General features: G+C 46.9%; 46 protein-coding genes and 1 pseudogene (1 of these 47 running past the window's edge). 34 read left to right on the top strand and 13 right to left on the bottom strand.

The genetic code is table 11. From position 1 onward, the window contains the following. The 18 genes from IC229_RS28640 to IC229_RS28555 form a co-directional block, all read left to right on the top strand. Positions 1-1,562 carry the 3' portion of a glycoside hydrolase family 127 protein gene (locus IC229_RS28640; RefSeq protein WP_190891392.1) on the top strand. Its footprint begins 658 nt before the window's first position, so only the last 1,562 of its 2,220 coding nucleotides appear in the window; the start codon falls outside the window, past its left edge; it ends in the stop codon at positions 1,560-1,562. An 18-nt stretch (positions 1,563-1,580) separates the two neighbouring features. Next, complete coding sequence (locus IC229_RS28635) at positions 1,581-2,114, top strand: VOC family protein (protein ID WP_190891367.1); 534 nt, start codon at positions 1,581-1,583, stop codon at positions 2,112-2,114. A 32-nt stretch (positions 2,115-2,146) separates the two neighbouring features. After that, a complete protein-coding gene (locus IC229_RS28630) occupies positions 2,147-3,730 on the top strand; it encodes a glycoside hydrolase family 43 protein (RefSeq protein ID WP_190891365.1) in 1,584 nt (527 codons plus the stop codon). Positions 3,731-3,760: 30 nt separating this feature from the next. Then, complete coding sequence (locus tag IC229_RS28625; protein ID WP_190891364.1) at positions 3,761-4,615, top strand: sialate O-acetylesterase; 855 nt, start codon at positions 3,761-3,763, stop codon at positions 4,613-4,615. Between the two features lie 49 nt (positions 4,616-4,664). Beyond that, positions 4,665-5,825: an esterase gene (locus IC229_RS28620; protein ID WP_190891362.1), complete on the top strand. Its 1,161-nt coding sequence runs from the start codon at positions 4,665-4,667 to the stop codon at positions 5,823-5,825. 14 nt (positions 5,826-5,839) lie between these two features. After that, positions 5,840-6,919, top strand: coding sequence for an alpha/beta hydrolase (locus tag IC229_RS28615; protein ID WP_190891360.1), 1,080 nt, complete (start codon positions 5,840-5,842; stop codon positions 6,917-6,919). A gap of 149 nt (positions 6,920-7,068) precedes the next feature. Next, positions 7,069-8,190 carry an alpha/beta hydrolase-fold protein gene (locus tag IC229_RS28610; protein WP_190891359.1) on the top strand — a complete coding sequence of 374 codons (1,122 nt, stop codon included), beginning with the start codon at positions 7,069-7,071 and terminating at the stop codon, positions 8,188-8,190. A 75-nt stretch (positions 8,191-8,265) separates the two neighbouring features. Then, on the top strand, positions 8,266-10,155 hold the full coding sequence (locus IC229_RS28605) for an alpha/beta hydrolase-fold protein (RefSeq protein WP_223834244.1): 1,890 nt from the start codon (positions 8,266-8,268) through the stop codon (positions 10,153-10,155). Between the two features lie 47 nt (positions 10,156-10,202). Then, positions 10,203-11,240: a glycoside hydrolase family 43 protein gene (locus tag IC229_RS28600; RefSeq protein WP_190891355.1), complete on the top strand. Its 1,038-nt coding sequence runs from the start codon at positions 10,203-10,205 to the stop codon at positions 11,238-11,240. A 23-nt stretch (positions 11,241-11,263) separates the two neighbouring features. Beyond that, positions 11,264-12,325: an endo-1,4-beta-xylanase gene (locus IC229_RS28595; protein WP_190891353.1), complete on the top strand. Its 1,062-nt coding sequence runs from the start codon at positions 11,264-11,266 to the stop codon at positions 12,323-12,325. Between the two features lie 619 nt (positions 12,326-12,944). Beyond that, entirely contained in the window at positions 12,945-16,079 is a 3,135-nt protein-coding gene (locus IC229_RS28590) for a SusC/RagA family TonB-linked outer membrane protein (RefSeq protein WP_190891352.1), read from the top strand. Between the two features lie 31 nt (positions 16,080-16,110). After that, positions 16,111-17,649: a RagB/SusD family nutrient uptake outer membrane protein gene (locus IC229_RS28585; RefSeq protein WP_190891350.1), complete on the top strand. Its 1,539-nt coding sequence runs from the start codon at positions 16,111-16,113 to the stop codon at positions 17,647-17,649. Positions 17,650-17,737: 88 nt separating this feature from the next. Then, entirely contained in the window at positions 17,738-21,169 is a 3,432-nt protein-coding gene (locus IC229_RS28580) for a VCBS repeat-containing protein (protein WP_190891348.1), read from the top strand. 354 nt (positions 21,170-21,523) lie between these two features. Further along, positions 21,524-22,150: an RNA polymerase sigma-70 factor gene (locus IC229_RS28575; protein WP_190891346.1), complete on the top strand. Its 627-nt coding sequence runs from the start codon at positions 21,524-21,526 to the stop codon at positions 22,148-22,150. After that, a complete protein-coding gene (locus IC229_RS28570; protein ID WP_190891344.1) occupies positions 22,147-23,181 on the top strand; it encodes a FecR family protein in 1,035 nt (344 codons plus the stop codon). The genes IC229_RS28575 and IC229_RS28570 overlap by 4 nt, the downstream gene beginning before the upstream one ends. 199 nt (positions 23,182-23,380) lie before the next feature. After that, positions 23,381-26,761 (top strand): SusC/RagA family TonB-linked outer membrane protein, encoded by a 3,381-nt coding sequence (locus tag IC229_RS28565; RefSeq protein ID WP_223834241.1) that lies wholly within the window; start codon positions 23,381-23,383, stop codon positions 26,759-26,761. 34 nt (positions 26,762-26,795) lie between these two features. Then, positions 26,796-28,286, top strand: coding sequence for a RagB/SusD family nutrient uptake outer membrane protein (locus tag IC229_RS28560; RefSeq protein WP_190891343.1), 1,491 nt, complete (start codon positions 26,796-26,798; stop codon positions 28,284-28,286). Positions 28,287-28,341: 55 nt separating this feature from the next. Beyond that, a complete protein-coding gene (locus IC229_RS28555; protein WP_190891341.1) occupies positions 28,342-29,682 on the top strand; it encodes a hypothetical protein in 1,341 nt (446 codons plus the stop codon). Between the two features lie 359 nt (positions 29,683-30,041). Here the strand turns inward: IC229_RS28555 and IC229_RS28550 are convergent, their stop codons facing one another. Further along, entirely contained in the window at positions 30,042-30,428 is a 387-nt protein-coding gene (locus tag IC229_RS28550) for a helix-turn-helix domain-containing protein (protein WP_190891339.1), read from the bottom strand. 11 nt (positions 30,429-30,439) lie between these two features. Continuing rightward, the gene (locus tag IC229_RS28545) at positions 30,440-30,736 is read right to left on the bottom strand and encodes a type II toxin-antitoxin system HigB family toxin (protein ID WP_190891338.1); all 297 of its coding nucleotides are present in this window, start codon (positions 30,734-30,736) and stop codon (positions 30,440-30,442) included. 221 nt (positions 30,737-30,957) lie between these two features. On the opposite strand from IC229_RS28545, the gene IC229_RS28540 reads away from it, so the two are divergent. Next, positions 30,958-31,341 carry a hypothetical protein gene (locus tag IC229_RS28540; protein ID WP_190891336.1) on the top strand — a complete coding sequence of 128 codons (384 nt, stop codon included), beginning with the start codon at positions 30,958-30,960 and terminating at the stop codon, positions 31,339-31,341. Then, positions 31,334-32,030: pseudogene (locus IC229_RS28535) on the top strand (recombinase family protein). The gene IC229_RS28540 and the pseudogene IC229_RS28535 overlap by 8 nt, the downstream one beginning before the upstream one ends. 36 nt (positions 32,031-32,066) lie before the next feature. Here IC229_RS28535 and IC229_RS28530 read toward each other — a convergent pair. Further along, the gene (locus IC229_RS28530) at positions 32,067-32,975 is read right to left on the bottom strand and encodes an alpha/beta hydrolase (protein ID WP_190891334.1); all 909 of its coding nucleotides are present in this window, start codon (positions 32,973-32,975) and stop codon (positions 32,067-32,069) included. Positions 32,976-33,350: 375 nt separating this feature from the next. Here IC229_RS28530 and IC229_RS28525 point away from each other — a divergent pair, with 375 nt between their 5' ends. After that, on the top strand, positions 33,351-33,764 hold the full coding sequence (locus IC229_RS28525; protein ID WP_190891332.1) for a hypothetical protein: 414 nt from the start codon (positions 33,351-33,353) through the stop codon (positions 33,762-33,764). 61 nt (positions 33,765-33,825) lie between these two features. Here the strand turns inward: IC229_RS28525 and IC229_RS28520 are convergent, their stop codons facing one another. Further along, complete coding sequence (locus IC229_RS28520) at positions 33,826-34,899, bottom strand: RNA ligase family protein (RefSeq protein WP_190891331.1); 1,074 nt, start codon at positions 34,897-34,899, stop codon at positions 33,826-33,828. A gap of 172 nt (positions 34,900-35,071) precedes the next feature. After that, the gene (locus IC229_RS28515; RefSeq protein WP_190891329.1) at positions 35,072-36,349 is read right to left on the bottom strand and encodes a ComEC/Rec2 family competence protein; all 1,278 of its coding nucleotides are present in this window, start codon (positions 36,347-36,349) and stop codon (positions 35,072-35,074) included. Positions 36,350-36,936: 587 nt separating this feature from the next. Between IC229_RS28515 and IC229_RS28510 the strand changes: the two genes are divergently transcribed. The 11 genes from IC229_RS28510 to IC229_RS28465 all read left to right on the top strand — a co-directional run bounded on the left by IC229_RS28510 (position 36,937) and on the right by IC229_RS28465 (position 44,261). Further along, a complete protein-coding gene (locus IC229_RS28510; RefSeq protein WP_190891327.1) occupies positions 36,937-37,923 on the top strand; it encodes a M48 family metallopeptidase in 987 nt (328 codons plus the stop codon). 496 nt (positions 37,924-38,419) lie between these two features. Further along, complete coding sequence (locus IC229_RS35960) at positions 38,420-38,515, top strand: DUF1348 family protein (RefSeq protein WP_317171655.1); 96 nt, start codon at positions 38,420-38,422, stop codon at positions 38,513-38,515. Between the two features lie 160 nt (positions 38,516-38,675). Next, a complete protein-coding gene (locus IC229_RS35955; RefSeq protein WP_190891326.1) occupies positions 38,676-38,840 on the top strand; it encodes a DUF1348 family protein in 165 nt (54 codons plus the stop codon). A gap of 15 nt (positions 38,841-38,855) precedes the next feature. After that, positions 38,856-39,482, top strand: a complete 627-nt coding sequence (locus IC229_RS28495) for an MOSC domain-containing protein (RefSeq protein WP_190891324.1) — start codon at positions 38,856-38,858, stop codon at positions 39,480-39,482. Between the two features lie 72 nt (positions 39,483-39,554). Next, positions 39,555-39,896, top strand: coding sequence for a YpsA SLOG family protein (locus IC229_RS28490; protein WP_190891322.1), 342 nt, complete (start codon positions 39,555-39,557; stop codon positions 39,894-39,896). Then, positions 39,896-40,015 carry a putative molybdenum carrier protein gene (locus IC229_RS35460; RefSeq protein WP_223834240.1) on the top strand — a complete coding sequence of 40 codons (120 nt, stop codon included), beginning with the start codon at positions 39,896-39,898 and terminating at the stop codon, positions 40,013-40,015. The genes IC229_RS28490 and IC229_RS35460 overlap by 1 nt, the downstream gene beginning before the upstream one ends. Positions 40,016-40,318: 303 nt before the next feature. Next, complete coding sequence (locus IC229_RS28485) at positions 40,319-40,648, top strand: DMT family transporter (protein ID WP_190891321.1); 330 nt, start codon at positions 40,319-40,321, stop codon at positions 40,646-40,648. Between the two features lie 101 nt (positions 40,649-40,749). Further along, positions 40,750-41,310: a sugar O-acetyltransferase gene (locus IC229_RS28480; RefSeq protein ID WP_190891319.1), complete on the top strand. Its 561-nt coding sequence runs from the start codon at positions 40,750-40,752 to the stop codon at positions 41,308-41,310. 35 nt (positions 41,311-41,345) lie between these two features. Continuing rightward, positions 41,346-42,299 (top strand): ABC transporter ATP-binding protein, encoded by a 954-nt coding sequence (locus IC229_RS28475; RefSeq protein WP_190891317.1) that lies wholly within the window; start codon positions 41,346-41,348, stop codon positions 42,297-42,299. 111 nt (positions 42,300-42,410) lie between these two features. Then, entirely contained in the window at positions 42,411-43,970 is a 1,560-nt protein-coding gene (locus tag IC229_RS28470) for an ABC transporter permease/substrate-binding protein (protein ID WP_190891316.1), read from the top strand. 111 nt (positions 43,971-44,081) lie between these two features. Next, positions 44,082-44,261: a hypothetical protein gene (locus IC229_RS28465; protein WP_190891314.1), complete on the top strand. Its 180-nt coding sequence runs from the start codon at positions 44,082-44,084 to the stop codon at positions 44,259-44,261. A 191-nt stretch (positions 44,262-44,452) separates the two neighbouring features. Here the strand turns inward: IC229_RS28465 and IC229_RS28460 are convergent, their stop codons facing one another. The 4 genes from IC229_RS28460 to IC229_RS28445 all read right to left on the bottom strand — a co-directional run bounded on the left by IC229_RS28460 (position 44,453) and on the right by IC229_RS28445 (position 48,905). After that, positions 44,453-44,941 carry an FKBP-type peptidyl-prolyl cis-trans isomerase gene (locus tag IC229_RS28460; protein ID WP_190891312.1) on the bottom strand — a complete coding sequence of 163 codons (489 nt, stop codon included), beginning with the start codon at positions 44,939-44,941 and terminating at the stop codon, positions 44,453-44,455. Positions 44,942-45,760: 819 nt separating this feature from the next. Continuing rightward, the gene (locus tag IC229_RS28455; protein WP_190891311.1) at positions 45,761-46,492 is read right to left on the bottom strand and encodes a LytR/AlgR family response regulator transcription factor; all 732 of its coding nucleotides are present in this window, start codon (positions 46,490-46,492) and stop codon (positions 45,761-45,763) included. A 171-nt stretch (positions 46,493-46,663) separates the two neighbouring features. Further along, positions 46,664-47,629 (bottom strand): sensor histidine kinase, encoded by a 966-nt coding sequence (locus IC229_RS28450; RefSeq protein ID WP_190891309.1) that lies wholly within the window; start codon positions 47,627-47,629, stop codon positions 46,664-46,666. Between the two features lie 193 nt (positions 47,630-47,822). After that, complete coding sequence (locus IC229_RS28445) at positions 47,823-48,905, bottom strand: sensor histidine kinase (protein WP_190891307.1); 1,083 nt, start codon at positions 48,903-48,905, stop codon at positions 47,823-47,825. A gap of 293 nt (positions 48,906-49,198) precedes the next feature. Here IC229_RS28445 and IC229_RS28440 point away from each other — a divergent pair, with 293 nt between their 5' ends. Together IC229_RS28440 and IC229_RS28435 are read left to right on the top strand one after the other, a co-directional pair. Further along, positions 49,199-49,642: a T9SS type A sorting domain-containing protein gene (locus IC229_RS28440; RefSeq protein ID WP_190891305.1), complete on the top strand. Its 444-nt coding sequence runs from the start codon at positions 49,199-49,201 to the stop codon at positions 49,640-49,642. A 20-nt stretch (positions 49,643-49,662) separates the two neighbouring features. After that, positions 49,663-50,964 (top strand): vanadium-dependent haloperoxidase, encoded by a 1,302-nt coding sequence (locus tag IC229_RS28435; protein ID WP_190891303.1) that lies wholly within the window; start codon positions 49,663-49,665, stop codon positions 50,962-50,964. A gap of 855 nt (positions 50,965-51,819) precedes the next feature. Here the strand turns inward: IC229_RS28435 and IC229_RS28430 are convergent. The 4 genes from IC229_RS28430 to IC229_RS28415 all read right to left on the bottom strand — a co-directional run bounded on the left by IC229_RS28430 (position 51,820) and on the right by IC229_RS28415 (position 57,281). Beyond that, on the bottom strand, positions 51,820-55,353 hold the full coding sequence (locus IC229_RS28430; RefSeq protein ID WP_190891301.1) for a beta strand repeat-containing protein: 3,534 nt from the start codon (positions 55,351-55,353) through the stop codon (positions 51,820-51,822). Between the two features lie 328 nt (positions 55,354-55,681). Beyond that, complete coding sequence (locus IC229_RS28425; RefSeq protein WP_317171654.1) at positions 55,682-55,972, bottom strand: PadR family transcriptional regulator; 291 nt, start codon at positions 55,970-55,972, stop codon at positions 55,682-55,684. A 422-nt stretch (positions 55,973-56,394) separates the two neighbouring features. Continuing rightward, positions 56,395-56,727, bottom strand: coding sequence for an RES family NAD+ phosphorylase (locus tag IC229_RS28420; RefSeq protein WP_262893412.1), 333 nt, complete (start codon positions 56,725-56,727; stop codon positions 56,395-56,397). A 140-nt stretch (positions 56,728-56,867) separates the two neighbouring features. Then, the gene (locus tag IC229_RS28415; protein WP_190891300.1) at positions 56,868-57,281 is read right to left on the bottom strand and encodes an antitoxin Xre/MbcA/ParS toxin-binding domain-containing protein; all 414 of its coding nucleotides are present in this window, start codon (positions 57,279-57,281) and stop codon (positions 56,868-56,870) included. Between the last annotated feature and the right edge of the window lie 390 nt (positions 57,282-57,671).

Genomic DNA, 57,671 nt, shown 5'->3' with positions numbered 1-57,671 from the left:
ATCGAGCGCTGTTGAATCCGCTGTTGGAGAAACAGGATAAGCTGACGGGGCTTCACGCCAATACACAGATTCCGAAAGTAATTGGATTTGAGAAAATTGCCATGCTTACGAGTAATACGGATTGGTCGGATGCGGCTCAGTATTTCTGGCAGAATGTCTCGCAGAGACGTAGTGTAGCGTTTGGTGGCAACAGCGTGCGTGAGCATTTTAACCCTACGAACGACTTCAGCCGGATGCTCAGGTCGAATCAGGGTCCTGAAACCTGTAATTCATTTAACATGCTCCGTCTGAGTAAAGCGTTGTTTCTGGATAAGGCTGATCCAGGCTACCTGGACTTCTATGAACGGACGCTCTACAATCATATCCTGTCGACACAGCACCCCAAAAAAGGTGGTTTCGTTTATTTTACTCCCATTCGTCCCAACCATTACCGGGTGTATTCGCAGCCCGAAACCAGTATGTGGTGCTGCGTGGGATCGGGACTGGAAAATCACACCAAATACGGCGAACTGATTTATAGCCATTCAGACAAAGATCTGTTTGTCAATCTATTTATCCCCTCCACGCTAGACTGGAAAGAAAAAGGGATTCAGTTCAGCCAAACCACACGTTTCCCCTACAAAAATGAAACGGAACTAACCCTGACGTTAAAAAAGCCTCAGGTTTTTTCGGTACATATTCGCCATCCGAAATGGGCCGGGAATTTTTCTATTCTGGTCAATGGCAAATCACAAAACGTAGCGGGTGAACCTTCAACCTACGCAACCCTCAGCCGAAAATGGCAAACAGGCGATAAATTAACTGTTCGTTTTACGGCGTCCACCCAGTTAGAATACCTGCCCGACGGCTCTAACTGGGCCGCTTTCGTACACGGCCCCATTGTCCTGGCCGCCAAAACATCGACCAATGATCTGACCGGACTTTTTGCCGACGATAGCCGGATGGGTCATGAAACAAAAGGCAAACTCTATCCCCTCGACAACGCCTACGCGATGATTGGCAATGCAGATACGTATCGTTCAAAAATCAAGCCTATCGAAGGGCTGACATTCCGCCTGGATTCGTTGACATTGCAACCGTTTTATGAAATACACGATGCCCGCTATCAGATGTATTTTCAAACATTTACACCGGCGGCCTATAGAGAACAGAAAGCCCGGCTAAAACAACAGGAAGCAGAAGCCCTAGCTATTGAAGCGAAAACGGTTGATAAGGTGGCTTGTGGTGAACAGCAGCCCGAAGTCGACCACAGCTATAAAGGCGAAAAAAGTGAATCGGGGTATGATGACGAGCAGTTCTGGAGACGTACCCGTTCATTCATTTCGTATGAGTTACAGAACCGGAATCGATCGGGGAAATTTCTTAATATCAGTGCTATAGATGATATCAAAGCGGAGCAGGTAAGCTTTGTAATTAATGGTAAACCAGCCGAGATTCTTTCTGTCGATGGGAAAACAATCCGGCTTAAAGTTGCTAACTACGAGGTAGTTAAGCTACAAATAATGGCTACCAGTGGAACGAACACACCTCGCTTTAATCAAATCAGAATTTTAACGAATTAACAAACGATTCTTTTTCACATGAATAAAAAGAGAATAATTATCTACAAATGTGTCAAAATAACACTATTGGTGTTTGGGTGTGTACTAAGTTCCCTTGCGCAATCCAATTTTACCAGCAAAGTCATTGGCGTAGGTGTCGTTGTCGCTGATCTCGAACGTTCGCTGGACTTTTACGTGAATGGCATTGGCATGGTCAAAACGGGTAGTTTCACCATCAATGAAGATTTTGGCAAACGCCCGGGACTGACGAATGGAGTGGCGGTGGGAGTCACGATTCTGAAGCTCGAAAACAGTTCCGAAGCTACCGATTGGAAGCTGATGAGCTTTGGCAAAAAAGCCGCTCACCCGAAACCCAAATATATTCAGGACGATACGGGTATGCAATACATCACCATTAACGTAAAAGCTTTACAGCCAATCATTGAGCGATTGACCAAAATAAAAGTGCCTTTTCTGGGGAGCACACCAACGCTATTGAATGAGAAATCGCACTTTGTTTTTGTGCAGGACCCCGACGGCAATTTCATTGAGCTAATCGGGCCGCTTCAATGACCCTGAATAATCGACATCTTTTCCTTGAATCAATGAAAAACAAGCCGTTCCGATATCATCTGCTGGCAATAGGGTTACTGCTCAGGTACGTAGCAACGATAGCGCAAACCGCTCATAACCCCATCCTGTTTGCCGATGTGCCGGATATGGCCATGATTCGAGTGGGAACCAACTATTACATGAGCAGCACCACTATGCACATGAGTCCGGGCTTGCCAATCGTGAAATCGAAAGACCTGGTTAATTGGAATATGATCGGCTACGCCTATGATACGTTGGCCAATGTCGATGCGCTGAATCTGACCAATGGCAAAAGCACCTACGGACGAGGTTCCTGGGCCAGCAGCCTGCGATATCATAACGGTACGTATTACGTAAGCACGTTTGCACAGACTACTGGCAAAACCTATATCTATACGACCAAAAATATCGAGAAAGGCCCCTGGAAAGAAATCTCTTTTACACCTGCCTACCACGATCACAGCCTGTTTTTCGATGACGACGGTCGGGTCTACATGATTTACGGAGCGGGTAAACTCCGGCTGATCGAACTCACCGCTGATGCTTCCGGTATAAAGCCCGGCACTACGGAGCAAGTGCTGATTGAAAACGCCAGTACGCCATCCGGCACGGGCGGGGGCTTACCAGCCGAAGGTTCGCAATTGTTTAAAGTCAACGGCAAGTATTACCTGTTCAACATTACCTGGCCCAAAGGGGGAATGCGAACCGTGGTTATTCACCGCGCCGATAAATTAACTGGCCCTTGGGAAGGACGGGTTGCCTTGCAGGATTTGGGTGTTGCACAGGGCGGTCTGATCGATACGCCCGACGAGAAATGGTACGCCTATCTGTTCCGTGATTTTGGTGGAGTTGGACGCATTCCGTATCTGGTGCCGGTAAAGTGGGAAGATGGCTGGCCGGTGTTAGGTGTCAGTGGTAAAGTCCCGGAAACGCTCGACCTCCCGACTAACAAAAGCTTGATTCCGGGAATTGTTGCTTCTGACGAATTTACCCGTAAAAAAGGCGAACCCGCTCTGCCACTGGTATGGCAATGGAATCATAATTCCGACAACAAACTGTGGTCTGTCAATGAGCGGAAAGGCTATTTACGACTAAAAACCGGACGTATTGATACGTCGTTTGTCTTGGCCCGAAACACGCTTACTCAACGTACCATTGGCCCGGAATCGTCGGGGTCTACTGCGCTGGACGTATCGAATCTGAAAGAAGGCGATTTTGCCGGATTGTGTCTGTTGCAGAAGAATTATGGATTAGTCGGCGTGAAAGCCGAAGCAGGCAGCAAGTCAATCATTATGGTCAGTGCAAGCTCGGGCAAACCCGTTGAGGTGCAGCGGGTTTCACTAACCCAAAAGACGGTTTATCTGAAAGCTGAGTGCGACTTTAAAGACCGCAAAGACACGGCGAATTTCTTATATAGCTTGGATGGTAAAACCTGGAAACGTATCGGAGAGTCGCTGAAAATGCCCTATACCATTCCGCACTTTATGGGCTATCGGTTCGGCCTGTTCAATTACGCAACCCAGCAAACGGGCGGCTATGCCGACTTCGATTATTTCCGAATCACGAATACAATATCGCATTCAGTAACAAACTAACGCTCAGCCTAATCCTTTACCCTGCTTCTGATGAAAAAACCTTTTTCAACCGCTGCACTTCTCCTTGGCTTACTGTTTTTGAGCCTGAACGGATTCGCTCAGGATAAGAACTTTTACATTTTTCTCTGTTTCGGGCAATCCAATATGGAGGGGAACGCCAAAATCGAACCGCAGGATACGGTTAATGTAGACAGCCGCTTTCAGGTGATGGAGGCCGTAGATTGTCCAACGCTCAATCGAACAAAAGGGAATTGGTACACCGCCGTTCCGCCCCTCTGCCGCTGCCGGACCGGGCTTACGCCCACCGATTATTTTGGCCGGGAACTCCTGGCGAATCTTCCCGAAAAAGCTCGCGTAGGCGTAATCAACGTAGCCGTAGGTGGTTGCAAAATAGAACTGTTCGACAAAGATCAATACGAGTCGTACGTCACGACGGTGCCGGGCTGGATGAAAAATTTCATTAGTGAATACGGTGGCAATCCATACGGCCGACTAGTCGAGGTGGCGAAATTAGCTCAGAAAGATGGTGTAATCAAAGGCATTCTGCTCCATCAGGGCGAGTCGAACACTAATGATACGCTGTGGACGAAAAAGGTGAAAGTCGTGTATGATAACCTGATGCACGACCTGAAGCTGAAACCCAGAAAAGTACCGCTGCTGGCGGGCGAAACAGTGAATGCCGATCAGGGTGGTATTTGTGCCAGCATGAACCGAATTATTGCCACGCTTCCCCAAACGATCAAAAACGCCCACGTAATCTCATCGGCTGGCTGTACTGACTCAGCTGATAACCTGCACTTTAATGCCGCTGGCTATCGGGAATTGGGAAAGCGCTATGCTACCCAGATGTTATCGTTGCTGGGCTACTCAGTGAAAGCAGAATAAATACCATGTTCTGTACAATTGTCCTCAAAAATCCTAAACCAACAAGAAGATGTGTCAATCCTTTAACCTTCGTTTCTGTCTCCTGTGGACTTTCCTTTGCCTTTATGGTCTGGTTTTAGCCCAGCCCCCAAGAGGGCCGCTGGTGGTATCACCCCAGGTAAACGCCGATAAATCCGTTACGTTCCGGTATTTAGCTCCACAGGCCAAAGACGTCAAACTGAGTGCGCAGTTTGAAAAAACCCCGGTGCCTATGGCCAAAGACGCCCAGGGTATCTGGAGCGTAACGACCAGCCCCATCAAACCCGACATCTACCCATACAGTTTTCAGGTCGATGGCGTAACGGTCATGGACCCGGCCAACGTAGCGTTTTTCCCGAACGAGCGATTTAAAGCCAGTCTGGTTGATGTCCCCGGCGATACGCCCCTGATTCACGCCATGCGGGACGTACCACACGGCAATATTACATACGAATATTACCCGTCGGCGGAGGGCACAACGGGTTCGCTGGTCGTTTATACACCACCGGGTTACGATCAGTCGCCGTCGAAAAAATACCCCGTTTACTACCTCATCAGTGGCACGACCGATACCGAAGAAACCTTCTTTAAAGTTGGCAAAACGAATCTGATTCTGGACAATCTAATTGCCGAAGGAAAAGCCAAAGCAATGATTATTGTTATGCCCTACGGCAACGTAGCGGCCCGCGTAGCCGAACAGAAAGGAGGTTCCAAACCTGCCGATCCAACGGGACGCGACAATCCCGAAGCGGTAAAACGGGCCAATGATTTTGGTGCCGATTTGACCGGTAACGTAATTCCTTATATCGAGAAAAACTACCGGACTGTAGCCAATCGGGAGAATCGGGCTATCGGCGGATTTTCGCGCGGGGGTGGCCAAACGCTGCGTACAGCCTTCGGCAACATGGACAAGTTTGCGTGGGTTTGTGCCTACAGTTCATATCTGTCGCCGGAGGAGATGGAACGAAGCTACAAACCCATCGTAGCCAATCCTGCCAGTACCAATAAGCAGCTTAAATTGCTGTGGGTGAGCGTGGGTAGCGACGATTTTCTCTACAAAGGCACCGTCGAATTCATGGATTACCTCAAGGCGAAGCAGGTGAACTATAAAAGCCTGATCACCGATGGGGGCCACACCTGGATGAATGTAAAAACGTACGTTGCCGCCACTACGCCACTTCTGTTCCAATAAACCAAGCCCTTATCATGAAACGTATTTTATACATCCTGCATGCCATTCTTTTATCGGGCGTCACGGCCATCGCTCAGCAACGGCCACCGGCTATTAGTTCGCCTGAGGTACATCCCGACCAAAGCATTACGTTCAAGTACTTTTCGCGCAAAGCCCAGAAAGTGACTCTGAACGGGGAATTTCTGAAGTCACCGGTCGCCTTGACGAAAGATACGTCCGGTGTTTGGAGCGTTACAGTACCGCCGGTCAAGCCTGATATTTACCCGTATAGCTTTACGGTTGATAGTGTCCAACTGGCTGACCCAAGCAATACCTACATCTTTGCCAACGAACGCTTCAAACGTAGCATCGTGGACGTACCGGGCGATCAGCCGCTGATTCATTCGCTCCAGAACGTACCGCATGGCAAAGTCAGTTATCGCTATTACAAATCCGGTACGTTGGGAACCACACGTCAGTTATTAATTTATACACCACCCGGTTTTAACCCAAACGGTAAAACCAAATACCCAGTACTGTACCTGATTCATGGCGGCTCCGACACCGAAGAAACCTGGACCACAGTAGGCCGTGCCAATCTGATTGCCGACAACCTGATTGCGCAGGGGAAAGCCAAGCCTATGCTCATTGTGATGCCCTATGGTAACGTTCGGCCGGCTCCGATGCCCGATTTTACCAAAGACATGGTAGCTGACATTGTTCCGTTTGTGGAAGCAAACTACCCAGTCAACAAAGACAGCAAAAGCCGGGCAGTGGCCGGTTTTTCGGTGGGTGGTGGTCAGACACTGAACATCGGATTGACGAATACTGACAAATTTGCCTACATCTGTTCGTACGCGCCCTATACGGCTACCGAAGAGTTTCAGAAAAACTTCACCAACTGGTCGCCGGATGCGGCTAAAATCAACAGCCAATTGAAATTATTCACGATCAGCGTGGGTATCGACGATTTTCTGTATGAACCCGTGAAAAAGAACATTGCGATGTTCGAAGAGAAGAAAATTAAAACGAAAAGCTATATCGTTCCCGGCGGTCATACTTGGATGAATTGCAAGCAATACCTGGCTACCACCTTGCAGGAACTATTTAAATAATGTGAAATTCAAAGTTGTATTTGTCATCCTGAGGAACGAAGGATCTTATGGTATCCTAGTGAATAAGTCAGGAAGTTTTAAGATCCTTCGTTCCTCAGGATGACAAAAACTATAATAACCGTTAGTTCTCACTCAAACCCAATAAACCAATGATCTCTAAACCATTAGCTGTATTATTCGCAGCCACATTTACAAGCTTAACCTGCCTGGCGCAGGGAAGTCAATCGGCCATCGCTGAGGATTTCAAACCATCTTCGTTGAATCAGCCGGGGCAGGAATACCCGCAGGTAAACTCCCAAGGCTACGCCCGATTTAAGATCAAGGCTCCCAAGGCCGATAGTGTCCGGGTAAGCCTCGGGTTAGGCGGTAAAGGAGGCACCATACTCACTAAAGGGGAAGACGGTTTCTGGACCGGTACGACGGCAGGACCACTGGATGAAGGATTCCACTACTACAACGTAACAATTGACGGCGGGAAGTTCAACGACCCCGGCGCGTTGAATTATTATGGTTCCGTTCGGTGGGAGAGTGGCATTGAGATTCCTGCTCACGATCAGGACTTCTATGCCTTAAAAGAGGTACCTCATGGGAATGTGCAACAGGTTCTGTTCCCTTCCAAAAGCACCAATATGGCACGCCGGGCTTTTGTGTATACCCCACCGAGCTACGACAAAGACAAATCCAAAAAATACCCGGTGCTGTACCTGCAACACGGCTGGGGTGAGGACGAAACGGCGTGGAGCAACCAGGGCCACGCGAACCTGATTATGGATAATATGATCGCCGAAGGTAAAATCAAGCCCTTTATCATTGTGATGACCTACGGCATGACCAACGAAGTGAAATTTGGTAAGATAAGAGAGTTTAAAATCGATCCGTTTCAGACGGTACTGGTCGACGAACTGATTCCGTATGTGGATGCTAATTTCCGTACGCTGACCAACCGCGACAATCGGGCGATGGCGGGCCTGTCGATGGGTGGCATGGAAACCAAAATGATCACCCTCAATAAGCCAGACGTTTTTGGGTATTATGGCCTGCTGAGTGGTGGCGTCTACGTACCGGAAGACCTCAACGGCAAAACAAAGCCAAAGCTTGTTTTCATTAGCTGCGGCAGCAAAGAACGACCCGATGGCGTGACCAAAGCAGCTACAGACCTGAAAGCCGCCGGTTACAATGCCGTATCGTACGTCTCCGACAAAACAGCCCACGAGTTTCTGACCTGGCGTCGCAGCCTGCATGAACTTGCTCCCTTGCTGTTCAATAAGTAAAAAGTGACCTAAAAAATCACCTTAACCATGAAACATACATTATTTCTGAAAGAGGCTTATTTAGCCATTGCCCTAATGATGGGGTCAGCGGCTTATTCGCAAACTATCGAGAAAGAAGCGCCCAAAGGCTTCGATCAGGTACGCACGAGCATTGCTACAGGCAAATTGGATTCGGTTCAGTACGAATCTAAAACCGTAGGTACTACCCGTAAAGCGTTGGTATATACGCCACCTGGCTATTCCAAAAAGAAAAAGTATCCCGTTCTGTATCTGCTGCACGGTATCGGTGGCGATGAAAAAGAATGGCTTCGGGGTGGCACTCCGCAGGTTATTCTGGACAATCTGTACGCCGAGAAAAAACTCGAACCCATGATCGTAATCATGCCCAACGGCCGAGCTATGAAAGACGACCGGGCTGTTGGAAATGTCTTTGACAAAGACAAAGTCGAAGCCTTTGCTACGTTCGAGAAAGATTTGCTGACGGACTTAATTCCGTTCATCGAGAAAAAATATTCGATCCTCACTGATCGCGAACACCGGGCCATTGCCGGTTTGTCGATGGGGGGTGGCCAATCATTGAATTTCGGTCTGGGCAATCTCGATAAGTTTGCCTGGGTTGGTGGATTTTCGTCGGCACCGAATACGAAACCTCCTCAAGATTTGGTGCCGAATCCGGAAGATGCCAAAAAGAAACTGAAGCTGCTCTGGATTTCATGCGGAGATAATGATGGACTGATTACGTTCAGCAAACGTACCCACGACTACCTCTATCAGAAGGACGTACCGCACATTTACTACGTCGAACCCGGCGTGCACGATTTTAAGGTTTGGAAAAACGGCTTGTACATGTTTTCCCAGTTTCTGTTCAAGCCGGTCGATACGTCGACGTTAACAAAATATACGGTTTTAGGATCGCCTGCGTCTACCAATATCCGCTCCGCTAAATACCCGCAGATTTTACCGGACAACCGCGTCATGTTTCGGGTAAAAGCACCAGGTGCCCAAAAAGTACAGATTGACTTAGGTAAAAAATACGATATGGTGAAAGATACGGCTGGATTCTGGAACGTAACGACCGATTCTATTAGCCGAGGCTTTCATTATTATTCGCTCCTGGTAGATGGCTTACCCGTAGCAGATCCGGCAAGCGAATCTTTTTATGGTATGAGCCGCATGGCTAGTGGCATCGAAATTCCTGACAAAGAAGGTAGTTTCTACGCCATGAAAGACGTTCCGCACGGCGATATACGTATCAAACGCTACCTCTCAAAAGCCACGAATTCCTGGCGCGAGATGTACGTATATACCCCACCGGGATATGATCAGTCGAGCGACAAATATCCGGTGCTGTATCTGTTGCATGGTGGGGGAGAAGACCAGCGTGGTTGGGCCACACAGGGAAAAACGGACCTGATACTGGACAACCTGATTGCTGAGGGAAAGGCCAAACCCATGGTGATTGCCATGCTCGACGGGAATGTCAACAACGCAGGTGGACTGGCTGGCTTCAACGAGAATGTGCTACGTTCCTTTGAGAATGAATTGAAGCTGGGGGCCATTCCGTTCGTGGAAAGCAATTTTCGGGTTGCTAACGATGCCAAAAACCGGGCTCTTGCTGGTTTATCGATGGGTGGTTTGCAGACGCTTTACGCGGGCATTAAGAATACCAATCTGTTCTCGTCGCTGGGCGTGTTTAGTTCGGGTTGGTTTGCCAACAATCCCAAGCTGTCGGACCCGCAATATACCTTCATGAAAGACAATGCCAGTACTATCAACAGTAACCTGAAAAACCTCTGGATTTCAATGGGTGGGAAAGAAGATATCGCTTATCAGAACTGCCAGGTCATGATGAAAAAATTTGACGAGCTGGGCGTCAAATATACCTACAGCGAGTATGCGGGCGGGCACACCTGGCCAGTCTGGCGGCATGACCTGTTCATGTTTGCACCGTTGTTGTTTAAGTAAACTGACCCACAGAATTTATTTCTTACTAGTATCTGAATCAACTCCTTATGAAACGAACCTACACGGCTCTTGCACTTATTGGGTGTTCGCTGACCGCTTTTTCACAAACCAACAAGACGCCCAAAGATCAGCCACTGGTATCGCACATCTACACGGCTGACCCGTCGGCACACGTCTTTAACGGCAAAATTTACATCTATCCTTCACATGATATTGACGCAAAGGATGTCAAAGAGGATGATGAAGGTGGTCATTTCGCCATGCGCGATTATCACATTCTGTCGATGGATAAGATTGGTGGCCCGGTGAAAGACAACGGCGTAGCCCTCGATATTAAAGACATTCCCTGGGCGGGCCGTCAGCTATGGGCGCCCGATGCTACGTATAAGAATGGTACGTATTACCTATATTTCCCGGTTAAGGACAAGCAGGACGTTTTTCGAATCGGCGTAGCAACAAGCAAAAATCCAACGGGACCCTTCAAGCCTGAATCAGAACCCATTAAGGGTAGCTACAGCATTGATCCCACCGTCTTTCAGGATACCGATGGGAAAGCCTATCTCTACTTTGGGGGTATCTGGGGAGGTCAGTTGCAACGCTGGAGTGGTAATAACTATGACCCCAAAGGTGCTTTAAAGAAAAAAGAGGAAGTGGCGTACCTGCCGCGCGTCGCCCGGCTAAGCACCGACATGAAATCCTTCGCTGAGCCGGTTCGGGAAGTGCAGCTATTAGATAAGGCCGGCAAACCGTTTTTGGAGAAAGATAACGATAAACGGTTTTTCGAAGCGGCCTGGCTGCACAAATACAAAGGCAAGTACTATTTCTCGTATTCCACTGGTGATACGCACAATCTTTGTTATGCCATCGGCGACAATCCGTATGGTCCCTTTACGTACCAGGGTATTGTGCTCCAACCCGTTCTCGGCTGGACCAACCACCACTCCATCGTGCAGGTGGGGGATAAATGGTATCTGTTCTATCACGATGTTCAACTCTCTGGAAAAACCCACCTGCGTAATGTGAAAGTAACCGAGTTAACCTACAATCCAGACGGTACGATTCAACCGATCGATGCCTACAAATAATAAGTCGCTAAACCTTTTTAGTTATGCAAAAACTCAGTTCCTACGCCCTAATTGCCCTGACGGTCGCCTTCGTAGCTCCCGAAAAAGGGCTGAAAGATTATTACAAGGCCTATTTCCCGATTGGCGTGGCAGTAAACCCGCGCATGGTGCAGCCCGGACCGGATGCTGAATTGATTAAAGCTCAGTTCAACAGTATGACGCCCGAAAATGCGATGAAAATGGGGCCAATCCATCCAGAAGAGAACCGATACAACTGGAAAGACGCCGACGCCATCGCCGATTTTGCCCAGCAGAACAACATCAAACTACGGGGTCATACCCTATGCTGGCACAACCAGACACCTCGCTGGTTTTTCACTGATTCCACCGGTAAAACTGTAAGCCGGGAGGTATTACTAGCCCGACTAAAACAACACATTACCGACGTAATGAGTCGATACAAAGGCAAAATATATGCCTGGGACGTAGTAAATGAAGCCGTCCCCGACACAGGGACTGGTATCTATCGCAAATCGAAATTTTACGAAATCATCGGCGAAGATTATATTGAGAAAGCGTTTCAATACGCCCACGAAGCCGATCCGTCTGCCCAGTTGTTTTACAACGATTATAACACCGAAAATGCCTCAAAGCGTGAACGTATCTATCAGATGCTGAAGAAACTAAAGGACAAGAAGGTACCCGTCAACGGTGTAGGATTACAGGCGCATTGGTCCATTTATGAGCCTACCGCGAAGGAATTGGAAGAGTCTATTACCAAATTCGCCAGTCTGGGGTTAAAGGTTCAGTTTACGGAAGTTGACATGTCAGTATATCCCAAAGAACATGAACGTCGGCAGCGTCGCGATACGGATAAGAGTGAATTTACGCCGGAAATGGCCGATAAGCAGGCGGCTCAGTACAAAATGGTGTTCGATATCTTCCGTAAACATCGTGACAAAATCACCGGCGTTACGTTCTGGAACCTGACTGATCGTAACTCCTGGCTCGACAATTTCCCCGTTCCGGGCCGTAAGGATTACCCACTATTGTTCGATCAGAATGGTCAGCCCAAAAAGGCGTATGAAAGCGTAGTAAAATTTTAGAAAGCGTGTTAAGAACTAACTTTTCATACGCCTGAGCGGAAAAGCTGAGGGCCAACTAGTGGAAGGCTGAGGGCCCAGGGGATACGTAGCGGATAGCGAACGTATCCCTTATAACCAATGGATTCTGGCTATAAATATTCAATGATGAGTCTAATGCTTAGGTATCATTCAATTAATTCAGAGAATGTAACATGGCCAATGATTCGTGTAACATGCTTTTGACATGTTTTGCATTATATTAATATAAATTTGTTCTCAAGGGCTACACGTCAATTTAGCTAACCTAAAAAGTATGCGCGATCATAATTTGTTACTGTGAATTGGTTGAAAATCAAACTAAAGATTGTGTATCCTTAATTCAAGGACGAGCTTAGTAAGATGTATGTCAGCTTTAAAGACAAAAACTGTGTATGCCTATTTGCATTGCCTTAATTTTTTACATTATAATTAGTAAGCCTTCGCCTTTTGCCTATGCATAGACAAGCATATTTAAAATAAAAAAGTCAGTAATGTTGGCGCATTACTGACTGGTAAATGTCCCATTTTTTCGGCAAGAAAAATCATCCATATAGGATGCAGGGATTTTTTTGCTTTTGCTAAAAAACAAACCCTTAAAATTATGTCAAATCAACTACAGTTTTATTTTTTGTTGAGAAAACTTTTACGACCTGGGCTCAACCTACTTCTGCTCGTTTGTTGCCTGATGACAACTGCCTGGGCAAATAGGGCCGATCAACCTGTGATGGGTACCGTACTGGACGAAAAAGGAAGTCCGCTGGTGGGTGTAAACATTCAGATCAAAGGTACTACGCGCGGAACCGCCAGTGATGCCCGAGGTAGCTATCGGATTGATGTACCGAATGGAAATTCGGTATTAGTATTCAGCTACATTGGCTACAAGAGGCAAGAAATTACCGTTGGCAACCAGTCAGCGATTAACGTATCGCTGGAAGCTGATGCCGGAGCGCTGGAAGAGGTTGTCGTGGTAGGCTATGGTACTCAAAAACGGTCGTCCCTGACGGGGGCAGTATCGACCGTTACACCGAAAGACATAACCGCATTGCCTGTACCGAACGTAGCATCTGCCCTTCAGGGACGCGTTCCGGGCGTATCGGTTGTGAACAACGGTGGTCCTGGTTCTTCGCCCATTGTGCAAATTCGTGGTATTGGTTCAATTAGCTACGGGTCAGGCCCATTGTACGTAATAGACGGCGTACCGACTGGTGACCTAAACAGCTTTAATACGAATGACATTGAGTCGCTGGAAGTGCTGAAAGATGCCAGCTCGGCCGCTATTTATGGTTCTCGGGCAGCTAACGGAGTTATTCTGATCACGACCAAAAAAGGTAGCCGTGATAGCAAAATCCGGGTGACCCTCGACACCTACGTAGGTACCCAGAGCACTTCGCATAAAGTTGACGTCCTCAACCGGGATCAGTACGTACAATACGCCAAAGCGCTGACATCCAATGCGGGCATTGCCTTGCCTTCGCGTTTGAGCAACCTCAATACGCCTATTTATGATGGTGCAACGCAAACTTTTGCCCAAACCGAAACCAACTGGCAGAATGAACTTTTCCGGAATGCCCCGATTGCACAACACCAACTTTCTTTGTCGGGTGGAAATGCCGTTTCGCGATTCTTTGCCTCAGGCAGTTATTTCAAACAGGATGGTATTATGCGGGGAAGCGACTTTGAACGGGGTTCTTTGCGGCTGAACTCGGATCATCAGGTAGCTAAATTTCTGTCCATTGGGCAAACCCTGACTGCCGCTTATAGCAACCAGCGTGGCGAAACCACTGGCGACCGTTCGCAACTGATGCACGCGATTCGCATGATGCCGTACTGGCCGACGATGGACCCAACTAAAGTTGGCGGATTCAGTGCTCCTACAGCGGCTGACGGATCTGATCCAGAGAATCCACTACGTGCTCCAGCGATGGACGTAACCCGAACGAAATTTTTAAAGGCCTTCGCTACGATTTATGCAGACGTCCGATTGACCAGCTACCTGAAATACCGATTCAATTATGGTGTTGATCTGGGCTTCTCGAATGGGAGTACTTTTAACCCAATCTATAATGATGGGTATGTACAGCGGAGTTCGGCTACCGTTTCTCAGGTCCGCAATACCAATATTGCGCAGACGATTACCAATCAGCTTTCATTTGATAAATCGTTTGGGCAACATAATCTGAGTGTGCTGGCGGTTGCCGAAACACAGAAAGTGCTTTCAACCGGCCTGACTGGATCAGGAACCCGGCCTAACAATGACCTGGATGTGATTCAGGGGGTGAGCAATCCAGCCATTACCAGCACCCGTGGGGAAACAGACCTGATTTCCTATGTTGGACGTATCAATTACGACTTTGCCGGTAAATATTTGTTAAGTGCGTCGATTCGACGGGATGGATCTTCGTTGTTTGCGCCGGGTAATAAGTGGGGAAACTTCCCATCGGCATCGGTAGGCTGGCGAATCAATCAGGAGGGTTTTATGAAGGGAATGCCGAACCTCTCCGAACTGAAACTGCGGGCCAGCTATGGCAAAACGGGCTTTAACGGAATTGCCAACTATGCCTGGCAATCGCTGGTACAAGCTGATGCGACGGCCTATCCATTTGGCTCTGCCAATGGGTTGGGCTCCTTCTTCAATTCGCTAGGCAATACTGAATTGAAATGGGAAACCACGGATATGGTCAATGTGGGATTGGATGTAGGCTTGTTCAATAACCGGATTACCTTCACTGGCGAAGTGTACAATCGATTTACGGATGGACTTATTCTAGGCGTTCCCATTCCAAACTCAATTGGCTATACCAACGCACCTGTAGCGAATATTGGCAGCATGAAGAACTGGGGCTATGAATTCCAGGCGGGATATAATTACGCAAAAGGCGATTTCCGATGGAACCTCTCCGCCAATATCGGTATTACTCGTAACCGAGTCCTGAGTCTGGCTACACCGACTGCGGCTATCTATGCCGGTTCAAATGCTGACTACGGCGGGGCCGACATTACCAAAACCGAAGCAGGTCAATCGATTCAGTCGTTCTATGGTTATCAGGTCGAAGGCATATTTAAGTCAATCGACGAAGTATATAGCGCGCCTGTTCAAAACCGACCTGCTACGCGCGATGCGGATAATCCTGCCAAAAACACATCGGCCGGGGATATTCGCTTTAAGGACCTGAATGGCGATGGTAAAATTGATGCCAATGACCGCACGTACCTGGGAAGCTACCTGCCGAAATTTAATTACGGAGCCAACTTTAGCGGCACCTACAAAAACTTCGACTTTACGTTGTATTTGCAGGGAACCTATGGCAACAAAATTTACAACGGTACTAAAGTCGTTACCGAGGGTATGCTACGTCTGTTCAATGCGGGCCCTGCCGTGCTAAATGCCTGGACGCCAACTAACATGAATACGAATATACCCCGCGCTGTAGGTGGAGATCCGAACAATAACAGCCGTACGTCGGATCGGTTTATTGAAGATGGGTCGTACATGCGTATCAAAAACCTGACCATTGGTTACTCTATTCCCCCCAAAGTACTGGGTGGCCTAACCAGCAATGTGGTGAATAAAGTACGGGTTTACGTATCAAGCCAGAACTTGCTGACCCTGACCAAATATACGGGCTATGATCCGGAAATCGGTTCTCGTAACGGAACACTGCTACGTAGTGGAATCGACTACGCTAACTATCCGCAGGCACGTACCTTACTGGCTGGTCTTCAGATTACGTTCTAATTGATTTTAACGAACTTAACGCATACTTTTTATGAAAAGGCACTATATCTCAATTGGCGTTTTACTGATGGGGCTGGCTGTTGGGTGTAATGAAAAAAGCCTCGATCAGCTAAACCCGAACGCGGTTACTACCGACAGTTATTTTCAAACCGATGTACAAATAAAGAGTGCAGTCAATGGTATTTATGCAGCCCTTCAGTCCACCAACCTGGTCGCACGGGAGTGGTTCTTTACCAACGATCTGCGTTCTGACGACGTAGCGGCCGGTGGTGCACAACTTGAAACACCTCGTAACCAGTTGTTGCTGGGTGTTCATAGTACTGATAATGGGCTGGTAAGTTCTGTCTGGACAGGCGCTTACCGAGTCATTCACCGGGCTAACGTAGTGATTGATAAAGCATCGGCGGCCAAAGGACTGACGGCTCCTGTGGCTACACAGTCTGTGGGTGAAGCGAAGTTTTTACGAGCCTGGTCCTACTTTGAACTGGTGAGTATGTGGGGCGGTGTTCCGCTCTACAAAAATTACGTAACATCGGTGGCCGGGTCATTACCCCGTTCCTCCGAAGCTGAAGTCTATGCATTTATTGTTGCCGATTTGAAAGCAGCTCAGGATGCCCTGCCTGCTACGTATGATGCTGCTAACCAGGGGCGAGCAACCAAAGGAGCGGCTCAGATGCTACTGGCGCGAGTCTATTTGCAGCAGGGTGATTATGCCAATGCGAAGACTGAACTTCAGAAAATTATCAGCTCTGGAACCTATGCACTAGTCGATGAATACAACGATAACTTCATTGAAGAGACTGAGTTTAACAAAGAGTCGATCTGGGAAGTGAATTTTCTCCCATCGGGTGGTACGTTCAACTGGGGTGGTGATGGTGATGGCGCTTCGGGTGGCGAAGAAACGGTTCGGACGCAGGAGTATTCGGGCATCGGCTGGCGGAACATTATCCCATCGAACAGCCTGTTGGCTGAGTTTGAAAAGACGAGCAAAGGCGATGCGAAGACTGATCCCCGTTACGCGAAATCGGTTTATACGACAGGGGACAAATACAATAAGGATCAAACAGTCCTGACCGACGAAGTCCAGAACGGCAATAGCTCAACCGTCGATGGAAAGGTGCAAAAAATAAGCTGGCGGAAATTCACGCTGATGTACAAAGCCGGTGTATCAACAACGGGTGGCATCAACCAGCGGATCATGCGGTACGCCGAAACACTACTAGCCATGGCGGAATGTGAAAACGAACTAGGCAACTTGGCTAGCGCCGTTACGTATCTGAACATGATTCGTAACCGACCCAGCGTGGCTATGCCTGTTTATCCAACCGCAAAATATCCTGTATCGACTAAAGATCAGGTATTTGATGCGATTGTGCACGAACGTCGGATTGAGTTAAATGGCGAAGAAATTCGCAACCGGGATATTCTTCGCTGGCGTAAACTGGGTAAACTAAAAACGGAACCGATTTCCTATTTCCAGAAAGGCAAGCATGAATTACTGCCCATTCCTCAACAGGAAATCGACAATAATCCAAACATTGGCGTAAAAGGTCAGAATCCTGGTTATTAGTTTTTTTAGATAGTATGGTTTTATCAGACAATGACACCGGAGTTTCTGGTGTCATTGTTCTATTAGCCGAAACTAACAGACGATTTCTATGAGACGGTTGTGGTCAGGTATGATCTGGATAGGTTTGTTGAGTAGCCTGTTGATAGCCTGTCAACAGACAGGTCCGACCCGATTTGAGCGACTTTCCAGCAATCACACACACGTAACCTTCAGCAATACGTTAACACCCTCCGAGCGATTAAACGGCTTTACGTTCACCAACTTCTACAACGGCGGGGGCGTTGGCGTTGGCGATGTCAACAACGATGGTTTTGCCGATCTGATCTTTACGGGCAATCAGGTTAGTTGCCGACTTTATCTAAATCAGGGGAAGCACGGGAAAGAAGCGGTTCAGTTTGAGGATATTACTGAAATGGCTGGCCTAACCACCGATCGCTGGTGTTCAGGTGTTTCTATGGTTGACATTAATCAGGACGGTTGGCTCGATGTATATATTTCCGTGGCAAGCCATCCGGCGTTGAAGAAGACAGAGAATCTGCTGTTTGTCAATCAGGGATTGAGATCAGGCAAGCCTGTTTTCAAAGAAATGGCCACCGAATACGGGTTAGCCGATCCTGCCTTCACCACCCAATCCGCCTTTTTTGATTATGATCTCGACGGCGATCTGGATGTTTTTCTGCTGAACACAGCTCCCGATTTTCAAAATCCTGCCCACGTTCGTCCGGTCATATCGGATGGTTCGCATCCCAGTACGGGTAAGTTGTATCGAAACGATGGTGCTGGGGCGCAGGGTCACCCTGTCTTCAAAGACGTATCAAAAGAAGCAGGGATAACGTACGATGAACTGGGATTAGGCGTAGTTATCTGCGATTTCAATAAAGATGGCTACCCGGATATATACTGCTCCAATGATTTTACCAGCAGCGATATTCTGTATCTGAACAATGGGAAGGGCCACTTCACCAATGTCATTAAAGAAGCAACGGCTCACACGAGTATGTATGGGATGGGGGTCGATGCTGCTGATCTGAACAATGATGCGCTGCCCGATCTGATGCAGTTGGATATGCTTCCCAAAGAAAATAACCGACTCAAAATGATGCTGGGCGGTCAGGATTATGACCGCAAGCAGATGAGCGTTTCCCCCCAGTTTGGTCACCAGATGCAGTACATGCGCAACTGCCTCCAAATGAATCTGGGGGTAGAGCAGAGGGGTGTAGAGCAAAGGGTAGATGACACTAAAGCCCCTCAGCCCTCGGCCCTCCCTCCCCTATTTTCCGAGGTTGGCCTGATGGCGGGTGTTGCGCAAACGGACTGGAGCTGGGCGGCCTTGCTGGCTGATTTTGATAATGATGGCTGGAAGGATATGTACATTACGAATGGCTATCGAAAAAACGTGACCGACCGCGATTTTATCACCTTTACCGAAGACTTTTCCGGCTTTGGTACTACCGAATACAATACAAAAAAACGCCTGGAACTGCTGGATAAAGTGCCTGAGATTCCACTAGCACATTATGCGTTTCGAAATAAGGGCAATGGCTCATTTGACGACGCATCTCAAAATTGGGGACTTCACGACGAATCGTATGCGAACGGAGCTGCCTACGCCGATTTCGACAACGACGGCGATCTGGACTTGGCTGTCAATAACGTAGATGGAGAAGCGTTTATCTACCGAAACCAAAGTCGGGAGCGGGAACCAGCAAAGCATTATTTATCAGTTAGTTTAAAAGGAGATTCTCTGAATCGTCAGGGTCTGGGAGCAACGGTAACGATTTGGGCAGATGGCGATATGCAATACAATGAGTTATCTCTGGTTCGTGGGTATTTGTCATCCATTGAACCGAAATTGCATTTTGGGTTGGGCGCACGTAGTAAAATTGATTTGTTACGTATCAGATGGCCAGATGGACGTGTGGAAGTTCATCGAAATCTGTCTGCTGATCAGAATGTTACGTTCGACTATGCACGTAGTAAACCTGATAGTAAGCCCCATTCTACGATTACTACTGAACCGTTATTTGTGGACGTAACAAGTGACTATCCCATCGATTTTGCGCACCGAGAGTCAGACTTCGTCGATTTCAAACAGACAGCGGCCATGCATAAAATGATGTCTCGTCCGGGCTTTGCGCTGGCGGTTGGCGATGTAAATGGCGACGGATTAGACGATTGCTTCCTGGGAAGTTCTTACCGCGGAAGTCCAGCCTGCCTTTTCTGGCAAAAGTCGACGGGTGGCTTTACGAAACGACCGTTTCCAGCAATAACCGATCAGGAAGCTACAAACGCTTTGTTTTTTGATGCTGATGGAGATACCGATCTGGATTTATACGTAGTATATGGAAGTAACGAACGACCAGCTACCGAGAAAGCATTTTATCAGGATCAGTTGTATCTCAACAACGGGAAAGATGATTTCAGTCAGGCCCCAGCTACTACGTTACCCGATATTTCCGGCAGCGGCTCCTGCGTAGTAGCTACTGATTTTGATAAAGATGGCGACTTGGATCTATTTGTCGGTGGCCGACAGATACCCGGAAAATATCCGTTGCCCGCCCGAAGCTACTTGCTACGTAACGATCGGTCGGCGCAGGGAAGTAGCTTTGTCGATGTGACCCAGCAACTATGTCCCCAACTGATGGAAGCCGGTATGGTTTGCTCGGCGCTCTGGTCCGATTATGATCGGGATGGCTGGGATGATCTGGTGTTGGCGGGGGAGTGGATGCCTTTGACCATTTACAAAAACAACAAGGGCTCATTTCGAACCGCGTCACCTATCCAAATGCCGAACTCATCAGGTTGGTGGAACTGTCTGGCGCAGGGCGATTTCGACCACGACGGTGATCTGGATTATATTGCCGGAAATGAAGGACTGAACACCTTGTACCATGCTTCTGAAAAGAGCCCTGTTAAACTAGTTGCCAAGGATTTCAATAACGACGGTACCATTGATCCGCTCATGGGATATTACATAAATGGTGTATGTTATCCAGCCGTACCGCGCGATGCACTGAATCAGCAGGTTATTCAATTTCGACGAAAATATCAGCGCTTTGCAGATTACGCGGCCGTTACGTTCGATGATCTTTTCTCTGACGATGATCGGAAAGGGGCTTATCAGGTTCAGGCAACGTATCTGGAAAGCGCGTATGTCGAAAATCTGGGACAGGGTAAATTTGCGATTCATGCCTTACCTCGGCTCGCTCAGGTTTCACCTATTTACGGCATTGTTGTTCACGACTTCAACCAGGATGGTCAACTGGACGTAGTACTGACTGGCAATTTTTACCCAAACGAAGTCAATATGGGCCGTGAAGATGCTTCTTTAGGTTTAGTACTGCTTGGGGATGGCCGCGGTCATTGGAAGCCTCTTAGCCCGACGAAAAGTGGTTTACAAATTCGGGGGGATGCCCGATCCTCTACGTTACTAGTTGGACCAAATAAAAAAAAGTACTTGATCACCGTCGTCAATTCTCAGGGGTTGAAATTGAATCAATGTATGAGATTAAACTATTGACTTGCCCTAAGAGACCGTCCAATAAAAGGTTGCCATTTCTGAACGCTCACTATGAAAAGTACAAAATCTGGAATGTGTATATTTTGCTACATTAGCCAACTATCAACACGTTTAAATATACTTTTTCTTAGATTGGCTAGTTGAGCTTCCAATAAACTTTTCTTCCGACTTAAAGTCTGGTGGGTTCATTTTCCAAAAGAGCCTGGAAAGGAGTATACCTTTATAGAAATTCCTAGTCATTCAAGGCTTGACAACCAGACAAATCCCAACATATTGTTATTTTTTTCAGCCGTTTATTAGGGGTAGTCCCCCTTTCTGTATCTTAAGCTTTGTAGAGACCGTCAACGTTCATGCATGGCACCTGTCCTTCCTTTTGACTTACCCGGTGATAATTTCCCCCAACAACTTCACCCTGATCAGGATGCTGGTGCGGTGCCGCCGAAACCTGACGACGAGCTATTGATTCGACATGCTTTCCAGACGGATCCGTATCAGGGGTGCGATTTACTGTTTCGCCGGTATTACCATCCATTATGCAGCCAGGCGGTACGGTTCGTTTATGATAAAGCGCTGGCGGAAGATATCGTAGCCGAACTTTTTCAGACCTTTTGGCAAAAAAGGATCTACGAACGTATCGATTATTCGTATCGGGCCTACCTCTACCGGGCTGTTCGTCAGAATTGTCTGCTATACCTGCAACGGGAAGCGGGGCAAACGATCTCGACAGAACAGCTAATTCCGTCTGATTTATTGATTGAGCCAGTTTCACCAAGTGACCAAATCCAATTTGATGAACTCAATGAACGGATCGAAGGAACCATCAACGCACTGAGCCCACCCGTCCGACGGGTGTTTCTACTGAGCCGGTTCGAAGGCCGCAAAAATCAGGAAATCGCCGATGAGCTGCACATTTCGTTAAAAACCGTCGAAGCACACGTAACGAAAGCGCTCGCCCTTTTCCGTAAAGTTCTTCTGTCATGAATGAGCCTCAAGCATACCCAACCAAAGCAAGCATTTTTGCTTATTTTGCCCACCAGGCTACGCCATTAGAACGGCAACAGATTGAGTCCTGGCTAACGACCGATCAGGGAGCTACCTTGTACTTTACCTATTTGGATGAATGGGAACGGCAGCATCCGCAGTTTCAGCCCGATCTGAACCGGGCTCATGAGCGATTTACGCAGTTCATGAACAAGACAAATCAGGTATCCGAATCAGGCCATTTCAATGCCGAACTTTTACTTTCAGAACCCCTATTAACCGTTCAGAGCAAAAACTGGCTGCGGTCTTATGGATGGCTGGCGATGGCTGCTTCGATCGTACTGGTAGGCGGCTTATGGCTATCTGTTGAGTTCTGGTACTACACAACCTGGAGTAACGGGTACCACCAACTTCAATCGATTCAGTTGCCGGATGGATCAGCGGTGGAACTGGGAGCCCATTCGTCGTTACGTTACCCCCGCTTTGGTTTTGGCTGGGGCACACGGCATGTCTGGCTAACGGGTGAAGCGCAGTTTCAAATAACCCACCAAGCCAACGCGCAACGCTTTCAGGTACATACACCCGATCAGACGATTATTGAAGTATTGGGAACCGTGTTTGTGGTTAACAGCCGTCGGAACACCACCCGGGTTATGCTCAAAACCGGACGAATCAGTATGACGACGCCCCAATCAAACCAGCCGCTGATGCTGACACCAGGCGATTTGGTAACTGTTACAGTAGGGCAAACCCTACACAAACAGAAGGCAGATACTTTATCTGCTCAAGTCACCTGGCACGATCATCAGTTCGTTTTTCACGATACACCCTTACAGGATATTGTCGTTCAACTGCACGATACATTTGGAGTAACCGTCCAGATTCCCCAGACTGAATTGATGAATCGTACAGTTTCTGGTACGTTCCAAGCCGAAACAGCCGCCGATCTACTGCAAGCGCTGAAACTGATGATGAATCTGGAGGTCGATGATTCGCCAACCGGCTTTACACTTACTCAGTCCATTCAGTAACGTACCAATAATCTTTTCACCAGGACAGGGCCCCATCCCTGTCTTTTTTATGCCTATTGTGCTTTATGATTTTTTTTACAAAAAAATATATTTTTCAATTAGGGTAACTGATACGTTCTGCATCTATCTAGTAACGGCCAACGACACACCCGGTTAGCCTTTTTGGTATCACTACGTAGGTCTTTAACTCTGTTTCTATATGCATTCTCCTTTACATGTTCGTCCTGAACGCCACTGGTGGACACTTTTTCTTGTCGCTTTAGTAACATTAGGGCCAATGCCTACCTCCGCACAGGTACTAGCTCAGAATAGCTCAAACCTGCCAATCGCCCGCCAGGCTGAAACGTACCGCTTAACAGACGCCATTCAGCAGCTTAAAGGTCGCTATCGCGTCAACATTCTGTTTGAGCAACGCGCCCTCCGAAATTTGTATGTATCGGCCCAGGCCACTCAACCACAGGCTTCCCTTGAAGCCAGTCTAACGGCTTTACTCCAACCGCTTGGCCTGCATTACCGGAAGGTAAAAAACAACTACGTTATCGTAACGGGCGATACGGACCGAAAACAGCTATCGACTACTGTTGATCTTACCTCGGCCACCAGCAACGAGCTTATCCAGCCATCTACAACGCCTGTTCACTCGGTAGAACTCCAGGATGACCGACTCGTAACGGGCCGGGTAACTGATGAAAAAGGAGCAGGAATGCCCGGCGTCAGCGTGTCCATTAAAAATACAACACGCGGCACCACAACGGATGCCGAAGGAAAATTCAGGCTATCGATTCCCACTGGTGATGGCACGGTAAGTACGCTGGTATTTTCCTTTGTCGGGTATCTGAATCAGGAACTGGCGCTTGGCAATCGCAGCAGTATCGACCTCCAGCTTACGCCTGATCAGAAATCCCTGGACGAGGTGGTTGTAGTCGGGTATGGAACCGTCAAAAAGAGTGATCTGACCGGTTCGCTGGCCCAGGTCAAAGCCAAAGATCTGAATGCCTACCCCACCACAAACGTCTTACAAGCATTGTCGGGTCGGGCTGCTGGCGTTCAGGTGCTGCAAAATACCGGAGCGCCCGGTGCTCCGGTCAGTGTACGAATTCGGGGAACAAACTCAGTCCAGGGCAGCAATGAACCGCTGTACGTAGTGGATGGTTTTCCGCTGTCGGGCAGTAACCCTACGGTGCTGAATAATGCGGACATTGAAAACATTGAGATTTTAAAAGATGCTTCTGCAACGGCCATTTATGGGTCCCGTGGTGCTAATGGCGTCGTGATTATTACCACAAAACGAGGGAAAGCGGGCAAAACACGTGTGGATTTTGCAACCAGCTACAGCACACAAACACTGCGAAAGAAACTGGACTTGATGAATGCGCAAGAGTACGCGCTTCTGTATAATGAGCAGACCGTCAATGACAAAGAAAAGCCCTATTTCACCCAAGCGCAGATCGATGCGTTGGGGAAAGGAGTCGACTGGCAGTCACTTATTTTTCGGCAAGCCCCGATGAAGACGGCCACTCTGACCATTTCGGGAGGAACCGAAAAAACACGGTTTGCCGTATCGGGAAGTGTGTTTGGCCAGGATGGCATTATCATAGGAAGCAATTTTAACCGCTATTCATTACGGGCCAATCTTAGTCACGAAATCAGTAAAAAAGTTAGCCTGAGCCTGTCCAGTACGCTCACTCGGATTCAGTCTGATCGAAAAAACAATGGTGGTGGTGGTCGGGGAAATACGTTGATTTCCTCTATCCTTTCTGCTCCGCCGACGCTTACGCCCTATAAGGATGATAGTACCTACCGAGTTTTTATTCTGGAAAACCCACCCAGCGCGTCGCAAAATCCATTGACATTCATCAATGAACAAACCGATCGGGTGAAGTCGAACCGGGTTTTAACGAATGCCGCGCTGGAATATAAACCGCTGGAAGGGCTCAGTATTCGGATTGCGGGCGGCATTGAAAATACCGATGAACGCAATGACGCCTACACAACCCGAAACTTTGTCAGTTCTCAGGGTAGTGCCAGTGTTGGCACCAGCCAATTTACCAGCCTACTCAGCGAAAACACGATTTCGTATACAAAAACACTCCATCAAAAGCATTCGCTGGCAGCGGTGGCGGGGTTCACTTATCAAAATTTTTTAACCACCTCGCTGGGCGCTAGTGGAACAGGGTTTATTAGTGATGCCAGCCAGACCTATGATATTGGTTCGGCCATTACACCCGGCATACCTTCGTCAAGCTATGCCGAATCATCACTGGTTTCCTACCTGGGGCGCGTCAATTATGCGTTCAACAATAAATACCTGGCTACGATTAGTTTCCGAACGGACGGATCATCGAAATATAATACGGGGAATAAATGGGGGTATTTTCCCTCAACCGCGCTAGCCTGGCGGGTTTCGAACGAGGACTTTTTTAAGTCAGTCTCCTTCATTTCTGATCTAAAAGTTCGAGCGGGCTGGGGTATGACCGGCAGTCAGGCCATTGATGCGTATGCAACGCTCAATCAGTTAGGATCCGGAAAAACAGTTTTCGATAATGCACTCTACACGTTCTACGCGCCCGGCACACGCCTTCCCGGCAATTTGAAATGGGAAACGACCGAGCAAATGGATATCGGGTTAGAAATTGGACTGATGCAAAACCGGTTCAACGTCACGGCTGATTACTACGTCAAAAATACCCGGGATCTGCTCAATACCGTTCAGTTGCCAGCCTCATTAGGGTTTACAACTACCATTCAGAATATTGGCCAGGTTCAGAATAAAGGGATTGAATTAGGAATTGATGCCAAAATCCTGACCGGCAATCTGAAATGGGATGTCAACGCGAACATTTCATTCAATCGGAACAAAGTCGTTAAACTCTACAATGGTCAGGATGTTCTGGGCGGAACTGTGGCGGTAACGATCGTCAACGATGTCGCCAATATTCTGCGCGAAGGTCGCCCTATCGGTCAGTTCTGGGGGTATCTGGAAGATGGATACGACGATAAGGGAAAGATAAAATACAAGGATCTGGACGGCGATGGAGGAATTACCATTAAAGACAAAATCTACATCGGCGATCCCAACCCAAGTTTCATTTACGGTTTCAATTCAACGCTTTCCTACCAGCATTTCGATCTGAGTTTTTTTCTACAGGGTGTTCAAGGAAACGATCTATTCAATAGTAGCTCGATTAATAATACCATTGATTACGGCAACGCCCTGAACATGCCCCGCGAAGTTTATCTGAATCACTGGACACCCATCAATACAACGGCCAAGTATCCCATTATAAGCCGGTCCGTATCCGGTAACGTATCGAATCGGTGGATTGAAAATGGCTCGTACATGCGACTGAAAAATATCCAGATCGGCTATACCATTCCTACCCGAAAACTGGGTACAAACTGGATTCAGAGCCTTCAGATCTACGTCAGCGGACAAAATTTACTTACGCTGACCAACTATTCCTGGTGGGATCCCGAAGTGAATTCGAACGGGGGCGCAAACTCTACTGCACAGGGCTTCGATTATTTCAGTTACCCCACTGCCAAAGCCATTACGGTTGGCCTTCGCGCCGGATTTTAACCCCAGCCTAATCAGGCTACTAAACGAAAAGCCAATGAGAATTATATCATTACCCGCTGTTTTTCAGGGTCTTTTTACAAGACATAGCTGCTACGCCTTGCCAACCGCACTACTCCTGTTTTTAGGTTCGTCTTGTCAGGAGTCACTCGAAGAAGCGCCTAAATCATTAGCCGTTGAAACGTTTTACAACACCGCTTCAGAAGTAGAAGCGGCTGTGAATGCCATCTATTCGCCATTACGGAATAATAACTGCCTGGGCGGTCTTTATCCCGCTCAGGTGGAATCCTACACAGATTATGTGTTTGGCAATGGAAGCTATGCCGTACTGAATGATTTTCAAGGACTTAACTCGGCGAATATCACCCGGGTAGGCCAAATGTGGGATCTGTTTTATCTGTCCATCCGCAATGCCAATCTGGTGATTCAGAATGCCCCATTGGGGAGCCCAATCAGCGCAGCCAACAGTACCCAATACGTAGGTGAAGCCAGGTTTTTGCGCGCTTTAACCTATTTCTTTCTGGTCAGAAACTGGGGCGGTGTACCTGTGCGAACCGAGGCCAATATGAAAGACCGTGATCTGAAAAGAGGATCTGTTGACGAGGTGTATAGTTTAATATTGGCGGACTTAAAAGAGGCCGAAACAACGCTTCCCGACAAACCAGCCAATATTGGTAGGCCTACCAAATGGGCGGCTAAAACGCTGCTGGCCGATGTGTACCTACAGCTAGGTAAATTTGCTGAAGCGCGCGATAAAGCCGATGAAGTGATTCAGTCGAAACAGTATTCCCTGGTTCCTATTGCCTCAACGGATGATTTACAGAAACTCTTCGGCCCCGATGTACTGTCTACTTCTGAAGAAGTTTTTTACCTGAAATACATCCGGCAAACCGGCCAGGGTTATAACTGGGCGATGTTTGTCAACGATTTAGGTACCAAACTACATGGCGCGGGTGGTTTTACGGCCCACTACAGCGATGTAACCATGCCATTTCAACTGAGTTGGGACGGCAAAGATCTTCGAAAAGGGCTGTGGTTTTCGTGGAATATCAATCGCGGAGCTACCTCACTGATGAGCAAGCGATTGATCGACCCGCTGGCCGTCAGTGCCGACGGTGCTGGAAATGATTTCACCATGTATCGCTATGCGGATGTCTTATTGATCTATGCCGAAGCAGCAAGCCGGGCCGGGAATGGCCCGACGGCAGCCGCTCTGGAAGCCCTGAATCAGGTACACCGCCGGGCATACGGGCAAAATCCAACGACGCCTTCCGTGATTGATTTTAAACTCACTGAGTATACTGCAGCTTCTTTTCTCGATCTAATTATAAAAGAGCGTGGCTATGAGTTTCAATACGAAGGCAAACGCTGGCTCGAACTCAAACGGACGGGTAAAGCCGCCAATATTATTCAGGCGGCAAAAGGAAAAATCATTGCCGAGAAACACTACCTGTGGCCGATTCCAGTGTCTGAGTTGAACTATAATCAGGCGCTTAACCCAGCAAAAGATCAGAATCCAGGTTACTAAGCGAATAGATCCGGAACCGATTGTTCACCCCCCTTTTTTCATCCTGACATCATTTATGAACTTCTCTATCAGGCCGTATCTACATACGACTTTCTACCGTATTGCCCTTTATCTATTGATTACCTTTGTGGCATCGCAGCCCATCGTGATGGCAAACACTAGTCAACAGCCCGACTCACTTTGGCTGTCGATTGAAAAAGCGCATCAGGAAATATGGCGACGATTTGTTAATCCTCAATTCACCATTCTGTACGACTATACGGACAAGCTGGGAACGGTGCATATCCCGACCGCTGAGGAAGTAAAAAAGCGGCTTCCCAATGGCTTAAGCTATACGACAGTCATTGAAGATGGAGCTTTCTATAATGGGATCTATCTGGATGGTTTATGCGAACGGTGGAAAAAATTACGAACAAAACAGACCGCATCCGAGGCTCGGAATGTGGCCAATGCGTTGATCAAACTGGCAACTGTCAGCCAGGTACCGGGTTTTATTGCCCGGAATATCCTTCCCGATGGAAAGACCTATTATCCCGCCAGTTCGGATGATCAGACATTTCCCTGGTTTTATGGCCTGTGGAAATACCTAAAAAGTGGAATCCCCGATAAAAAAGAATCCGAAGCAATTGCAAAACTGATTGTCGATAAGGCAACCGCCCTTCAGACCTCCAACTGGAACATTCCGTGCGATCCAATTGAATTTGGGTATTATGGTTCTTTCTCGAAAGCAGGCAACAAACATCTGGTTCGTATACCTTTTGTAACCCGGATTGCCTACGAACTGACCGGGAAGCAGGTTTGGCTGGATAGCTATACCGCCTGTTTGGCAGAAATGCCAACCGGTGAAACAGGTAAACGGATTGATCTGCTTGCCAAAGGAATCGCCTATGGAGCACCAGGCGATAATAAGTTTAACTTTTGGCTATCAGCCAGTTCGCAGGCTGCTCTTCACGAGCTGGTTCGGTTGGAAACCGATTCGCTGAATAAAGCTGTCTACCAAAAAGCACTGTTGAACAATGCCCGAAAAGCAATCGCTCATATGCGTCTATACACTACGTTCAACAATGCCAATGCCTTTACCTATGAGATAAACTGGCGCCAATTTAATGCCTACTGGCGGCCTCAAACCGATTGTTGGGAAGCCCGGAAATTGGGCTTGGGACAGGTTGAAGAGGGGTATAAACTGTCACCCAGAAACCGATACGAATTCGATTACATGACCGAACCCCTGTTTGCGGCCTGGGTTATCGTTATGTCGGATGATAAAGGCCTTATTCAATCGGTCAGTCAGGACTTACGGCAACTATTAACCCATTATGATTGGTCAACGATGTACACCGTCCCCTTCTTTATTGCCGAGTCAGTTTATTTTGAAGGCCTGAAACACGGTATGTAACGAGCCAATTTCGTAAGGATTATCCATGAATTAATTCGGCAACAGTAAGCATGCTGTCCATCGGATTAATTCATGGACAACATGTTCAAAATCATTAACCATGGTGTCTATACTTTTTGAACGTCTAGAATTAAACTCTCGTCGTTAACTGGGCATATTTGAACGCTTCTCCGTAGTGTCGAATAAACCATAGAAAATCCGCTAAAAAGAATTTGGATTAACGATGAGTCCTAAAAAGTCACTATTTTTAGAATTAAATTTATGACAACATATACATAGTAACTTATTATTTAAGTACAAATAGTTGATCAAGCCTTTTCGTCCAGCAAATCGCTCCCCAAATTGAGATGGTTGTGATCTTATGCATGTTCCAAAATAAAGTCTGCATCGATCTTCAATTTGGTGCGTAATGTCTTGGCCATAGCCAGGTTGACCCGGCGCTTGCCCCGCAGGATCTCCGATAAACGGGTTTCGGGCACTTCCAATAGTTGAGCCATCTCGCGTTGTTTCATCTTCTTTTCGTACATCTTGAACTCGATCATTTCCGGAATCGACTGCGGCACTTTGATGGGCATCAGGGGAATGCCATCTTCATAAGCTTCGGCCCACTCTGAGAGCTGGGCCAGCTCCGTGGCTTCGTCGGGGCTCAACACCGCAAAGCCCCCACCCGCTGTCGCTTTTTGAAGGAGAGTTTCGATCTGAGCCATCAGTTGCTGATAGTCGGCGTAGGTGGTTGGCTGTTGCATGGATGAATGTGTTAAATAGTTGAGCAGTCCGGTATTTTGTCATACTGGGCATGGTTGCCCACAATGCGAATGAATAGGGTTCGTTTGTCAAAGAAAATCATCGCTATTAATCGGTAATGATTCCCTTTGATATTAAAGACGTAGTGGTCGTTGCCCACGTAATCAACGGAGTTGAAGGTTTGCTTGACATTGGCCAGCGATTTCCAGTCAGCAGCCTTAACGATAGCATACCATTCATTGAGAGCCGCAGCCGCACCGGTGTGTTGAAGGCCAAACTCGTTGAGAATGGTTTTGGTGATAATGACCATTAGTATCTCCTTGACTACAGCCTTAAGATACTACTTTTTTTACATTATCAACTATAAAATTACACATTATGTAAAGTTGCAAAAATAGACCAGCTTTGTAAAAGTCCTCAATATTTGAATGATTTTGTTATAGGTGAGTGAGAGTCAAAGAATGCTTTTACACAAGAAGAAGGGACGTTCAAGCAATGTAAAATAAGCTCAGAACGTAGTATATTTGGGTAATGAACCGACGCATTACTCCGGACGATCTTGATACGTCACCTTATAAAGAATTGATTCAGTCTTTAGTCCTCCAGTGGATGCATGCCGAACTCCCTGCGCAGGGGATGACCTACGGTGACTTTACTACAGCTATTCGAATCCTGCTGCTGACAACTCAAAATCCGGATCGGACAAGCGAACTGGTTACGGCCGTTCTTGATCAGGCGACCGCCTTTCACAAAACGTCGGCCTGGGTCGATCAGGAACTCAAATTTGAAGGCATGGTCCATGGCGCCGATCGGACCGACTTTCTAAAATTTGAACTCAGCCAGGCCGCTTCAATAGATGATGCGCTACTCGACAGCTACAACGAACGCATAAACCGATTTCCTCAGCATGACTAAGTCCTCTTCGACGAGCGTTGCATCTGGCGTAACGAAATACGTAGCATATTACCGGGTCAGTACGAAAAAGCAGGGTGAATCTGGACTTGGCCTCGATGCGCAACGTAACGCAGTAGCTGGCTACGTGAAAGGTGTTATTGTTGCGGAATACACTGAAGTGGAATCGAGCAAAAAAGACAAACGCGAGCAGTTGACAGCCGCCATCGAACGTAGCAAAAAGGAAGACGCTACGTTGGTGATTGCCAAACTCGACCGGTTGAGCCGCAACGCTTCGTTTATCTTTACGTGATTCAGGCGTGAACTTCCAGTGTGTGGATTTGCCGGATGCCAATACGTTGACCATTGGTATTTTTGCTACGTTGGTGCTGCATGAACGGGAATTGATCGGCAGCCGAACCAAAGCAGCTCTTGCGGCAAAACGGGCCAAAGGTGCTACGTTAGGCAAACCAGAGAATTTGACCGATGAGGCCAGACGTAGAGGCACTGCCGGCAATGTTCGACGAGCGGCTGCGAATGAGAATAATCGACGAGCGGCATCAATGATTGCCATGATGCGTCAGGCGAATAAAAACTATACGGAGATTGCCGCCGAAGTGAACCGTGCAGGCTTTCGTACGGCACGAGGAGGCCAGTTTCAGGCTACGCAGGTCAGGCGCCTAGCTCAAAAGCTAAAAGTCAAGTCAGAATAAAGTTCTTAGCTCACGTAAAGGGAGGTTTCTAAACGCTTATTTCTTTAGCCAGTCGTTCTGTTTCATCCAGCTAAAAAGGGGGTGCATCCATTCTTCGGTTGGGAGTTTCAAGACAAATCCGTGATCACCTTTGGGATACAGATGCAATTCGGCCGCTACGTTATGATGACGTAACGCTTCGTAAAAAGCAATACTATTGTCCACATCAACGACCTTATCGTCTCCGGCATGAGTAATATAAGTGGGGGGAATCTGATTAGTTACGTGTAGTTCGTTCGAGAAACGTTCGATTTGATCACCGGTAGGTTTGCTCCCCAACAAACTCGTTCTTGATCCTTTGTGGCCCAGGGTTTCGTTCATGGAAATGACCGGATAAATCAGAATCATAAAATCGGGACGTAAGCTGGTCTTGTTTGCGTTCTCGATCAGTGACTCATTGAATTTCGTGCCGGCTGTCGAGGCTAGATGCCCACCCGCCGAAAAGCCCATGATGCCGATTTTATCAGGTTTGATATCCCATTCGTCGGCTCGCTCCCGGACTACTTTGATGGCGCGTTGAGCATCTTGCAAGGGACCTATGCTTTTATCAACCATGATGGAGTCACTGGGCAAGCGGTACTTGACAATAAAAGCCGCTACGCCATGCCTGATAAAGGATTCTGCAATTTTAAGCCCTTCTGCATCGTAGCTTTCTCCTGAATAGCCACCTCCTGGAAAAATAACAACTCCGGTACCACTAGCGGTCTCTTTAGCTGGTAGAAAAATGGTTAGGGTTGGCTTAGATACCTTTCGATACCAAACGATTCGACCATCTTTTTCCTGAGCTAGTTCTTTCATTGCATAAGACGTAGCATTGGGGATGGAGCCGGTATACAAGGGTATAATTTGCTGACCACATACATGGCCAGCGAGTGCCAGCAGGAGTAAACATAAGCCAAGTTTCATTTTATAGAGGAAGCAGAAGGTAAGTTTCATTCAGATTTTAACTATTTCCTTTATGAAGCCTCTTTCGAACTAAAACCAATCCTACCACTGGAAGTAATACTTCTATTTGCAAAATGAAGATTAGGAACTGAAACTGGTTACCAGCTCGAACAGGTACCCAACAAAAAAGCCCCAATGGTGTCCATTAGGGCTGCGAAGCATACTGATCTATAAACGTAGATGCAGCTCGTTTATTGTGTGCTCTGACACGTAGCGGCTATTATTTACCACTATTTTTTTCTATTGCTTTGCTTAGTTTTCGGCTCCAGCATTCCATCCATCGCCTGTTCCCCAAACTCGCGCTGGAGACCGCCCAATTCCTTATCTGAACGCGCATTGCTTTATTTCAATGCGTCTTATTTAAAAGGCACAGCCTGTCATCTTGACTTGATACAATGGGCTACCGATCCGGTCTGGGGAAAAATTAAGGATGTCTCTGTTCGGACAAAATTAAAAACGGCGGATGCTGATTTTCTTCAGCAGCAACTAAAAACCAGTCTCCTACATCTCCTGTTACTGAACGGCAAAAGCGTCATTGAGACCGTTCTGAAAACATATAATTTAACATTCCATTATCACTCAAAAATGCTTGCCACAAAATCAGCTCACACAAAGCTGCTGATTGGTATAGGATCTCATGGTATACCCGTCATTGGCTGGACGATAAATAGTCAATCCTCTTTTGGCGTCTCCAATGAACTGCGTCAAATGATAGCTGAAGAAGTCAGCATACTTTATCAACAAGTTTAGCTCACAACAAAAGTTTTGTTTTGCTCTTACTATTTATTTCGATTTTGGCGACTTGATTTAGCTAATTTTCTACAATGTGTCGAGTATTATCTCCGTCCATATTTTGGCAATATCTTATTAGCAGAAGTTTTACCTCAGAATTTACCCTGTCAATAATCCATTCTTTTGCTTCAGAAGGTAAATCATTTAAAAAATTACTTGTATTCTCATTAAAATCAAGCAATACATCTTCTAAAAATTCTTTTTTTATTTCAATAATCCGACTAGCATTTCTGGCGTCAAACTCACCAATTTTTGAAATAGCGCTTTGTAATCTGTTTTGATTTATATATCCCCTTAATTCGCTTACAACAAATGATAAGTCTTCTGTTTTAGAGGAAACTTTTGGGGTGAACGACCATTTTTCGGCTTCATGGTATTTGTCTTCTTCGTCAAACTCAGGGTTTTTAAGCTTAAATATTGGTCTTGATGCAAGTATCTCAGTATCAATTTTAGTAAAGGGTTTTATAACAACACCTTCTATTAAATTGCCTTTTAGTTCGGGAAGCTTGAACTCGTGTGGAATCAAGGAATCAATCCTACTATTGAAGTTCATTGCCTCTACAAGTTTCCCAATAAATAATGGTTTTGCATGAAATATGTCAAACTGCTTAAAGTAAGTGAGTGAGGTTTTATAATCTACGTAATATTTAGGCTCAGAACCAACCGGTTCAATAGCAATATCAAATGCACAAAAGTTAATATCAGGCGTGTAATACACGCCGGTTTGAATGGCATGCAAATCCTTTATAGGGGTAACATCCGGATGTGGGTATTCTCCCCCAAATAATTCGCCATGAACAATATATTTCTTACCAATTATTTCGGCGCTTAAATGCTCACATAACTGAAGTATATTGTCTTCTAATTTTCTTACAACTAATTGAAACCCAAAAAAATCGTCTGCCCATTTAAGGTATTCTTTTCGTTTAGCAAATTTCAAATTACCATTTTCATATACGAAACTAAAGTTTGCTCCATGAACTTTCTCGGTTACCACCCACTTTAGTTTGTCTATTTTAGAAAAATCATTTTCACTCAGTCCAAGTTTTTTTATATTCTTAGGCATCTTTTCATACCCCAAAAACTCACTCATAATATATATTTTTAATTTCTGATAACATTCTGGACTCCGCGTTCCGGCGGAAAATTAAAGAACGGCTGTTAAATTTTGTATCGCAACGGCAGCTAGCTAATATAGTCAATCAAAGATCGAGGGATTTAATTGGGCGACTATTTTTCAGTTTCCATTTTGCATACCTACTCATTCAACGAGCCGTATAGGGACCAAATACAGTTTTAATGGTGAAGGTTTCGTTACTGTCATCCAACGTAATAACCTGATACGTCGTGCCTCCTGTCGCTACGCGAACGACAATGTGCCCTTTGTCGCTTTTGAGCCGGTTAAGCAACTCACCAATAACCAGCTTGTTGGCTTCCAGCATATCCGTTGCGAATACATCCCGCTCACCTTCATAAATTTCCTGAGAATAAATACGATCCAGTACATCATGACCCGGGTGATCAGACGACCAGACAGGAATCACTAATACGCGCGGACGTAACGCGGCCAGTAAATTATCATTCTGCGAATCGCGATTTCCATGGTGATCCAGAATATGAACATCTACGGGGCCAACTACTTTCGAGACGGGCGTTTCTACGTCGTTCCAGCGGGGAGCACCAAAGCGGAGTACACCGGGCATATCACCTCCTGAAAAATAATCGAATAGACCATACCGAAGCCGGATGCCGATACTACACATATTTTCAGAGGGCAACTGATTCGATTTCAAGTTTGTCAGTTCTGGGAAAAGTTTCTGGGTAGCGGTTCCCGTTCCGGTCCAGAGTTCGCCGTTGGCAATGATGTTACGTATCTCGAACGTATTAGCAAACTGATCCGGATTTCGTTTCAGTACAATCTGGTCGATACGTCCGGGTTTACTACGTTCGAAAACGGTACCCTTGTTTTTACGTTGCCACTCGACAAACGCTTTATAGTTGGTCATCATCGGGCTATCCCGCGGAGTTGGATATGCATAGTCTGGCCATCCCCGGTCAATAATCTTGTCGATGGGCAGATAGGCGGCCACTTCGCTAATGCCAGTCAGCACGAAGTCCCCTTCTTTTGATTTAGGAGAAATTGATGAGGGACTTCCCATATGGTCAGCGTGAAAGTGCGTAATCTGGGCATAATCCAACTTGGGCTGAAGCTGGCTGATGGTCATCATCTTGGTGATGTAGCGGGCAATCCATTCACCCGGCTGCTTTGCCGAACTGGGCACGGCTGATGTGTTCCTGGGACTTGTTGTTCGTTCTGAAGTCGGATCCAGTGCACCCGCATCAATTAGCAGCGTAGTACCATCGGGTAAAATAAAAAACGTAGCATTCCCTCTGCCTGTATTGATATGATGAATATCCAGATTGCCCGCTTTCCAGGTAGGCAGGCTCTCCTTTTTGTTTTGGGCTAGACAATTGGAGAGTCCAATTAGCAATAGCGGAATCAAAAGGATTTGAAAACCGCCCCATGTATAACCTGTTTTCATTATTTGAAAAGTAGTTGACAAACGCTGTTTAAGTTGCCGAGAATAAAGCACTACTTGTAAATCTTATCTAATTTAACCTAAACTATGAGATTTGGAATTCCTACCTTTTACGGGGCACGATATGGAACGAGCTCAATGTAGTGTCCCGTAAAGGTGGACCTGCCAGGTTTAACTAGATATTAAGCCAGGCATGATCTAACTTAATGTCATTTGGTTTGACCGGTCGCTGATATGCCTGAGGGGATTTTTTTGGGCGTAGTAGGATATAACCTAAGACCTTGATTATGCCTTGACTTACATCCGGTCAAGAAAAGCCCCCACTCCTCACCAGTTTACGCTGTCCTACCGTGATAAACGCAGTACATTTCTTTCCCATCCGATGAGTAAGCAGTGCTGTTATGTCCAGCACCCGTAACCGAGCCACCTTGGACTATGCTTTTTTGTACGAAAGAAGTTGTGTCGTAGAGGAATATAGGAAAAGAACGGAACGATTTAAGAACGAAAAAATGCCGATCAGTAAGGTAGGCGTTGACTTATTGAGGATCAACCGTAGTTTAGTGTGAAATCAATACCCAGACCCCTACATCATGCTACGAGAAGACCTTATAGAGTTTCCAGGGCTTTCCCATCACGCCTTTCAGCATTCCTTAGATCGCGACGCCGGCAGTATCCTCAAAGGCATTGACAAATTCAAGTCCATAATTGGCACCATCAATTCGTACTTTGAACACGCCCAGCATTATTACAATAGCTCATCCTGTGCACGCGTCAGCGAAACCCAGTACCCCTCTCTCTACCGTGCCTATACCAAAATGGCACGTGTGCTCGATGTCCCCAAATTGCCCGATCTCTACGTCGAAACCATCGACGAAATTAATGCCTTTGCCAGTGGAATTGACCGTTACAGCATCAATATTAACTCCGGCCTGCTGGATATTCTGACGGAACGCGAAGCCTTAGCGATTATTGGCCATGAACTGGGGCACGTCAAATGCGACCATATGTTTTACAATACGTTCACGTACTTTCTGCGGTATTTCGGTTCTTCCCTGATGAGCATGATTCCGGCTCCCTTCAACAGCGCCCTCGATATCAGCGTACAGTTGGCTCTGCTGGAGTGGAGCCGCCGGGCCGAATTCTCCGCCGATCGGGCGGCTCTGCTGACCACCCAAGACGTAGGCGCTGTCAGCGAAGCGTTAGGCAAAATTGCGGGCTATTCCAAAACCCTAAGCGATCCTATCAGCGTCGAAGCCATTAAGCATCAGGCGGATGAATTTGAGGAGTACGTCGATGATAACTGGATGGCTAAACTGATTAAGGTACAGTCGATGCTGCGCCAAACGCATCCTTATACCGTTCTGCGGGTGAAAGAAATTCTGGCCTGGTCGGAGTCGGAGCAGTACAAAGAAATATTGACGGGCAATTACCTGAAGTGCGGTGAGCAGCCGACCCCGGCGCTACTCGCCGACCCCGACACACCGGCCGAACCGACAGCGGCCCAGAAGGCGGCTTCTGCCCTTGGTTCGTCGCTGTCATCAGGCTTGAAGGGATTTGGTGGTTTTGGCAAGAAGTAAGTTTCGTTCGGCAGTTAATCTGCCTGGATTTGCTATCTTTTACTGGTAAAAATACTAACCTTTCACTGTTCATTTAAATGTCCGTGACTGTTGCCATGATGAGGAGTGATGCGCTTTTTGCCCATCCTACTTCAAGATAAGAATCTTCCTCGATGCTAAGCCATTAGGATTGTGTAACAGTCGGTCCGTTTATACTGGGATCGCCAATGCAAATTTCGATATCTGTCCAATCCAATTAGTAGCCTGCGAGACTCAAAATGCTTTCTCAGGTTGAGGTAAATTATCATTGACTTTTGGGCAGACCTTTTGACTGCTCAAGTAGCTGCTTAACCAACTAATCATGAACACAACGGATTCAAGTACACCATTCGAAGATGACGGGCAGCCTTTTGTGATCGAAGCGTGCGGAGACACAATGTGGGACGAGGTACTCGCTCAACCACCTTACAATCCAGCTTTGCGACCACCCCTGCCGCCATTTACACGTGACACGGCTATGCAAAAAATACAGATGGCCGAAGATGCCTGGAACAGCAAAGATCCTGAAGAAGTCAGTTTAGCCTACACGATGGACACCGAGTGGCGCAACTGAACCAAATTCATCAACAGACGAGCGGAAGTTAAAGAGTTTTGACCCGTAAATGGGAAAGGGAGCTGGATTACAAACTAAGGAAAGAACTGTGCCGGGCCGCCGGAGCGGACCTTTGTCGAGAACCGAATAACGGTTCGGTTCGAATACGACCGGGTCGCTGGTGCGATGGCATGATGTAAGCGCGCACTGGTATCGCAGCTATGGCAACGAACTTTGGGAGTTCGACGAAAATGGCCTGATGAGCAAACGATTTGCCAGCATTAACGACCTCCCCATCCAACCCGACGAACGCCGTATCAGTACTAACCCAATTGCCAATCTCTAGTCTATCAAGCTGCGCATGCACATCCTTTCGGTCAATGTAGGCCTGCCTCGTTCTGTTGAATGGGCTGGACGCACGATTACTACCGGTATTTTCAAGCAGCCCATTCAGGGGGCGGTTTCTCTGGAGCCGCTCAACTTCGTAGGGGATCAGCAAGCTGATCTGAAGGTACACGGCGGGCCGGACAAGGCGGTGTATGCTTATGATAACCTGCATTACGAACACTGGCAGCACCAACTCGAACGTGATGACTGGACCCCAGGCTTATTTGGGGAGAACCTGACCACAGAAGGGCTGCTTGAATCAGAGGTACACATTGGCGACCTGTTTCGGGTTGGGTCGGCTCTTTTACGAGCGGTACAGCCCCGATTCCCCTGTTATAAACTTAACGTTCGGTTTGACGATCCCGGCATGACTCGGCGCTTCGCTCGTGAGGGGAGATCCGGCATTTATTTTCGCGTGGTTGAACCAGGAGCCGTGCAGGCTAGTGATGTTATTACCTTAATCGAAGCAGCTAACACCAACATTACCATTCAAACAGTGTTCCAGATTGTATTGAACCGCCAGGCCAATGCTGACTTGCTGGCTCAACTAGTTGCCTTGCCACACCTACCGGATTCAATAAAAAGGATGTTTGGGCATTAACTATGAACCACTGGTTTCGTAAAAAAACGGAGTACCTCATAGCGTTCAGAAAAACGTCCATTCTTATAATTTATGCCTCAGTATCAACTTCAACGAATCATCTCCGGTGGCCAGACCGGCAGCGATCAGCTAGGAATGGAAGTAGCCCAATCTCTAGGCATTCCAACGGATGGCATTGCCCCAAAAGGATATCTTACTGAAGCTGGCCCTGATGAGCGACTGCGGGATTATGGACTTACGGAACATTCCTCCGCGAAGTATCCACCACGTACCCGCGCTAACGTAGTACAATCCGACGGTACCCTGATTTTTGGCAACGTAACAGGGGGCACGAAACTAACACTCAATACGTGTATCAACGAAGGAAAGCCCTACCTGTTAATCCTACAGCTGAGCAGCTGCGGACCTGGCTGATGGAGCACCAGATCAACATTCTGAACGTAGCAGGTAGCCGAGGTAGTAATCTGACACCCGATCTGTTGGAGCAATATCGGCAAGTACTGGTTGAACGTAGCACTTCAACCGATATATAATGAACGCTACGTCAATAGTTAAATGGTAGTCAACGACTAGTGTGATGTACTGGACAACGTGGTATCACTAAGCAGTTTCTCAGTCGGAGCCATATGTCAAAAACCATATTATATACTTATCCGTTGCTCAGACCCTACTAATCGGCCCAGCAAGAATGACAAAAACTCCCATTTAGGACATTTCTTCATCAGATTCTAAATTTTCTAAAGCCTTGCCTATTCAAAATAAATCAAGAATTTAAAAACTTCTTTGCTTGGCTAAATAGGTAGAGCTTAGTTACGGTGTGTTTATATTGTAGCCAAATGAAATATTTGTATTTGTTGATAGCGATTATTGCTGAAGTTATTGCTACCAGTGCACTGAACGCATCCAATCAGTTTACTAAATGGGTCCCTAGCCTGATTACCTTAGTGGGGTATGGGGTAGCTTTCTATTTTTTGAGTCTAACATTGCGCTCAATGCCTATTGGAATCGTTTATGCTGTCTGGTCTGGTGTCGGTATTGTATTGGTGGCTTTAGTAGGTATTGTTGTCTTTAAGCAAGTGCCAGATCTACCCGCAATCATAGGCATGGGGTTAATCATTGCAGGCGTACTGATTATGAACCTACTATCAAAGACAACAGGCCATTAACAGACTGGCCTGGCTCGTTGGTTTTTGAGATAGACTTGAATTTTTATAGTATACTACCAGTAAATGAACTTTTAGTAACACGTATTTACTAAAACCTAAAAATGAGTGAACTAGAAAAGATGTTAGCCGGGGAATGGTATTGGTCCTATCACCCTGACCTTATGGCTATGCGGGCCAGAGCCAGAGAATTATTTACACAATATAATCAGACGTTAAACGCTGAAAAGGAAATCAGAAACACCATACTAACCACACTTTTGGGCTCTTTTGGTAAAGATCTTGATATTCAGCCGCCTTTCTATTGTGATTATGGGACTTATATCTACCTTGCCGATAATGTATTCATTAACTTCAATTGTACAATATTAGATTATGCTCCAATTAGAATTGGTAACAATGCACTGATAGGGCCAAATGTTAGTTTATATGCGGCTAGTCATCCGTTATCGGCCAGTCATCGCATTAGCAAAGGGTCCGACATCGCCAAGCCGATTACCATTGGCGATAATGTCTGGCTCGCTGGCAATGTGGTTGTTTGTCCGGGCGTAACTATTGGCGACAATACGACCATTGGGGCAGGCAGCATTGTAACCCGAGATATCCCATCGAATGTATTTGCGGCCGGCAATCCCTGCCGGGTGATCCGATCTGTTGCCGATTAACGCATCTCTTTATTCCTCCTCATAGCCTAGTATGTATGATCGCCGTTCGTAATCTAACCAAGCAATACCGTGATCATAAGGCTGTTGACAACGTATCGTTCGATGTGCGGGCAGGAGAAACCCTAATCTTGCTGGGAACCAGCGGATCGGGCAAAACCACTACGTTGAAAATGATCAATCGGCTAATTGAGCCGACTAGCGGTACAATAACAATCAATGGAGTTGATGCCTGCAAACGGAGTCCGCATGAATTACGTCGGGAGATCGGCTACGTTATTCAGGAGACGGGCCTGTTTCCGCATTACACGATTGCCGAGAATATTGCCTTGGTTCCCAGAGTGCTCAACTGGGACGAGCAGCGTATACAGACGCGCGTTCGTGAACTGATGAATAGGCTACGTTTGCCCGAAACGTACCTCAATGCATATCCCGGCCAGTTAAGTGGAGGCCAGCGTCAGCGCGTCGGGTTGGCTCGTGCCTTAGCCGCTCAGCCGTCGATCTTATTGATGGACGAGCCGCTGGGCGCGCTTGACCCCGTAACCCGAAGCCATATTCGCCGGGAATTCAGGCAGTTGGATGAGTTACGGCAAAAAACGATTGTGATGGTCACCCACGACGTTCAGGAAGCCTTTGAGCTGGGCGACCGGGTGGGCCTGATGGACGGGGGGCAAATGCAGCAGATCGGAACACCTCAAGACTTATTGCTACGTCCCGCTACTGAATTTGTCCGCCAATTTTTCGCGGATCAATGGCTTCCTCTTCAGTTGCATACGTTTTCACTACACGATTTATCGCCTTATTTACCCCATGAACCAACGTATCATCCCGAAACGATGCTCTTACCTGGACCGACCCGATTAGCAGAGGCTTTAGGGCATTTATCTGGGGCAAAATCAATTTCTTTTGAGACGAATAACCAGTTTGTAACGGTGCATTTAACCACAATCTGGCCTGCGTTAAGCCAACTCCTTGAACGCCAGTCTGCCTAGTTAAAAAGGTCTGGCCTTGGTTATCTTTTTATAATAGGACTCCGTAATAATGGTTAAATAACCCATAAATGTATACCGATAACGTAGTACTCATTTACTCTAGTAACCGGCATGCAGGAATTCTTCGCATTCATTTTTGATCAGCGGTATAAGCTGCTCGAACAAACGATGACTCACATCGGGCTAACGTTCCTGTCGTTATGCATGGCGATGGTGATTGGCCTGCCGTTGGGTATTCTGATTAGCTTCCGGCCCCGACTTGTTTCCACCACCTTAGGCGCAGTAGGTGTTCTGCAAACAATTCCGAGCCTCGCCCTGCTGGGCTTTATGATTCCCTTATTTGGCATTGGCCCCGGTCCCGCCATTGTCGCCTTATTTCTGTATGCCCTGCTACCCATTGTGCAAAACACGTACGTTGGCATTCGGGAAGTAAGCCCGACGTTGAAAGAAGCAGCCCGGGGAATGGGCCTGACTCCCTGGCAGTTGCTCACCCGCCTGGAACTCCCCCTGGCATTGCCGGTTATTTTTGCTGGTATTCGCACGGCCACCGTTATCAACGTCGGCGTCGCCACGCTGGCCGCTTACCTGGCCGCTGGCGGACTGGGTGAATTTATCTTCAGTGGAATTGCCCTGAACGATACCAACATGATTCTGGCCGGAACCATCCCGTCTGCCTTGCTGGCGATCCTGTTCGATGCCGGTCTGGGCCGATTGCAACACCTGCGTAAACTGGTACGTTATCGAACGATGGTCGTCTTCCTGTTACTGGCTCCCTTCTTATCGGCTTTCTATTGGTTACCGAAAAACGGACAGACAAAACTGAATGCGGGCTTTGCTCACGAGTTTTATGGCCGCTCCGATGGCTATCCAGCGCTGGTGGCGGCCTATGAACTGCACCTTTCCTCCAGACTCATCGATCCAAATCTTATGTATGAGTCGATTCACCGCAACCTGTTCGACATTATTAGCGGCTACTCGACCGATGGACGTATCAAGACGTTTGACCTGCGGACACTCGTAGATGACAAACATGCTTTTCCACCCTATGAAGCATCATTCCTGGTTCGCCAGGCTACGTTGAAGAAGTACCCGAACCTTGGACCAACACTTGAATTACTGTCGGGTCGCCTTTCCGATTCGTCTATGACGGAATTAAACTACCGCGTCGATTGCCTGCATGAGTCGCCCAAAGCGGTAGCCCGCCAGTTTCTGGAACGTAGTGGTTTGCTCAAGCAACCGGGAATCAACAAACGTTCGGGGAAGATTGAAGTTGGCGCAATGATTTTTACGGAGCAATATATTCTGGTCGAAATGATACGTCAGTTAGTGGAAAATCGGCTACCTGTGGAAGTTGTTACCCGAACCGGTTTAAGTGGGACTAAACTGTGTTTCGACGCCCTTGAGGCTGGTTCACTCGACCTTTATCCAGAATACACAGGTGCTGGCTTGTTAGTCCTGCTCAAACCATCCCTTTCGACTATCGATTCACTGAAAACCGACTCTAAAGCCCTTTACCAGTACGTCAATAGCGAGTTTAAACAAAAGTATGGGTTAACTTGGCTCAAGCCATTGGGGTTCAACAATACGTATGCACTGATGATGCGCGAATCACAAGCCAATCGGTTAGGCATCCGAATGACTTCAGATTTAAAACGTTACCTGGAGCATTAGAAGCGATTTTCCCACTATTTATTAGTTTAACAATGGACTTGCTTCTTTTTAATAGACAGATGGTTCTTCGTTTTTTATTCAGTGATTGGTGGCAAGCCCAAATGCTGATTGATGCTGCTGTACTACATTCAACAGACATGTAACGAATGCTACGTTGCTACGTCCTATGCGAAACGTAACTGTATGACGACTACGTTGAAAGAAGGCGATCTGGTACTCGTAAACTCCGGAATTAAGCCTATCCTTACGTTTACCATTACCGAGATTGCAACGAAAGCCTGTCAAGGATGATTACGCGGAGATCCGCGATGAGCAGTTTATTGCCTTTAGGCCCGCCATCCAGAAACAATTTAGCGATGACCAAGCTGTGGAAGATAATGACTCGTCGAAAGCTTCTTATGTAGAGAGTCCAGACTTACCTAGCCCAGATTTAAACTCTGAATCTTCGCCCCAAACAAGCCACGATAATTAGCACATCTAGCTTAGTGAATGGTTAGTAGGTCAATCTGGAAGACAAGAATTGAATTAGCGGGAATATCCCGCTGTTCCTGATCACCATACGCCAGCGAAGGAGGCAAATACAACGTAATACGTCCACCGGGTGCGATCAACGGAATGCCTTCCTGCCAACCTACAATCAGTTGATAGAGCCCAAACTTGACATCCTGGCCACTGTCGAAGCGAGTGCCATTGGTTAACTTTCCATCGTAATTTACGCTGACGGTAGTACAGACGGTCGGTTTTTCTCCACTTCCCGGATTCTGAATTGTGTAATAGAAACCCCGCTTATCGAAGGTAGCCTTGATGCGGCTTGACTCGATGAACTGGCTGAGCTGGGTTATTTCCTCGTCGGGTGCTTTCGTAGTGACGGGTGTTGATTCACAAGGGGCATTACTCGCTGATTGACAGCTCGTTAGGAGACAAAGGCTGGCTAGTCCGATTAAAGCGGCTTTTGATAGGATTCGAAACATAGGTGCAAGGTATAACTTTTCCAAAATCGGCTGGCCACACGTCAACTTTATAATTGGCTGGCTAACCGAACCATCATGTACTGTGCGTAGCTAGGACGAATAGATTGAAGTGATTATAATATCCTCCAGATACGGCTCCAAGGCGACCACAGGCCGTGACTTCTCTTAGATCCCATAGCGAATCTCAACATAAAAGCAGTCCACCGCAAACAGCGACCAAAAAGTCCTGAGGCTGGCAGAAGAATCCAATTGACCGAGAGCTGATCGGCCACACGGACGATAACGAGGTCAATATAATTTACCGGGTTGTTGGTGTTGTCAGCGACTTTCATTTCGAATCTCTACGGCAGAAGACTGGGCCTCTTGTCATGTTTTTTAAGCAGGAATTCAGGCAATATTCTAATCAAAACCCGTACGAATAATCTTCCGCAGTTTCTGGCTTCACTCAGGCAGCAACGGGAGTCCTACTAATAGTAAGCAGATGGGCGAACGAAACCGCTCCGGCGGCCGGTGTGATAGAAAGCCTAATGCCTCAATTCCTATAAGTTCCCTCTTTTGCACTCAACGGGTAGCGGGGTCTGTATCGCATCGATAGGTCTATACCTAGTTTTTGATTAGCTCGCCCCGCTACCTATTGAAAGGTCTTGTTTTTAGCCACAAAGGCCAGCCATGAATCTGGGTTTTGTCTCAGCAGCGAACCTAACCGTTTTTTGAGAATAAGTGAACTAGTGATTATAAATACATTTCTTTAGAAAGAATAGAATAATTAGAATCCTGATTTATTACTAATATCCAATCGGTCAAGAATTTAACTATAGTTCATTTAAAACTAATCTGTAGTATACGTTCGACATCTTTTTGATACAATCGACCAATTGGTAACTCCTGACTTCCTACCTCGACATGACGAGGTGTGTACGATTTGATATACGATATGGCTGTAATAAAGGAGCGATGTATCCGAACAAACTGGTTGGTGGGTAACATCGCTTCTAATGTGCTAATGGATTGCTTAACGATCAGGGGTTTACTGGTTGTCGTTATAATACGGACGTAATCCCGAAGGCTTTCGATATACAAAATTTCATTGGTGAACACCTTGATTAGTTTGCGATCAGCCCGGAAAAAGAGGCAGCCTTCACTCATCTGAGGAGGTGACTCTTTTTCGGGCAGTTGAAAAGGCGTTTCGAGCTTGCCGTTTTTCTTCAGGACTTTTCCAACAGCCCGTAAAAAACGATCTAATGGAATAGGTTTAAGCAGATAATCAACTACATCCAATTCGTATCCGTCCAGAGCATACTCGCGATAAGCAGTTGTAATAATAACCTGTGGAGGATTGTGAAGGGAGCGGAGGAAATCAGTACCTAACAGTTTAGGCATGGTAATATCCAGAAACATCAGGTCAATAGGCTGTTGCTGAAGCACCTGAAAGGCCTGAAGTGCATTTTCACAACGGGCAGCGACGGTCAATCCCTCTACCGATTCAATATAAATTTCCAGTACATCTAAAGCGGGTGGTTCATCGTCAACTAGTAGACAGCGTAGATTCATGGTGCTAGTGTAGAAAAGCTTTTTCGATGTTATTTTAGGCTAGTCAATCGTTCGTCGGAAATGTAAGGTTAAGGTAATAATTTTTACGTTATCTACCTGATATCCTGGCAGATTGTGAAGATTAGCCCTGCCAGGACGTATCAGAAGAATTGCCTAACCGATGAAAACGAATCAATTCTCATTCCTGATCCGATTCATCCCTATTGCTGATGGCATTGGATCACTAACCGACTTTGAAAGGGTTAAGGTGATTACCTGTATTTGATTTTCCTGCCAAATTGCCAAACGGTGTTTCTCAGGATAATATAGATTCAACTGTTTTTTCAACTCGTTTAATTTAATTGAACGATCTGTTTCCTGATTCGGCTGGTGAAGCTCACTGACTACTTTTAGAATCAATTGTGAATTTTCTGCTAATAAATCGATGCTGACCCAAGTGGTTTGGGGAAGTTGCTCATGACTTTGTTCACCCACTACCTGTTGTATTATTTTCTCGATAATCGAGAAAAACAGAAGTGGTTCAATTCGCCAGAGATCAATTGAGCCGCGGGCCGTAAAGGAGATATTGAGTGTGTCAGAATACAAGGTTTGCTGGAGAAAAATATACTGATTTATGAGGTCAATTTCGTGTGAAAGTGGCAGGTTTTCAGCCCTGCTTTCATAAAGTACGTAGCGTAAAAAATGGGCCAGATTCAACGCGACCTGAGGGGCTTGTTTAGATCGTTGGTTAGTCAGTTGATAGAGTACCGTCAGGGTACCAAATAGTAAATGGGGGTTAATCTGAAGTTTAAGTAGGTCTAATTCCTGAGTCAGTTTTTCGCGTTCAAGCTGTTGGGCCTCCGTTTGTTTTTTCTCCCATTCTCCATAAAGTTTCAAGCCAATAAAAAGCCCTGCTCCAAACACGGTAAGGACAAAAAAATCTCCGGGAAAATTAGTGCTAAAAAACCACGTATCAACCTGATAATTAGGCGTATAGGAAAACCATTGCGTAAGGGCGTACTGTAGTAAGTATATGGATGCATCGAACTGAAACCAGGAGAACGTATAGAGCAATAAAACACCTACTACAAACAGCCCCAATCGTCGGCGAAACAGCAGTGGGAGAAGTCCATAGGCTAACGGATAGGTGAAGAGCATTATAGTAGGTAAATTAATAACGAGCGTAAAAAATACCTCCCACAATAACGGATCGAATGTATTGGCGCAGAAACAGAGACCTATATGAACCTGTATTGCGACAAGTGCTAATGAAATCATAAACAAAAATTGACCTGCCCAGAACAACAGATGACGTTTTACTCGACTAGAGTGCTGGCGTTTCATAGCTGGGTCAGTTAAGGGCCGTCATTGTTGGCAACTGACTCAATTTAGGGTTGAGCAGCAGCGTCAGTTCGATCGTGAATCGATCCGTTTCGGGACGGATAGTCAGGGAATGCGTACTTGGATAAAGCAGCGATAATCGCTTCTGGACATTGCTTAATCCAATGCCTCCCACTCCGTTAGGTAGGCCAGCGAATGACGAATCAAGACTATTATGGACCTTGAAGGTGAGCTGGTCATTGGCCACGAACAAGGCTACCTCAATTTGTGCACTGCCAATCTGTTTAGCCGCGCCGTGCTTAAAGGCATTTTCAACAAAGGGCATTAAAAGTAGAGGGGCTATCTGATGGGCGTCCGAATCGCCATGGATGGTTGTGTTGATTTGAAGGCGAGGTCCATAGCGAAGCTTTTCCAGATCGATGTAGTTACGAAGAAACTGAATTTCGTTCGTCAGCAAAACAGTGGGTGTATTACACTCATGAATCATATACCCCAGTAGACCCGATAGCTTTTGCACCATATCGGGGGCCAGAGGTGATTCTTTCAGAGCGAGTGAATAGACGTTATTGAGTGTATTAAAGAGAAAATGCGGATGTACCTGTGCTTTTAGCACCTGTAGGGATATCATCAAGGTCTCGTTGGCCAGTTGTTGATTGGCTCGCTCCCGACTATACCAGAACCGGTACAGTTCAATGCTCACGACTATCCCAACCAGTAAAAGCCCGTTGGTCCAGGCCGTGAAATTGAAAATAACCTGTTTCCCTGGAAACAAAAGCAGTTGGCCAGTATCGTATGGATAGAGTACATAACCTATCCAGAAAAATCCCAGCAGCATCCCGACAAGTAAATAAATCACCAACCGGCTGATAAATAATCGACTTTCTTTTCTCAGTGCAGGCGGTAAAACCCAGTAAAGTGCTCCATAAATCAGTGCCAATCGATAGGGTAACAGAAGTAACCCAACGTGTACGGTTTTAGTAATAGTTGGTAAAAGACGTACATGGGACAGAAAAAATACACTGAACGTAACAATCCATAGCAGCAGATGCCAGCCGAGTCGGCTGTGAATTAACCTGGTAAAAAATGAACGCATCCTGAACATTGCTATCGGATAATTTAGGTCAAAAGTTAAGCAGGTACTTGAGAATAAACTATTAACTATCAGCTTTTTGACTAAACAGATATTTTCTGATAACCAACGTCGTTCGTCGTCGACGAACGACGTTTAGCGTTGTTCAAGTAGTTTGGGCATTCATCCACGGTAATGTATCGATAGCATATTCCCGTCTGCCGAATAAGTGAGCGCGACGTAGTCGTGTCACTTTAGCTTTGATTCAACAGGACGGGAAACGTCTTGCCTGAAAAAATCCACTAATCAATCCTTGCATGAAAACTATCCGCACCTCTATTCGCCATTTAGTGATGGCTGCTGTATGGCTGGCTGGATTGGGCCTGAGTACCGTCTCGCTGAAAGCGCAATCGTTTACGGGCCAGAACACCCTGCTCGAAATACCCAACAGGTTAAGGCCTATTATTACATCAGTCCCTAACTCGTCGATTATCCAGATTCGATATGAAAATAAAAGTCGCGGATCAGTACGTATGCAGCTACGCGATAAGCAAGGAAAAATTCTGTTCGACGAATCGGAGCCGAAACGAAAGTTTGCCGGTCAATTCGATTTAGCATCACTCCCCTCAGGCTTATATACAATTGAGTTAAGCACGCAGGAAGCCCGTTATCGCGAAACGATACGTATTGAAGCATCCGAACTGAGTCGGGTTATTACGTTCCCGCAGCCATCGGAAGATAAGCTAATCGTAAAACAATGATGTTTAAACCCAATAAGCCAATGATTCAATCAGCACACATCCAGCATTTTACGAAATCAGTCAAATGGTTGATTCTATCCCTCCTATTGACAACTTCCTGCCAGGATCATCAGATTCCTGGCCCTGCTGATGCTTCCTCCTTTTCGGCCAGTGTGCTCACTACGTGGCTCACTATGCAACTGAAACTGGGTTTAACCGCGCCCGGAAGTCCAACCGTTGCCCCCCGGCGATATGCTTATTCCAGCATTGCGCTTTATGAATCCATTGTTCCGGGTCTGGCGGGTTATCAGTCTATTGCCCCGCAATTAAACGGCCTGCCTGCTTTGCCAACCGTCATACCAAACGTATCGTATTACTGGCCAGCTTGTGCCAACGCAGCCATGGCTGCCATGAGTCGAAACTTTTACCCAACTACTTCGGCTGCCAACAAAGCGTCGATTGACTCCCTCGAAACTGCGAATACAACCCTCTATCAAAAAGAACGAACAAACGACGAACTAAACCGTTCGGCCGAATTTGGTCGTAAGATCGCTGCAGCAATTTTTGACTGGTCGAAGACGGATGGAAACGATAATACGACGCCTTATACGCCACCCGTTGGCTTAGGTTTATGGGTTCCAACCCCACCCGCATTTGCCCCTGCTGCTGTTCCGAACTGGGGTAAAGGTCGTCTGATTGTCGCCAATAGCGATGCAGGAGCCGATCAGGGACCGCCAATTCCGTATTCTGAAGCCACCAATTCAGCCTACTACGCTCAGGTGAAAGAGTTGTATGACATTTCGCAGAGTCTGACGGCGGAGCAACGGATAATCGCTACGTTCTGGCCCGATAATTCCTGGTTTAATGTTCTTAGCCAGGTATTGGCCATTGAGAAACCGAAGTTGCATGCTGCGGCTATTGCCTTTGTTAAGGTAGGTATTTCCGTATCGGATGTGCAGATCAGTCTTTTCAAATCAAAATACTTCTACAACGGCGTTCGACCTGTTACGTATATACGTACCGTAATGAATCAACCTACCTGGAATACGCTGATCCCGACGCCAGCTCACCCTGAATATCCGGCGGGTCATTCGGCGACATCTGGAGCAGCGGCTCAGGCTTTAACGTTGGTGTTTGGCGATAACTATAAATACACCGACAGGCCCTACAATCTGGTCGGATTTAGCCCCCGTTCGTATAACTCATTCAATGAAGCGGCCAGAGAAGCTGGCGTATCCCGTTTATATGCAGGTCTTCACTACCGTAAAACAAATGAAATAAGTCTGGTGCAGGGGCAGGTGGTTGCTAACAACGTAGTACAAAAATTGAAGTTTACCCTATGACCCCCGTATAAAGTGATTATGTAACTAAAGCCACTACTCATTCATCAAGAAAAAGTAGTCAGATGAATGGGATGGCTGCGCTCGTCCACACTCCGGTCGTGTCCGTCATAAGCCCTATTTATCTCAGATCAGCGGAGGGGGTGAGTTTATCCATTCGCTTACTAATTATCAAAAGGTAAATCAATATTTAGCAAACGGACAATTAATTGATAACTAGCGAACTACTGAAAAGAGCTTTCATTTTAATCTCCCTATTCAGACCATGGTTAAGTAATACGTTTTGGGCCTTGCGCTACTGTAACTGCTCAGTCTATTGTTTGCTCAGATTGGCATGGGTGGTACTCCCCATCCCTCGGCGGTGTTGGATCCTTTGCTCACTATTATTTCCCCGTCTTGAACCACGGCAAGGGCGATACCAGGTGACGATGTTTGATTCAGGTAGGAGTAAAGCGAATCAATACGTGCCACATACGAGGTGTTGCCTTGTGCTTTAGTTACCTGGGATAACAGAATGAACAGCACCCAAAAGGTTGGGGCAAAATAAAAAAGTGATAGGAAACGCCGTCTCGACATAATGTTAGCTTATGATAATCGATTTAAAATCAGAGATTATTGGCTCCCGAATTGGTTTGTTTAATGGTGAGTGAGCTCTAAGGGGTTGCTTCAAAAACTCATTCCTAGAATCAATGTACGGTGAATTGATTACTCATCGAGTCGCTACGCTAGTGTTACTTACCATTTTAAAGACCGCATTCAGAGTCGGAAAATAGTTCCCCACTCCTGCCCTTCCATCTCCCGCTGGACATCATCCAGCAAATTGACCAGAAGATCAAACCCATTCAACCGTTTTATAATCTAAGGTGTAGTGCAATTTCCAGCTGTGGTCGTACCTGAAGAATTACTAAAGCTGGTATTACCACCAGCTCCGGTAGCGGCAGGGTTTCGGTTCGCAAAATAAGCTGCACCAGTTGTGTCATAGGCAGGAAGCGTAAGGGTTGCATTCGCGGCAGGTAATCCGGATGACCTTACCCGGATACCATTACGTACTGCATTTGCTACGGTGTTACTGAGGATATTTAAGCAAATAGTAAGGACATCCGTATTTAAAGCGCCAAGTGTTACATTAATTCCGTCGAGGGAAAGGCTCGCTTTACCATTTGCAATATTATTTCCTTCAACCCTAGCCTCAAATAGGTGACCTGTGGTTGCATCTCTTGCAAATAAACCTATACCATGTTGTCCATATTCCCGGATAGTATTATTTAAAATCGAAATTCTGATGCTACCACCATTACCATTTGTTTTCACGGTAATTCCATCACCAGCCGAAGACCCGGAATCAGCAATACCCGCTGTGCCAATTATATTTCTGGAAACTGTCCCGCTGAATAATCCAAAATTGCTAAAGGTTGGACTGCCTAATCGATTGATACTGATTGCCATCGCACTAGAGGCAACATTGGTTTGACAGTTATTATCGGTAACGGAAAAAGAGTTGGTGCCACTTGAACCATGGGCGTTGTCAATACTCACATAGTTGTTTATAAACGTACAGTTGTTAACATTCAATGATAATGACCCACTGCCTCCAGTCTCTGTTGCTGATTGAATGCCGCGTGCTGAATTTGTCGCTATGGTACTATTTTGAATATGAGCAATAATCGTAGCACTACCATAGGGAAATAGGCCCAAACCCGTTCCCGCTGTTGCACCTGAAAAATTGCTGTTTGTACTTGTCAGGCTAAGGATTCCAGAGTTATTTTTTACATTGAAAACAGACTCCAGAGAAATATTAAAAAAACTGTTTTTAATCGTAGTACTTCCTGTTACGTTATCTAATTGAACATTCCAGATATCCGACCCACCAGTAGCTAACGTAGTTGCATTGTTACCAATTTCTGCATGTTGAAAATGGATGTTCGTTGATGAGCTAGCCTGTAAACCGTGGCCGTTTGCAAAACCTGAAATTTTGGTATTATCAACAAGCATACTGGCAACACTTGTTGCCTTTACGCCATCTGTCGATCCGTTCTGAAGCACCATATTATAGAGAAATACGGGACCTGTATTGGTCAGGGAAATACTTATTCCTGAAGAATTATTTATTGTTCCGCCTGATCCTAGCGCTAGTGTGCCGCCACCAGATTTTGCCGTTGTTCTGCCCTTTGTGTTGTTGTTAGGATCAGATGCCCCATCACCTGTAATGGTTAATCCCCCACTGGAACCTGTATTATTGAGCACCAGCCCACTCGACCCACCATTGGCTGAAATACTATGAAAAGTAAGACCGCTTGCTCCAATTGTGGTGTTGCTCACATTCAACGCCGTGCCGGTTCCACTGCTGATCCTGTTCCCTGAACCGGTCACATTCACCGTAAAACCTCCCGTCGCATTGAACCCAATGCCACTGGTGGTTGTCAGGGTAAGACTGCCCCCGGTAAAGCTAACGGTGCCGCCTGTATTGGTCAGATCAATGGCATTAGAGGTGGTGGTGCTGGCTGTGATGGCTCCCCCAAAGACGGTTGTTCCACCTGACTTGGCATTAATGTCCACCGCTATGTTGGCGTTGTTTGTCTTGATAATGGTGCCATTGTAGCTGACACCTGGCGTACTGCTATCCTCCCGATAAGCAATCCCAGAAGGGTTAGTAATGCTGGTATTACTGCCAAAAGTGAAGGTACCGCCTGACCCATTCACTATGTCAATCCCGGCATCGCTCCCGTTTAAGGTAGTCGTCCCGTTGAAGGTATAGGTCCCATCTGCATTGTCGAATTGTAATCCCGTCCCGTTGGTGGCATTCAGGGTACCTGTCTGGAAGAGGAGGGTGCCCGAATGACCGCCTACTACATTGACCATAGGCGCATTGTTGGCCTGACTTAGATTGCCGCTGTAGGTCACGCTCACCGAGCCCCCATTGATGCTAAACGAGGTAGCACTGGCCCCGCTTAGCACGCCCGCATTGATGCTGAAGCTGCCAGTGACGGTGGTGAGCGCTATATTGTTGCTCCCCGCCGTGGAACTCACTGAATCGAAACTACCCGAGACGGCTCCCGTCGTCAGGGCCAGGGCACGGCCCGCCGTGTTGATGGTTAGGTCAGCCACCGTTAAGCTGCCAAAGCTGCTGCCCACCAGCGCATTGACCGAGCTACTGCCGATGGTCAGCCCTCGCACTGTATTGCCCGAAGCCAGGCTGACGCTATTGCCCGAGGCATTGGTCAGGTTAGGATCAGCCAGGTTGGTAGGAGGTAAAGCCGCGCTCCCCGGTGCCAGCGTAATGCCCGTGATACTGGCCAGACTGGCCTTGGCCCCCTGACCGATCAATTTCTGGTTGTTCAATAGGGTCACTCCACCGCTATAACTGCCTGTGTACAGGAAGATATTGTCCCCCGCTGCCGGATTGTTATCATTCCCATTGTTGACCGACTGGAACGATGCCAGACTACTGAAAGGTTTGGCTAGTGTTCCAATCCCATTACTGCCCGCCCCGCTGTTAACAAACCAGATCATGCCCACGATGGTCAAACTCACCACCGCCGAGGAAGGCAGATTCAAGCCATTGTTGGCCGTGTAGGTGAAACTGTCGGGCCCTTCATATCCTGCTGGGGGATCGTACAAAAAGCTTCCATCAGCCCCCACATTCACGGTCCCGCTCTGGGCCGTGGTGACGGCCACACCTACATTGGCTGTGTTTCCATTCACGGCTGTCACCACCCGCTGATCGCCCGTGTCGTTGCCCAGAACGCCTGGAGCCAGTTGGGTGTTAGTCACATTGCCGGTGATGGTATAAAAATTAGCCTGGGCTGTGACGGGCGTACCTACGCCTACCGTCACCGTAGCTGCATCATCGGGGGGCGTGGTGGTAGTAGCTGTGTAGCCAAACTTATCATAGCCCACAAAGCTGCCCGTGGGCGTGTAGGTAAAGCTCCCGTTGGTCTGCATGACTACCGTCGCCCCCTGATCGGAGGAGGCCGTGTTCGTGCCATTAGCCACGACACTGCCCGGAGTCGCCAAGGGCCCGAAGGAGAGCACCGTTTTGGTGGGCAACCCAAAGTCATTGGTCAGCACGGTAGTAGCGTTGAGGGGACCACTAATCAGGGTGGTGTAGGAGTCGGGCCGCGCCAGAGCGGATGTTTTGAGACTGCCCGTCACCAGGGTGGTGTTCGCTGGAGCGGGCATGGTTAGGTTGACCCCGATGGCCGATCCCAATCCGGTATTGGTAATGACCAGCGAGTAGCTGAGTTGTTCGGCAGGGTTGGTCTGCCCGTTGGAATTGGCATCGCCAGTCAGGGAGACTGACAGGGTACTGGAAATGACAGGTGTCTGGGCGTTCGCCGAAACGGCTAGCAACAGACAGCCTAACCCAAAAAGACAAAGTAGAAGTTTACGCATCGGTATAAATATGAAGTACAATAAGAGCTATTAAATTGGTGCGTCAGTTAAGAAGGCAAAAGTGCTCCCAGCGAAGCAGGGAGAAGGCATTGGGAGATTAGCGAACAAGCCAAATATAAATATGAGATTATATTATAATGAAAAATCAATAATTTATTAAACGTTACTTTTACTAAACTGGCTTACAAAATGCGCTGATGAGTCCATCACGCCGTGTTATATTTCGAACGAATAGCCATATTTTAGGAGAGTGTGGATGCCGCTGGTAGTCCAGCAAGGTATCGATTTAGAGTAGGTATTGATGCCGTTGAAACAGGCCTACCCTTGGTTACACGCCCCATAGCTGTACCACTTGGGTTGGAATCTGCTCCCATAGTTGGGTACGTACTTGCCGACGCTCGATCAGGGCCCGCTGACCAGCCGTCGTCACCGTGAATAAGCGCTTCTGACGTCCTCCCCGCTCAGCGGTGGCTCCGCCCATCAGGACGGAGCCAAACCTCTTCTCCTGGAGCCGTTGCAGAGTGGTGTGGCCAGTTGGAAACCTGATGCTGCGGGTCATCTGCTGGTCAATAGTTTGGGTAATTGAGGCATAGTATGCCGATTCCTGAAGAGCGGCCACCGTCAATCGGACGACTTCTTCGAGTTAACCTAAAAATGCGCGTTTCATAGCGGAAAGTGGTCGTAAGGTCGAAACGCGGGCGTATCCGAATAGCATAGTATTATTTTTCAATAAAGGAGCGAGCGAGTTTGTAGCAATAGCGGCTAACCATGTACTATAAAAGAGAATTAGTAGGGTTAGATTTGATTGTATAATTTTCAAGAAGATGCGACTAGTAATCAAGCGGTTGCGGCTTCTTGAAAAACTACCCTCTATCATCATATATCAGAAGCAGGCCCAAAAAAATCCTTTATCTTAAGCAGAATATTTTATGAGATAATGTAAGTAGGGGTTAAGTTCTATACGCTTGTTTGTAGTGTAACAAGACGGTGTAGTTTCAGAAGCGTAATAGTTAGCTATCACGTATATGAGCCTCCTAACCACTAGGAGTGCCAAAGGCGATGGTCCACAGGTTGAATCTCTCGGCTAGCTACCTTAATTTGATCGAATAACGGATGAACTGGGTGTAAAAGCACATTACACGACAAAGGAACAAGTACCGATGGTATGGCTATTCCAAGCTGATCAGGGGCTGCCAACCAGTCTTTGAGCCATCCCTGAGTGCGCTCATAAGTTTCGTCCCGCCAATACTCAGGCAGTTCATCCCGGCTAATGTAACGAATATCATCAGGTACCTCAACCGAAAATACCCAATAAATAGGTAAGTCTTCATAGCGGACCGAGGGCGCATGGGCTAGCGTTTCGACTAGGCCCAATTCAGGGGTTGAGGTGACATACAATATACCGACACCTTTAGGATTCCAGCGACCCCAAACAAGCGGCTTCCTTCTGTAGAAAGTGGTGTATGCCGATACTTATCCCGAATGATGCGGTAAAGAAGACTCATAAGGAAAAGCTATGCCGGTAAACCGTAATCCAGCCGCCCCAAAACATCATCAGCCAGCCCAAACCCCGTCACTGTATCCAGCAATTGAAGAGGAGACTGACCGGCTAGTTCCCGTATAGGCGTTCGTAACCAATGCAAGGCTATGGTTTTTCGCCCCTCAAAGGTATCCAACGCGTGCATCAACAGGTTCTTTAGCAATAAGAGTCGTTCAGAAGCACCCACACTAACACGCTGCTCATCCTTAAGCCGATGTAAATTGCGCGGGGTCATATTGAGTGCGTAGGCCATTTCCCGATCAGTTAGTCCTACCAGAGCTGCTATCTCATCAACTTGAGCACGCAGAATTCCTTGGCGTGATAAATTGATCACGCCAAAAGGTGAGGATCGGGTCAGACTAGTGGATTGGGGAGTTGGAGTAGCCATGTAAAAGAGAATTGTGTCACAAACATAAGTGAAACATGTCATCTTAGCAAGTAGTTCAACTTGACATCTATATCTACCAGATAGGGCGAACGGTTAATACTAGCTTGAGCGTCTATAAGACTCCCTAGTACAACTTTCGGTTAACGATATATACCTGTTTATCGGAAACAACTTACGTCTCAAGTAGGAGGTTTTTTGATCTGCAGTAGGAAGTTAACCTTTACCCCACAACGAAGCTCACTAATCCACCTTTTTCAGTTGCTTCTGTTAAAAACAACTTTAAGTCGGTAAGGCTTCTTAGCTCTTATACAACGGAGCTGTTTAAACTTTACGAATAATCCCCAAAACCGTGTGAATTTTGAAGTGCGAACTTTAAACAAACACAGGCAT

This window comes from Spirosoma profusum (genome assembly GCF_014699005.1).
GTDB classification, from domain to species: Bacteria; Bacteroidota; Bacteroidia; order Cytophagales; family Spirosomataceae; genus Spirosoma; species Spirosoma profusum.
The sequence above is the reverse complement of the archived record's forward strand: the minus strand, read 5'-3'. Positions and strand labels throughout refer to the sequence as shown.

Excerpts from the sequence above, each read along its gene's own strand:
- IC229_RS28635 (WP_190891367.1), top strand. The coding sequence starts at position 1,581 with ATGAATAAAAAGAGAATAATTATCTACAAATGTGTCAAAATAACACTA.
- IC229_RS28630 (WP_190891365.1), top strand. The coding sequence starts at position 2,147 with ATGAAAAACAAGCCGTTCCGATATCATCTGCTGGCAATAGGGTTACTG.
- IC229_RS28625 (WP_190891364.1), top strand. The coding sequence starts at position 3,761 with ATGAAAAAACCTTTTTCAACCGCTGCACTTCTCCTTGGCTTACTGTTT.
- IC229_RS28620 (WP_190891362.1), top strand. The coding sequence starts at position 4,665 with ATGTGTCAATCCTTTAACCTTCGTTTCTGTCTCCTGTGGACTTTCCTT.
- IC229_RS28615 (WP_190891360.1), top strand. The coding sequence starts at position 5,840 with ATGAAACGTATTTTATACATCCTGCATGCCATTCTTTTATCGGGCGTC.
- IC229_RS28610 (WP_190891359.1), top strand. The coding sequence starts at position 7,069 with ATGATCTCTAAACCATTAGCTGTATTATTCGCAGCCACATTTACAAGC.
- IC229_RS28605 (WP_223834244.1), top strand. The coding sequence starts at position 8,266 with ATGATGGGGTCAGCGGCTTATTCGCAAACTATCGAGAAAGAAGCGCCC.
- IC229_RS28600 (WP_190891355.1), top strand. The coding sequence starts at position 10,203 with ATGAAACGAACCTACACGGCTCTTGCACTTATTGGGTGTTCGCTGACC.
- IC229_RS28595 (WP_190891353.1), top strand. The coding sequence starts at position 11,264 with ATGCAAAAACTCAGTTCCTACGCCCTAATTGCCCTGACGGTCGCCTTC.
- IC229_RS28590 (WP_190891352.1), top strand. The coding sequence starts at position 12,945 with ATGTCAAATCAACTACAGTTTTATTTTTTGTTGAGAAAACTTTTACGA.
- IC229_RS28585 (WP_190891350.1), top strand. The coding sequence starts at position 16,111 with ATGAAAAGGCACTATATCTCAATTGGCGTTTTACTGATGGGGCTGGCT.
- IC229_RS28580 (WP_190891348.1), top strand. The coding sequence starts at position 17,738 with ATGAGACGGTTGTGGTCAGGTATGATCTGGATAGGTTTGTTGAGTAGC.
- IC229_RS28575 (WP_190891346.1), top strand. The coding sequence starts at position 21,524 with ATGGCACCTGTCCTTCCTTTTGACTTACCCGGTGATAATTTCCCCCAA.
- IC229_RS28570 (WP_190891344.1), top strand. The coding sequence starts at position 22,147 with ATGAATGAGCCTCAAGCATACCCAACCAAAGCAAGCATTTTTGCTTAT.
- IC229_RS28565 (WP_223834241.1), top strand. The coding sequence starts at position 23,381 with ATGCATTCTCCTTTACATGTTCGTCCTGAACGCCACTGGTGGACACTT.
- IC229_RS28560 (WP_190891343.1), top strand. The coding sequence starts at position 26,796 with ATGAGAATTATATCATTACCCGCTGTTTTTCAGGGTCTTTTTACAAGA.
- IC229_RS28555 (WP_190891341.1), top strand. The coding sequence starts at position 28,342 with ATGAACTTCTCTATCAGGCCGTATCTACATACGACTTTCTACCGTATT.
- IC229_RS28550 (WP_190891339.1), bottom strand. The coding sequence starts at position 30,428 with ATGCAACAGCCAACCACCTACGCCGACTATCAGCAACTGATGGCTCAG.
- IC229_RS28545 (WP_190891338.1), bottom strand. The coding sequence starts at position 30,736 with ATGGTCATTATCACCAAAACCATTCTCAACGAGTTTGGCCTTCAACAC.
- IC229_RS28540 (WP_190891336.1), top strand. The coding sequence starts at position 30,958 with ATGAACCGACGCATTACTCCGGACGATCTTGATACGTCACCTTATAAA.
- IC229_RS28530 (WP_190891334.1), bottom strand. The coding sequence starts at position 32,975 with ATGAAACTTGGCTTATGTTTACTCCTGCTGGCACTCGCTGGCCATGTA.
- IC229_RS28520 (WP_190891331.1), bottom strand. The coding sequence starts at position 34,899 with ATGAGTGAGTTTTTGGGGTATGAAAAGATGCCTAAGAATATAAAAAAA.
- IC229_RS28515 (WP_190891329.1), bottom strand. The coding sequence starts at position 36,349 with ATGAAAACAGGTTATACATGGGGCGGTTTTCAAATCCTTTTGATTCCG.
- IC229_RS28510 (WP_190891327.1), top strand. The coding sequence starts at position 36,937 with ATGCTACGAGAAGACCTTATAGAGTTTCCAGGGCTTTCCCATCACGCC.
- IC229_RS35960 (WP_317171655.1), top strand. The coding sequence starts at position 38,420 with ATGCAAAAAATACAGATGGCCGAAGATGCCTGGAACAGCAAAGATCCT.
- IC229_RS28495 (WP_190891324.1), top strand. The coding sequence starts at position 38,856 with ATGCACATCCTTTCGGTCAATGTAGGCCTGCCTCGTTCTGTTGAATGG.
- IC229_RS28490 (WP_190891322.1), top strand. The coding sequence starts at position 39,555 with ATGCCTCAGTATCAACTTCAACGAATCATCTCCGGTGGCCAGACCGGC.
- IC229_RS35460 (WP_223834240.1), top strand. The coding sequence starts at position 39,896 with ATGGAGCACCAGATCAACATTCTGAACGTAGCAGGTAGCCGAGGTAGT.
- IC229_RS28485 (WP_190891321.1), top strand. The coding sequence starts at position 40,319 with ATGAAATATTTGTATTTGTTGATAGCGATTATTGCTGAAGTTATTGCT.
- IC229_RS28480 (WP_190891319.1), top strand. The coding sequence starts at position 40,750 with ATGAGTGAACTAGAAAAGATGTTAGCCGGGGAATGGTATTGGTCCTAT.
- IC229_RS28475 (WP_190891317.1), top strand. The coding sequence starts at position 41,346 with ATGATCGCCGTTCGTAATCTAACCAAGCAATACCGTGATCATAAGGCT.
- IC229_RS28470 (WP_190891316.1), top strand. The coding sequence starts at position 42,411 with ATGCAGGAATTCTTCGCATTCATTTTTGATCAGCGGTATAAGCTGCTC.
- IC229_RS28465 (WP_190891314.1), top strand. The coding sequence starts at position 44,082 with ATGCTGCTGTACTACATTCAACAGACATGTAACGAATGCTACGTTGCT.
- IC229_RS28460 (WP_190891312.1), bottom strand. The coding sequence starts at position 44,941 with ATGTTTCGAATCCTATCAAAAGCCGCTTTAATCGGACTAGCCAGCCTT.
- IC229_RS28455 (WP_190891311.1), bottom strand. The coding sequence starts at position 46,492 with ATGAATCTACGCTGTCTACTAGTTGACGATGAACCACCCGCTTTAGAT.
- IC229_RS28450 (WP_190891309.1), bottom strand. The coding sequence starts at position 47,629 with ATGCTCTTCACCTATCCGTTAGCCTATGGACTTCTCCCACTGCTGTTT.
- IC229_RS28445 (WP_190891307.1), bottom strand. The coding sequence starts at position 48,905 with ATGCGTTCATTTTTTACCAGGTTAATTCACAGCCGACTCGGCTGGCAT.
- IC229_RS28440 (WP_190891305.1), top strand. The coding sequence starts at position 49,199 with ATGAAAACTATCCGCACCTCTATTCGCCATTTAGTGATGGCTGCTGTA.
- IC229_RS28435 (WP_190891303.1), top strand. The coding sequence starts at position 49,663 with ATGATTCAATCAGCACACATCCAGCATTTTACGAAATCAGTCAAATGG.
- IC229_RS28430 (WP_190891301.1), bottom strand. The coding sequence starts at position 55,353 with ATGCGTAAACTTCTACTTTGTCTTTTTGGGTTAGGCTGTCTGTTGCTA.
- IC229_RS28415 (WP_190891300.1), bottom strand. The coding sequence starts at position 57,281 with ATGGCTACTCCAACTCCCCAATCCACTAGTCTGACCCGATCCTCACCT.